Annotated in this window: 48 protein-coding genes and 2 pseudogenes (1 of these 50 running past the window's edge); 26 read left to right on the top strand and 24 right to left on the bottom strand. The window is 64.7% G+C overall.

Features of this window, described 5'->3' with window-relative positions:
• The 3 genes and pseudogenes from GQ57_RS42250 to GQ57_RS40425 all read left to right on the top strand — a co-directional run.
• Positions 1–8,365, top strand: the 3' portion of a protein-coding gene (locus tag GQ57_RS42250) for an Ig-like domain repeat protein (RefSeq protein ID WP_034199739.1). Its footprint begins 7,469 nt before the window's first position; only the last 8,365 of its 15,834 coding nucleotides appear in the window; the start codon falls outside the window, past its left edge; the stop codon is at positions 8,363–8,365.
• Positions 8,366–8,370: 5 nt separating this feature from the next.
• Positions 8,371–8,730 (top strand): hypothetical protein, encoded by a 360-nt coding sequence (locus tag GQ57_RS42245; protein WP_152603380.1) that lies wholly within the window; start codon positions 8,371–8,373, stop codon positions 8,728–8,730.
• A gap of 61 nt (positions 8,731–8,791) precedes the next feature.
• A pseudogene (locus GQ57_RS40425) lies at positions 8,792–9,807 on the top strand (IS481-like element ISBcen24 family transposase).
• Between the two features lie 88 nt (positions 9,808–9,895).
• Here the strand turns inward: GQ57_RS40425 and GQ57_RS43155 are convergent.
• The 3 genes and pseudogenes from GQ57_RS43155 to tnpC all read right to left on the bottom strand — a co-directional run bounded on the left by GQ57_RS43155 (position 9,896) and on the right by tnpC (position 12,183).
• Positions 9,896–10,051, bottom strand: a complete 156-nt coding sequence (locus tag GQ57_RS43155; RefSeq protein ID WP_160257565.1) for a hypothetical protein — start codon at positions 10,049–10,051, stop codon at positions 9,896–9,898.
• A 104-nt stretch (positions 10,052–10,155) separates the two neighbouring features.
• Positions 10,156–10,932 carry an FkbM family methyltransferase gene (locus tag GQ57_RS29580; RefSeq protein WP_034199737.1) on the bottom strand — a complete coding sequence of 259 codons (777 nt, stop codon included), beginning with the start codon at positions 10,930–10,932 and terminating at the stop codon, positions 10,156–10,158.
• Between the two features lie 68 nt (positions 10,933–11,000).
• Positions 11,001–12,183: pseudogene (tnpC, locus tag GQ57_RS29575) on the bottom strand (IS66 family transposase).
• A gap of 420 nt (positions 12,184–12,603) precedes the next feature.
• On the opposite strand from tnpC, the gene GQ57_RS29570 reads away from it, so the two are divergent.
• Complete coding sequence (locus GQ57_RS29570) at positions 12,604–14,277, top strand: tetratricopeptide repeat protein (protein ID WP_081896795.1); 1,674 nt, start codon at positions 12,604–12,606, stop codon at positions 14,275–14,277.
• 496 nt (positions 14,278–14,773) lie between these two features.
• Here the strand turns inward: GQ57_RS29570 and GQ57_RS42230 are convergent, their stop codons facing one another.
• From GQ57_RS42230 to GQ57_RS29550, 4 genes are all read right to left on the bottom strand, one after another.
• Positions 14,774–15,232, bottom strand: a complete 459-nt coding sequence (locus GQ57_RS42230) for a hypothetical protein (RefSeq protein ID WP_160257564.1) — start codon at positions 15,230–15,232, stop codon at positions 14,774–14,776.
• 134 nt (positions 15,233–15,366) lie between these two features.
• Entirely contained in the window at positions 15,367–15,972 is a 606-nt protein-coding gene (locus GQ57_RS42225; RefSeq protein WP_063934606.1) for a hypothetical protein, read from the bottom strand.
• Between the two features lie 454 nt (positions 15,973–16,426).
• Positions 16,427–16,858 carry a VOC family protein gene (locus GQ57_RS29555; protein WP_034199735.1) on the bottom strand — a complete coding sequence of 144 codons (432 nt, stop codon included), beginning with the start codon at positions 16,856–16,858 and terminating at the stop codon, positions 16,427–16,429.
• A gap of 313 nt (positions 16,859–17,171) precedes the next feature.
• Positions 17,172–18,239 carry a zinc ribbon domain-containing protein gene (locus tag GQ57_RS29550; protein WP_031398014.1) on the bottom strand — a complete coding sequence of 356 codons (1,068 nt, stop codon included), beginning with the start codon at positions 18,237–18,239 and terminating at the stop codon, positions 17,172–17,174.
• Positions 18,240–18,749: 510 nt separating this feature from the next.
• Here GQ57_RS29550 and GQ57_RS29545 point away from each other — a divergent pair.
• A complete protein-coding gene (locus GQ57_RS29545) occupies positions 18,750–19,208 on the top strand; it encodes a hypothetical protein (protein WP_031398013.1) in 459 nt (152 codons plus the stop codon).
• A gap of 279 nt (positions 19,209–19,487) precedes the next feature.
• Here the strand turns inward: GQ57_RS29545 and GQ57_RS29540 are convergent, their stop codons facing one another.
• The 3 genes from GQ57_RS29540 to GQ57_RS29530 all read right to left on the bottom strand — a co-directional run bounded on the left by GQ57_RS29540 (position 19,488) and on the right by GQ57_RS29530 (position 22,873).
• Positions 19,488–20,246, bottom strand: coding sequence for an SDR family NAD(P)-dependent oxidoreductase (locus GQ57_RS29540; protein WP_031398012.1), 759 nt, complete (start codon positions 20,244–20,246; stop codon positions 19,488–19,490).
• Positions 20,247–20,387: 141 nt separating this feature from the next.
• Entirely contained in the window at positions 20,388–21,812 is a 1,425-nt protein-coding gene (locus GQ57_RS29535) for an MFS transporter (RefSeq protein WP_081896794.1), read from the bottom strand.
• Complete coding sequence (locus GQ57_RS29530) at positions 21,809–22,873, bottom strand: branched-chain amino acid aminotransferase (RefSeq protein ID WP_034199734.1); 1,065 nt, start codon at positions 22,871–22,873, stop codon at positions 21,809–21,811. Before GQ57_RS29530 ends, GQ57_RS29535 begins: the two co-directional genes overlap by 4 nt.
• 159 nt (positions 22,874–23,032) lie before the next feature.
• Here GQ57_RS29530 and GQ57_RS29525 point away from each other — a divergent pair, with 159 nt between their 5' ends.
• The 3 genes from GQ57_RS29525 (at position 23,033) to GQ57_RS29515 (ending at position 26,892) form a co-directional block, all read left to right on the top strand.
• Positions 23,033–23,947, top strand: coding sequence for a LysR substrate-binding domain-containing protein (locus GQ57_RS29525; protein ID WP_034199733.1), 915 nt, complete (start codon positions 23,033–23,035; stop codon positions 23,945–23,947).
• 557 nt (positions 23,948–24,504) lie between these two features.
• Entirely contained in the window at positions 24,505–26,070 is a 1,566-nt protein-coding gene (locus GQ57_RS29520; RefSeq protein ID WP_034199732.1) for a methyl-accepting chemotaxis protein, read from the top strand.
• 291 nt (positions 26,071–26,361) lie between these two features.
• Positions 26,362–26,892: an OsmC family protein gene (locus GQ57_RS29515; protein ID WP_031398008.1), complete on the top strand. Its 531-nt coding sequence runs from the start codon at positions 26,362–26,364 to the stop codon at positions 26,890–26,892.
• A 141-nt stretch (positions 26,893–27,033) separates the two neighbouring features.
• Here the strand turns inward: GQ57_RS29515 and GQ57_RS29510 are convergent, their stop codons facing one another.
• On the bottom strand, positions 27,034–28,434 hold the full coding sequence (locus tag GQ57_RS29510) for an LLM class flavin-dependent oxidoreductase (protein WP_031398007.1): 1,401 nt from the start codon (positions 28,432–28,434) through the stop codon (positions 27,034–27,036).
• Positions 28,431–29,696: an acyl-CoA dehydrogenase family protein gene (locus GQ57_RS29505; RefSeq protein WP_034199731.1), complete on the bottom strand. Its 1,266-nt coding sequence runs from the start codon at positions 29,694–29,696 to the stop codon at positions 28,431–28,433. The genes GQ57_RS29510 and GQ57_RS29505 overlap by 4 nt, the downstream gene beginning before the upstream one ends.
• Positions 29,697–29,998: 302 nt before the next feature.
• Here GQ57_RS29505 and GQ57_RS29500 point away from each other — a divergent pair, with 302 nt between their 5' ends.
• On the top strand, positions 29,999–31,237 hold the full coding sequence (locus GQ57_RS29500; protein WP_031398005.1) for an SfnB family sulfur acquisition oxidoreductase: 1,239 nt from the start codon (positions 29,999–30,001) through the stop codon (positions 31,235–31,237).
• A gap of 19 nt (positions 31,238–31,256) precedes the next feature.
• On the opposite strand, the gene GQ57_RS29495 is transcribed toward GQ57_RS29500, so the two are convergent.
• Positions 31,257–31,436 carry a hypothetical protein gene (locus GQ57_RS29495; protein WP_034199730.1) on the bottom strand — a complete coding sequence of 60 codons (180 nt, stop codon included), beginning with the start codon at positions 31,434–31,436 and terminating at the stop codon, positions 31,257–31,259.
• Positions 31,433–31,840 (bottom strand): DUF3224 domain-containing protein, encoded by a 408-nt coding sequence (locus GQ57_RS29490; RefSeq protein WP_034199729.1) that lies wholly within the window; start codon positions 31,838–31,840, stop codon positions 31,433–31,435. Before GQ57_RS29490 ends, GQ57_RS29495 begins: the two co-directional genes overlap by 4 nt.
• A gap of 167 nt (positions 31,841–32,007) precedes the next feature.
• On the opposite strand from GQ57_RS29490, the gene GQ57_RS29485 reads away from it, so the two are divergent.
• From GQ57_RS29485 to GQ57_RS29470, 4 genes are all read left to right on the top strand, one after another.
• Entirely contained in the window at positions 32,008–32,652 is a 645-nt protein-coding gene (locus tag GQ57_RS29485) for an HD domain-containing protein (RefSeq protein WP_034199728.1), read from the top strand.
• An 89-nt stretch (positions 32,653–32,741) separates the two neighbouring features.
• Positions 32,742–33,404, top strand: a complete 663-nt coding sequence (locus GQ57_RS29480; RefSeq protein WP_034199727.1) for a glutathione S-transferase family protein — start codon at positions 32,742–32,744, stop codon at positions 33,402–33,404.
• 149 nt (positions 33,405–33,553) lie between these two features.
• A complete protein-coding gene (locus GQ57_RS29475) occupies positions 33,554–34,471 on the top strand; it encodes an acetoacetate decarboxylase family protein (RefSeq protein WP_034199726.1) in 918 nt (305 codons plus the stop codon).
• A 43-nt stretch (positions 34,472–34,514) separates the two neighbouring features.
• Positions 34,515–35,759 carry a saccharopine dehydrogenase family protein gene (locus GQ57_RS29470; RefSeq protein ID WP_034199725.1) on the top strand — a complete coding sequence of 415 codons (1,245 nt, stop codon included), beginning with the start codon at positions 34,515–34,517 and terminating at the stop codon, positions 35,757–35,759.
• A gap of 169 nt (positions 35,760–35,928) precedes the next feature.
• Here the strand turns inward: GQ57_RS29470 and GQ57_RS29465 are convergent, their stop codons facing one another.
• Positions 35,929–36,612 (bottom strand): type 1 glutamine amidotransferase domain-containing protein, encoded by a 684-nt coding sequence (locus GQ57_RS29465; RefSeq protein WP_034199724.1) that lies wholly within the window; start codon positions 36,610–36,612, stop codon positions 35,929–35,931.
• Between the two features lie 132 nt (positions 36,613–36,744).
• Positions 36,745–37,398 (bottom strand): TetR/AcrR family transcriptional regulator, encoded by a 654-nt coding sequence (locus GQ57_RS29460; protein WP_034199723.1) that lies wholly within the window; start codon positions 37,396–37,398, stop codon positions 36,745–36,747.
• Between the two features lie 99 nt (positions 37,399–37,497).
• Between GQ57_RS29460 and GQ57_RS29455 the strand changes: the two genes are divergently transcribed.
• A complete protein-coding gene (locus GQ57_RS29455) occupies positions 37,498–38,973 on the top strand; it encodes a coniferyl aldehyde dehydrogenase (protein ID WP_034199722.1) in 1,476 nt (491 codons plus the stop codon).
• Positions 38,974–39,031: 58 nt separating this feature from the next.
• On the opposite strand, the gene GQ57_RS29450 is transcribed toward GQ57_RS29455, so the two are convergent.
• A complete protein-coding gene (locus GQ57_RS29450; protein ID WP_034199740.1) occupies positions 39,032–39,649 on the bottom strand; it encodes a LysE family translocator in 618 nt (205 codons plus the stop codon).
• Between the two features lie 67 nt (positions 39,650–39,716).
• On the opposite strand from GQ57_RS29450, the gene GQ57_RS29445 reads away from it, so the two are divergent.
• Both GQ57_RS29445 and GQ57_RS43150 read left to right on the top strand, forming a co-directional pair.
• On the top strand, positions 39,717–40,640 hold the full coding sequence (locus GQ57_RS29445) for a LysR family transcriptional regulator (RefSeq protein ID WP_034199721.1): 924 nt from the start codon (positions 39,717–39,719) through the stop codon (positions 40,638–40,640).
• Positions 40,641–40,753: 113 nt separating this feature from the next.
• Positions 40,754–40,930 (top strand): hypothetical protein, encoded by a 177-nt coding sequence (locus GQ57_RS43150; protein WP_160257563.1) that lies wholly within the window; start codon positions 40,754–40,756, stop codon positions 40,928–40,930.
• On the opposite strand, the gene GQ57_RS29440 is transcribed toward GQ57_RS43150, so the two are convergent.
• The gene (locus GQ57_RS29440; protein WP_034199720.1) at positions 40,924–41,532 is read right to left on the bottom strand and encodes a short chain dehydrogenase; all 609 of its coding nucleotides are present in this window, start codon (positions 41,530–41,532) and stop codon (positions 40,924–40,926) included. The genes GQ57_RS43150 and GQ57_RS29440 overlap by 7 nt on opposite strands.
• A 106-nt stretch (positions 41,533–41,638) precedes the next feature.
• Here GQ57_RS29440 and GQ57_RS29435 point away from each other — a divergent pair, with 106 nt between their 5' ends.
• A complete protein-coding gene (locus GQ57_RS29435; RefSeq protein WP_034199719.1) occupies positions 41,639–42,550 on the top strand; it encodes a LysR family transcriptional regulator in 912 nt (303 codons plus the stop codon).
• Between the two features lie 80 nt (positions 42,551–42,630).
• Here the strand turns inward: GQ57_RS29435 and GQ57_RS29430 are convergent, their stop codons facing one another.
• The gene (locus tag GQ57_RS29430) at positions 42,631–43,587 is read right to left on the bottom strand and encodes a LysR substrate-binding domain-containing protein (RefSeq protein WP_034199718.1); all 957 of its coding nucleotides are present in this window, start codon (positions 43,585–43,587) and stop codon (positions 42,631–42,633) included.
• Positions 43,588–43,818: 231 nt separating this feature from the next.
• Between GQ57_RS29430 and GQ57_RS29425 the strand changes: the two genes are divergently transcribed.
• Positions 43,819–44,547 carry a sulfite exporter TauE/SafE family protein gene (locus GQ57_RS29425; protein ID WP_034199717.1) on the top strand — a complete coding sequence of 243 codons (729 nt, stop codon included), beginning with the start codon at positions 43,819–43,821 and terminating at the stop codon, positions 44,545–44,547.
• Between the two features lie 146 nt (positions 44,548–44,693).
• Positions 44,694–45,047: a LysR substrate-binding domain-containing protein gene (locus tag GQ57_RS29420; RefSeq protein WP_052001518.1), complete on the top strand. Its 354-nt coding sequence runs from the start codon at positions 44,694–44,696 to the stop codon at positions 45,045–45,047.
• Positions 45,048–45,174: 127 nt separating this feature from the next.
• On the opposite strand, the gene GQ57_RS42220 is transcribed toward GQ57_RS29420, so the two are convergent.
• A complete protein-coding gene (locus GQ57_RS42220) occupies positions 45,175–45,423 on the bottom strand; it encodes a hypothetical protein (protein ID WP_152603377.1) in 249 nt (82 codons plus the stop codon).
• A 166-nt stretch (positions 45,424–45,589) separates the two neighbouring features.
• Between GQ57_RS42220 and GQ57_RS29410 the strand changes: the two genes are divergently transcribed.
• Positions 45,590–45,922 carry a cupin domain-containing protein gene (locus GQ57_RS29410; protein WP_034199715.1) on the top strand — a complete coding sequence of 111 codons (333 nt, stop codon included), beginning with the start codon at positions 45,590–45,592 and terminating at the stop codon, positions 45,920–45,922.
• Between the two features lie 163 nt (positions 45,923–46,085).
• Here the strand turns inward: GQ57_RS29410 and GQ57_RS29405 are convergent, their stop codons facing one another.
• The gene (locus tag GQ57_RS29405; RefSeq protein WP_034199714.1) at positions 46,086–46,385 is read right to left on the bottom strand and encodes an H-NS histone family protein; all 300 of its coding nucleotides are present in this window, start codon (positions 46,383–46,385) and stop codon (positions 46,086–46,088) included.
• 530 nt (positions 46,386–46,915) lie between these two features.
• Between GQ57_RS29405 and GQ57_RS29400 the strand changes: the two genes are divergently transcribed.
• Positions 46,916–47,404: a RidA family protein gene (locus tag GQ57_RS29400; protein ID WP_034199713.1), complete on the top strand. Its 489-nt coding sequence runs from the start codon at positions 46,916–46,918 to the stop codon at positions 47,402–47,404.
• 34 nt (positions 47,405–47,438) lie between these two features.
• Here the strand turns inward: GQ57_RS29400 and GQ57_RS29395 are convergent, their stop codons facing one another.
• Positions 47,439–48,428 (bottom strand): AraC family transcriptional regulator, encoded by a 990-nt coding sequence (locus GQ57_RS29395; RefSeq protein ID WP_034199712.1) that lies wholly within the window; start codon positions 48,426–48,428, stop codon positions 47,439–47,441.
• Positions 48,425–49,483 (bottom strand): NAD-dependent epimerase/dehydratase family protein, encoded by a 1,059-nt coding sequence (locus tag GQ57_RS29390; RefSeq protein WP_034199711.1) that lies wholly within the window; start codon positions 49,481–49,483, stop codon positions 48,425–48,427. Before GQ57_RS29390 ends, GQ57_RS29395 begins: the two co-directional genes overlap by 4 nt.
• A gap of 487 nt (positions 49,484–49,970) precedes the next feature.
• On the opposite strand from GQ57_RS29390, the gene GQ57_RS29385 reads away from it, so the two are divergent.
• Positions 49,971–50,222 (top strand): hypothetical protein, encoded by a 252-nt coding sequence (locus tag GQ57_RS29385; RefSeq protein WP_031397984.1) that lies wholly within the window; start codon positions 49,971–49,973, stop codon positions 50,220–50,222.
• A gap of 74 nt (positions 50,223–50,296) precedes the next feature.
• On the opposite strand, the gene GQ57_RS29380 is transcribed toward GQ57_RS29385, so the two are convergent.
• The gene (locus tag GQ57_RS29380; RefSeq protein ID WP_034199710.1) at positions 50,297–51,409 is read right to left on the bottom strand and encodes a histidinol-phosphate transaminase; all 1,113 of its coding nucleotides are present in this window, start codon (positions 51,407–51,409) and stop codon (positions 50,297–50,299) included.
• Positions 51,410–51,818: 409 nt separating this feature from the next.
• Between GQ57_RS29380 and GQ57_RS29375 the strand changes: the two genes are divergently transcribed.
• The 4 genes from GQ57_RS29375 to GQ57_RS29360 all read left to right on the top strand — a co-directional run bounded on the left by GQ57_RS29375 (position 51,819) and on the right by GQ57_RS29360 (position 56,270).
• Positions 51,819–52,910, top strand: a complete 1,092-nt coding sequence (locus GQ57_RS29375; protein ID WP_034199709.1) for a helix-turn-helix transcriptional regulator — start codon at positions 51,819–51,821, stop codon at positions 52,908–52,910.
• 447 nt (positions 52,911–53,357) lie between these two features.
• Entirely contained in the window at positions 53,358–54,344 is a 987-nt protein-coding gene (locus GQ57_RS29370) for a TRAP transporter substrate-binding protein (protein ID WP_034199708.1), read from the top strand.
• A complete protein-coding gene (locus GQ57_RS29365) occupies positions 54,341–54,913 on the top strand; it encodes a TRAP transporter small permease (RefSeq protein ID WP_031397980.1) in 573 nt (190 codons plus the stop codon). Before GQ57_RS29370 ends, GQ57_RS29365 begins: the two co-directional genes overlap by 4 nt.
• 4 nt (positions 54,914–54,917) lie before the next feature.
• Positions 54,918–56,270, top strand: coding sequence for a TRAP transporter large permease (locus GQ57_RS29360; RefSeq protein WP_031397979.1), 1,353 nt, complete (start codon positions 54,918–54,920; stop codon positions 56,268–56,270).
• Positions 56,271–57,206: the final 936 nt, after the last annotated feature.

Genomic DNA, 57,206 nt, shown 5'->3' with positions numbered 1-57,206 from the left:
GCAGCAGACCTACGACGGCAACGGCAATGTGCTCGAGAAAACTGCGTATGCCGCGCCGGTGCCTGTGGGAACGCCCGCGACTGCGTCCGCGTTGAGCGCCGCCGTCGCGAATATCGCCGATCCCGCACACGACGAAAGCGTACGAGATGTCTACGATGCGGCGAATCGCGTAACGTGGAGCGTCAACGGTGTCGGTGCCGTAACTCACTACACCTACGACAGCGACGGCAATGTGACGAGCAAGATCGCGTATGCGACCGCGCTGGCTGCAGGCGCCGATCCGTCCACAGTCGCTGCCAGTGATCAAGACGAGGAAACCGACTGGGTATACGACGCCGCCGGGCGCGTCATCTACCAACTCCAGGTTACCGATCATGCTGACGACGTAATCGCCGGCGTATCGGACATGCGAGCCGTGACGTCGTATCAATACGATGCGAATGGCAACCGCATCCGAACGGTCGAGTTGGCATGGCCGCTGCAGAGCTACGTGCCGCTGGACGCGCAGAGCATCTACGACAACATGACGGTTGCGCCCCAGCTCGACCGTGTCCAGACCGACGCCTATGACGCTGCGGGACGTCTCGTCTACAGCCAGGATGCGTCCGGCGCGATCACCCAGTATGCATACGACGGCGCGAGTCAACTGACGTCGACGACCCAGTACGCTCAAGCCGCCGCCGTCGACGAATCGTTCAACGGTGAGTCGGACGGGGTGCACGGGTTCCAGACCACGACACCGAACGCTGCTGCTTTTGCGCAGATGGTGAAAGCGACGCCCGGTCAGGATCGCACAACGCAATTTGCGTATGACGGAGCCGGACGTCAGGTCTACCAGATCGACGCGCTCGGTTATGTCACGCAGACGCGCTATGACGGCGTCGGGCGTGCCGTGGGCTCCACGCTCTATGCAAATGCCGTCGCGGTCAATGCACAAGGCAATCCCGCCGCTGTCGCAGCTGCGATCGTTCCAGCGCCGGCCGACGACGAAACCACGTCGTCCGTATTCGATGCTGCCGGCAATCTGGTCACGTCGACCGATGCGCTCGGACATACCCAGCAATACGTCTACAACGGCGTTGGCGACAAGCTGACCTATATCAATCAGAACGGAGCCGCGTGGACCTACGACTACGACGCGGCCGGGCGAGTCATCAGCGAAACTTCGCCGGCGGTCGACGTTACCACGGTTGCGCAGGATGGCAACGGCAACCTCGTGCAGAGCGGCGCATCGAGTACGAACATCGTGACGGTGATGAGCTACGACGCGCTCGGCAACCTCACATCCAGGACCGAAGCCGCCGGCACGTCCGGCGCGCGTACGACGCAATACGTGTATGACGCGCTCGGTCGGCAGGTCGAGACCCTCTATCCGCCCGTCGGTGTTTACGACGCAAGCGCCGATGCGCTCAACGTCAATGGCGAAGGCGCGGCGGCAACCCGCACCGATACGACCCAGACGCTGTACAGCCAGGTGTTTTACGACACGCTTGGCAATGCAGTGGCCGATCGCGATGTGTCGGGGAACTACACCTACAAGGTGTACGACCGTACCGGGCAGCTTCGCTATGACATCGACGCGCTGGGCCACGTCACCGCGTATCAGCGGGATGTGTTCGGCGATCAGATCGGACTGACACGATACGCGAACAGTGTTTCCACGGCGAACTGGGGCAGTACACCACCGACCGATGCCGACATGGCCGGGCTGGCCGACAGCCTCGCGAGTGCCGATGACCGGACCATCACGACCGAATACGACCAGCTCGGTCGCGCGGTGCAGGTGACGCAGCCGGAGGCGTGGGTCGACAACGGCGCCGGGCAGAGCAGCATGGCGAGCGAGGTGACGAAGACGGCCTACAACGCGTTCGGCAATGTCGTGCAAACGTCGGCCCTTGCCGACGCATCGAGCAATACCTGGGCGACGACGACTTACTACTACGATTTGCGCGGGCAACAGGTCGCCAGTGTCGACGCGCTCGGCTACGTCACGACCCAGCAGTTCGATGCGGCCGGCAATGTTGTCGCGCAGACCCAATATGCGAACGCGTCGAGCGGCTGGTCGGCGTCGGGATACGCGACACCGGCGAACAGCGGGCAGGATCGGGAAACCACCTACGGTTACGATCAGGCCAATCGCAAGGTCAGCCAGACGCTGGTCGGCGCAACGTACAGCACCGCGCCGGACGGCAGCAGCGTCGTTGGCAATCTGACGACCACCTATGGCTACGACGCGGTCGGCAATCTCACGCGCACGACCGATGCACTCGGCAACAGCACCTATTCCTACTATGACGCATTGGGCCGGGTGATCGCTACTGCGCAGCCGACTGTATCGGATACGGCGAATGGACAGGCGCTGACTCCGTTGACGACGTATGCGCTCGACGCGTACGGCAACATTGTCGCCAAGACGCAATATGTGAACGGCGCGGCATGGGCCAATCAGTCGGGTTACGGGATTGCCGGCGCGAGTTCCGCCGATCGCGTCACGTTGACCGAGTACGACAGTCATGGCAACGCGATCGAAACGACCGATGCCGATGGCAACAGCCACTTCATGTCGTACAACGCGGCTGGCCAGTTGGCAAAGGACTGGCAGTCCGTGCAAGGGCTCGACGGTGTCGTGCACACGATCTATACCGTCTACCAGTACGATGCGCTTGGGCAGCAAACGGCGATCATTACGCCGAATTCGGACAGCATCGTATCCGGCGGCGGTATCACGACCGAGAGTCAGGCGCAGGCGGGTTCGCTGACCACTTCAATGGTCTACGACGCATTCGGCGACATGGTCCAGCGCGGTAGCTATGCAACGGGCGGATCGCCGCAATACCAGGAGTATTTCGACTACGACAACGCGGGGCGACTGTGGCGGACCAACAGCGGCGACGGCACAGTGCACGTCGCGCTGTACGACCTGCAAGGCTTCAAGACTGCCGACATCACCAGTGCCGGCAGCGAGGGTGGTTCGGGAGCCGGTGTCGATCTGAGTCAGTCTGCATCCGCTCAGGCGGTTGATCAGACGGGATCGAACGGACTGCGCCGTACCGACATGCAGGTCGACCTGCTTGGCCGAACGGTCGCGGAGATCCTCCCGATGAGGCAGGACAGCACCGATGCGGTTGCTTACCGGCCCGTCGTGTACCAGACTTACGATCGCTGGAACAACGTCCTGAGCCAGAGCGATCCGCGCGACAGCGCATGGGTCACGTACTACAGCTACAACTGGAACAATCAGGTTGTCCAGCGCGTCCAGCCCGACGAGAACGGTCAGGAAAGCGCCGACAGCCCCGTCACGCAGATTTACTACGACGCATTGGGCCGACAGGTGGCGATTCGCGACGCGGATGGCAATGTCAACGGCCAGGTATGGGACGCGGAAGGCAATCTGCAAAGCGAATTGCATGCGGATGGCGGCGTCGTGACACACGAATACGACGCATTCGGCGAACAGGTCAAGCTGATCGACGCGGACGGCAACGTAACCGACTATGGTTACGACAACATGGGCCGCAACCTCAGCATCACGAACGAGGGGGTCGGCGTCTACGTCAGCAATGGACAGGGCGTTTCCGGCGGGGTCCAGAACCTGACCACCTATTCGACCTACGACGCGGCTGGCCGGAAGCTCACGCAGACCGACGGAACCGGTGCGGTTACGCGCTACACGTACGATCTGCTCGGCAACGCGATCGCGACGACGGATGCCGACGGTTACACCAGTTATGCGGCGTACAACGCGCAAGGCAAGCAGATCGGATCGCAGGACGCGAATGGTGCGGTCTCGACGTGGAGCTATGACTATTTCGGCGAGCTGACCGGCCACACCGACATCGGCGGGGCGAGCTATACGTTTGCCTATGACAACGCGCGCCAACTCATGTCGCAGACCAATACGCGCGGCCAGAATCTGTCATACAGCTATGACGCCGCGGGACAGCTCGTTCAGATCAACGATGCCGCGCTGAATCAGCAAACCTACTACAGCTACAACGCGGCGGGCCAGCACGTGCTGGAGCAGACCGTACAAGCCGGTGTGACGTACCAGAACCAGACGCTCGGCTACGACACGCTGGGGCGTCTGAGCATCGTCAATGCGATGGATGGCGTGACAACCCAGACCGACTACGACAAGGTCGGCAACAAGATGCACGAGCATGTCACGTACAACACGCTGCAGGCGCATACGGTCATCGACTATACGAACGTGCAGAGCGTCGACGAGTCGGGCAATCCGATCTACCAGCAGGTGCAGACCGGAACGCAGCAGGTGCAGACCGGTACACAGCAGGTTCAGACCGGCACGCAAACGGTTCAGACCGGCACGCAGCAGGTGCAGACCGGGACGCAACAGGTCCAGACCGGCACCGATGAATCCGGCGCGCCGATTTATACGACGGTGCCGGTGTACACGACAGTGCCTGTGTACGGCACGGTGCCGGTCTATACGACGGTGCCGGTCTATACGACGGAGCCCGTCTATACGGAGGAGCCGGTCTATCACCAGGTCGCGATCGGCAGTCACGTCGAGTACAACACGATCGGTCATGCTCAGGATCTGTTCTTTGCGTACGACAGCATGAACCGGCAGATTCTCGTCGACGGAGCGGTCGACAACAACGCGAACAATCTCGCGAACGTCACGCCGGGGCAGGGTCATATCCTGGCGTACGACCACAACGGTAACCGGATCGAGGATCGATCGTGGGGGACGCAGGTTACGCCGGAGTACGTGCAGAACTATGACGAGTCGGGTACGGCGCTCGGTGCGCCGCAACTCGTCGGCTATCAGTCGCAAACGGGCATCCAAACGACCTGGTATTCGTACGACAAGATGAACCGGCTGTCGACGGTGGCAACGGGCGCCTACGGGCAGGTCCAGACGGGGGTGCAGCAGACGGGTGTCGACGAGTCGGGGCAGCCGATCTACTCGCCGGTTTATACGACGCAAGCGCTGGGGCAGGCTCAGGCGATCGTGCTCGATACGCGCTTGTATGACGGAGCAAGCCGGGTGGTGCAGTCGGGTCCCGCAGGGAGCCTGCCTGCCGGGTACGTGAAAGCGCTGACGGACGGCAACCTGAATCTGTCCGGCGCGACGACGACCGTGAGCCAGTACGACGCAGACGGCCGTGTGCTGTCGCAAGCGGTGACGAACGAGGCGGATCCGAGTTCCAGCACGACGACGAAGTACACCGAGTACGACGCGGCGGGGAACCTCGAGGCGTACCAGACCACACAAGGCGTGAATGGGGACACGATCGTTACGAACACGACGATCACGCTCGGTCGCTACGACGGTTATGTCGAGACGCTGCAGAGTTCGGTCAGCACGAACGAAAGCTCGGGCAACCAGACGAGCGGGACGACGACGGAAAGCTACGACGCGAACGGTCGATTGATTTCGGTGGTCGATTCGGCGACGAGCAGCAACAGTCGCACGCTGGTGAACGACGCGCAGGGGCACGTGCTGGACAAGAACCAGCAGGGGGAACTGCACGAACTGGTGGTGAACGGCCAGGTGGTCGGGATCTACGGTCAGACGATCGACAGTGCGAACCCGACGCAGGCCGATGGCTCGCCGAACTACGATGCGGTGGGGAATTTCGATCTGGCGTACACGCCGGTGACGAACAGCTATCCTGCCGCGACAACGGGGCAGTATCCGGTGCAGGCGGGCGACACGCTGCAGAGCATCGCGCTGGCGGCCTACGGGGACAGCAGTCTGTGGTACCTGATCGCCGATGCGAACGGGTTGAAGGGGAACGAAGACCTGAAGGTCGGGCAAGTGCTGAATATCCCGACGCGGGTCGGGGACGTGCACAACAACGCGCAGACATATGCGCCGTATGACGCGAACCGGATTGTCGGGTCGACTTCGCCGGAGCTGCCGGTGCCGGCGGGGAATGCGGACAGTGGGGGCGGGTGCGGGCCAATCGGCGAGATCATCATGGCGGTGGTCGCGGTGGTGGCGACGATCTATACGGCCGGCGCGGCATCAGTCGCATTGGGTCTCGCGAACGGTGCGGTGGCGGCGGGCGAGAGCACGTTTGCGATTGGTCTGGATACGCTGAGTGGTTCGCTTGGTTTGAGTGGCGCGGCGGCGCTGGAGGGGGCTGGAGCTGCCGCGTTTGGTGGTGCAGTTGGATCGGTGGCCAGTCAGGCAGTAGGCGATGCGATTGGAGCGAGTTCCGGTTTCAGTTGGGACGGTGTGGCGCTCGGAGCGCTCGGAGCAGGCGTCACTGCGGGTGTGGGCGAAGAAGCATCGGTACTGGGAGTCGGAGGTTCCAATGCAACCGCGGTCGCTGAGCGGGCTGCCTTGAGCAGCGCAGTCACTCAGGGAATCGGAGTGGCAACCGGGTTGCAGCACTCGTTCAACTGGCAAGGCGTCGCAGCAGCGGCAATAAGTGCCGGAGTTGGGGACAAGGTCGGGCAAGAATTCGCCATTAGCGATTTCGCAAAGTCGCTTGCACCGGCGACAGCAAACGCGGTGGGAGCGGGATTGTCCACCGTAGCGGGCGGGGTGGCGGCGTCTGTCATGAGCGGTGGGCGCATCGATGTAGCGCAGATCGCAGGGGATGCGTTTGGCAATGCGCTGGGGGCGGACCTGGCGCAGCAGAATCTGGCGGCGAACGCGCCCGGCCCGCAAGTGGACCCGGCGTGGGCCGCCGCGACAGCGGCCGCGCAAGTGGCAAACCAGATTAACGTGGGCAACTCTGGCGATGCAGCGCTGTTCGGGCCTAACGGCGGCACGACAGACGCATGGAGGGCACCCGCCAGCGCTGCGAATAACTATGGGTTCGCAGTGGGCTCGAATCTGAACGTCGGAGCGCCGGGCGACGCGGTGATGTTCGGGCCGTTGGGTAACGCAGATAGCTATGTGCCAGCTAGTGTGAGCGCGTTCTATGGTTTGAGCGGCAATGTTGGCGGCATGGTTGCTGGCGCGACGTCGACGATCGGCAACGGACTGCAGAACAGCTACGGCTTTCTGTCTGCAACGAATTACACCGTGAAGCCAGGAGAGAGTTATGCAAGCATCGCACGCGACTGGTATGGAGATGAGCGGCTAGCGGGACTGATCATGCAGGCCAATGGAGTCAATCCGACCTATGGGAATGTGCACGGCTTGCAGGCTGGTACGCAATTGGCAATGGTCGACATCGGCGCCATGCCGGACAGCCAGTTGTCGCAATTCATGAACGGTGGGGCGCGGCTACTTTCGGCAGATCAGCGAATGACTGATCAGATTGCATTGGCAAATCAGGTAGCCGCGCGACAAGTTGCAACAGATCCGACACAATCGTCGATTGACTTCGGTTATGGCCGCAGCGACTGGAGCGATTCGAGCGGCGAGTGGAGTGCCGACGACGTCAATTTCATCAGTAACATTCTGTCGCGACCGAGTGGTGCTTCCAGCGGAAATCCGCCGTACGTCTCACCGACATTCACCACGCTGCCTCTCTCGGCTGGAGCGATTTCGACAGATGTACGTGGTGGATTTGACACTTTTGGGAACAGCACGGCCAACGTGGCCGAATATAGTCTGGGTAGCGCCCTTCAGGCGGTGGGTGGGGTAGTTGCCGCGCCATTCGTAGAGTACGGCAATCAGGTTCGGGATGTTATCGCGGCACTGGGCGGTGCGACGAGTGGATTCCAAAGCACGTTCGCCCAGCAGGTGACTGCGAGCAACTACGGTTCGGCTGCGTTATCCGAGGCGGCAATGATCGGAGGAGTCCTCCCGGTGGCGTCTGTCGGGGGCGACTTGGCGGCGCAGATGGGCATGGCGGGCTTGAAGGCAATGGCGCCTGTTATGCAATCGGGATACGAGAATTGGGCATTCCGCCTGGGTGCGCTATCATCGATAACGGAGCCGATGCCAACGGTGGTCTTGGAAGGGGTGGACGCGGCGAGTGTTGCGACAGGGAGTGCTGGCCTCACTGGGGTGCCAATAAACGGTGCCACACGCACCGTCCCCCTTGGATTCACCCCTGAGACGCAATTCACGGCTGCGGCACAAGACCTACAAAATGCGCTCACTCAGAGCGGCATTACCGACGCTACCATTGGTGTTCGCGGTAGCTCCGTTATTGGCTACAGCTTGAACAAAGGCACGCAATTCGGGCCACAAAGCGATATCGACTTTTTCATTGAAAGCGGCCAGCTTACTGACGGCTATAGCACGTCAAAGAACATCCCTGGCTTCGTTCATCCGAATAAGATATTGCCTGACTACCCATTACTCCAAGACTGGTCTACCAACTGGACGAACATACTTGGCCGCGATGTGACGCCAGGCGCATTCGTTCCCGGCACGTTGCCTGTAGAGCCGTCAATTGTTGTGAAACCAATCGTTCCTGGAGGTTGAATTAGATGCAATATGTAAATTTGCTTGGTATGCACCCAAGCTGCGAGGGTCTACGGCCATTTGCGAAATCGTTCTTTGATGCACTGGGAGTTACTGACAGAGAAGAGCGCGGGAGCGGTAGCTACGTCGATGGCTATTACCTAAAAGGCTCCCTTGATGGCATGACTTTCGTCGTCGCCATCTCCGACGAAGGAGCGCATGAAGACGTACCGTACTGGATTCACATCTCGGCGGACTTGGCCGACCCCGGTGCCCTGGAAGGGGCGGTGTCTCAGTTGGTGCGAGATAAGGCGCTTCCAATGGGATTCCAGTTAGCTCATATCGTCAACTTCGGTAAACGAGGTGAGCAGCGAATTGACTACTGATAAGGTGTGTGATTCACGGACATCGTTTCACTAATATGGGACGATGGAGCGCGAAATCTCGATGCGATTACGTTGGGTGCGCATGTATCACGAGACCGGCAACGTCGGTCTCGTGTGCACGCGTTGTGGCATCTCCAGGCCGACGCTTCGCAAGTGGCTGCGCCGCTACCAGGAGGCGGGAGAAGAAGGTCTTCGCTCTCAAAGCCGTCGCCCTCTGACCAGCCCGAATCGAAAGGTCTCTGACGCTGATCGGGCAACGATTCTTCACCTGCGGGCCGAGCGCAAGGGGGCACGGCGGATTCAGAACGAATTGCGTCTGAACGAACAAAGAGAACTGTCCCTTGCGACCATTCACAAGGTCCTGTGCGAAGCGTCGGTGAAGCCGTTGGTTCGCCCCAGGAGGCCGGCACAACCGAGGCGCTACAGCCGTCCAGTCCCGGAGACCGCGTCCAGATGGACACGATGAAGATTGCACGAGGCGTCTACCAGTACACGGCCATCGACGACTGTTCACGCTTTCGTGTGCTGGCCGTCTACCCCCGTAGAAATGCCCGAAATACGCTGTTTTTCCTTGATCGCGTCATCGAGGAGATGCCGTTTCCGATTCAACGTATCCAGACCGATCGCGGCGGTGAGTTCTTCGCTGAATCCGTGCAGCGGCGCCTGATGAACGAGTGCATTAAATTCCGGCCAATTCCACCACGCTCGCCGCACCTCAATGGCAAAGTTGAACGTTCGCAGCTTACTGACCTGAACGAATTCTGGTTCCACCATGCCCCGACAGAGCGGGCAATCGACTTGCGAATCGAAGAGTGGCAGTTCGACTACAACTGGCGTCGGCCACACGGCTCACTCGGTGGAAAGACTCCGGTTGACCGCATTGCGGAGCTGGGTGAAATCACACCTCTCGCGGAAGCGGTGGAAGGTGCGTACGACGAGCGGAAAGAGCGAATTCGGCACCGCGAATGGCGGGTCGACAAAATCCTCGGCGAACATCATCGGCGCGCGTCGGAACGCGTGTTCCCTACGGGCGCCACGGGTTCCGACGCGCCAAAGAAACGGCTTTCAAAAAAGTGAAACGATGTCCGTGAATCACACACATGATGTCCTGTGAAGGACACGAATGACCGGTCGTGTCCACGATAGGAGTTGTGGACAGAGTGACTCAGACAGTCGAGATCCCGCCGAAACGGCAAACTCGCCGACATCCCACGGAATGGAAGCGGACCATCGTCGCGCTGGCATTCGAGCCGGGCGCATCGGCCACCGGCATGCCCAGTTCGGCTTGCTTCAGTACGATCGAAAAGCGTTTCCGTTTCATGACAAACCACCTCCTGGTTCAGGGTCAAGTTTGCCGCAAAACTCGCGCTCGGATCGGTCCAGAATTCCTAAAGCGGATCACATGTCAGGATGAACCCTTACCGATCATACGTCAAATGTCGCAAGGCCCGTAATTTGAATAGTTGAGTTCTCCCGGGGAACCGCGATCCAGTCCAGTCGACTGAATACGAAAATCGTGTAACCCAATTCTCGTAGCAATTTTGCAAGGTTTTCAGAATCGTTCTTTGCGTATTCGAGATAGATCGGTGGGCGGAATTTTGTGATCAGATTCCGGGCGCCTTCCAAGACGTCAATTTCCATTCCCTCCACGTCGATCTTCATGAAATCGACCCTGGGCAGGTCAAGGCTGTCCAGCGTAATCAGCGGAACTGTTTCTTGACTCTGGTCCCACTTCGGCAACTGTCCGATATTTTCGTTCTGGCGTCCTTGCCCGAGCTCGATGCCGCTGAAACTGGATGGCACGGAATAGTCGATGGCAGGCATCGATAGCTGGCCCAGCTTCGAACTGACTGCGGCGAGATGACAGTGCACGTTCTGATAACTGTTCAGCGCGACATTGCCCGCCAGCATCTGAAACAGGATGCGTTGCGGTTCGAAGGCATGAACGATGCCACCCTTGGCTTCACAGGCCCGCGCGAATTCCAGCGTATGGACGCCGATATTGGCGCCGACATCGAGTACGACGCAGCCAGGAGGTAACAGGTTGACAATATCGCGCACGAAGCCGATTTCGCGCGGATCGTATCCACCTTCCTCCAGCAGCGCGACACCGACGCCAAAGGAGAACGCGGCCTCATTGCGGTTGACCACCATCAGACCATGCGGCGTCGGGATCAGGACATTGTTCAATTTCTTTTTCATGGTGTCAGGTGTAAGTAAGTGTCAGATGCATGTCGCAGCAGAACGCGTTGACGCGAGCCGCGACGCAGCTATCGAATCGGAACAATCTTCACGGTAGCGGGCAGGTATGGAGTGACGTTCCACGGCAGCAGCTCGTCGATGCGGTTGACCGGATGATCCGCAATACGCTCGATGACGTAGTGCAGGTAGGCCTCGGGGTCGATCCCGTTCAGGCGAGCCGAGCCGATGACACCACACCATACATCGCGGCTGCGCGTTCGCCACCTGAATCTGTACCGGCGAATAAATAATTTCGCCTTCCGATGGCGACTCCGCGCAGGGCGCGCTCGGCAATCAGGTCGTCGATCTCCGCCCGGCCGTCCTTGCAGTAATAGACGGGCGCCGGCCAACGATTGAGCGCGTAGCGGTTCGCTTTCGTTGTATCCGATTTCGCGGATAGCAAGGCAAGCGTTTGCTCGAACCAGCGCTTCATGTCGTCGAGCAGCGACACCGCCTATGCCTGGCGCCCGCGCTGGCGTTCGTCCGGCGGCTTGCCGCGGATCTGCTCCTCGATCCTGTCGAGCACGCCGATGCGGTGCAGCGCCTCCTCCGTCACCGCATTGGGGTGCACCGCGTGCAGATCGTGGGTCTTTCGGCGCGCGTGCGCCATGCAGGCGGTTTCTACGATGCGCTCGCCGCGATACAGCTCAGCGTAGCCGGCGAAGGCATCAGCCTGCAGCACTCCGGTGAAGTCGGCCAGATGTTGCTGAGGATGCTCGCCGCGCCGGTCAGACGTATACGCGAACCAGACCGCCGGCGCCTCGATCGAGGCGCTGTTGCGATCATCGCGAACGTAAACCCAGAGGCGTCCTGTCTTCGAGCGGCCATCTCCGGGCACCAACACCGGTAGCGGCGCATCATCGCCGTGCACCTTGCCGCCACCAGGCGCGTAATGCCGGATGGCCTCGACCAGCGGGTTAAGCAGCTACGTGAGCGCTCCCGCTGCGGCACCCTCATTGGCCATCAGGTCTTCAAGCTTCAGTTCCATCTGTCCGATCTGGCGATCAAGCTTCTCCGGCTTTCGGCCGAACTGCATGCGGCGCAGCTTGGCAATCTTCAACTTCAGGTGCTCTATCTCAATGGCGCATGACGAGAGCCGTTCCTGCAGTTCGGCGACCTGTGCGTCGCGTTTACGCACAACCTCATCGCGAGCGGACACCATTGCCCTCGCGTGTCAATGTCATCGGGCAGAGCTGACGTGCAAGGAGCCATGAAGGCAGTTTACGGGCGCTCCGCCAATACCGGAACACTGCTTGACCATCGTTTACAAAGCGCTGCGTCGGGGCACTGCCGAATTGCTCCAGAAGTTCGGCGGGAATGACCAGTAGTTCAGCCGGCGGGGTCTTCGGTTTGCGAGGCATATCTTCTTCTGGGAAGAATCATATGCCTTGAGCACGAAAATGCTGACAGGTTCGACAGGCCCGCGTAAGCCGATCAACTACCCACTCCAATCGCCCTGGCTCGTCCACCTGCCGAACAAGTTGACAATGCCTCGGTTGATGACTACCGTCGGCAAAACGGTGTTCGTAGCATGGAGACTTTCAATTTGTTATTCCGTTATCCTATGCAATTGCCTGCAACAACGTGACCAGTGCCCATCGTGCACGTGATGGTTCCGACGATTCCCGCATCATGCCTCCAGAACAACCGATTTTCGCGACCGCATTAGATGCTCATCTGGCCAACCGCCTCAATGAGGCTGAACGTGGTTACCGCGCAACACTCGAGCTCGATCCGCATCATGTCGATGCACTCCATCTTCTCGGTGTCATCCTCGCGACGCGAGGAGCCTGGATCGAGGCGGAAGCGTTGCTTCGCCGCGCGATCGCGTTGCACGAGGACGCGAACTACCTTGCCAACCTCGGCAATCTGCTGCTGAAGCGCGGTCGCGTGCTGGAAGCCGAGGTCGTTTGTCGCCGCGCCGTCGAAGTCGGGCCAGGCTGCACAAGCGCGCACCTCAATCTTGCCGAGACGCTGGCAGCGCTTGCACAGGTCGAAGAGGCCGAGGGTCGATATCGCCGTGTAATCGAACTCGATCCGCGGTCGCTCACCGCGCGCAACAATCTCGCCACGCTGCTGATGGACCAGCGCCGGTTCGACGAAGCGGCGCGTGTGTACCGCGACGTACTCGAGATCGACGGCACGTATGTCCATACGCTGTACAACTTCGGCCTGATGCTGCTACGCAGCGTGCAACTGACCGAGGCAGAAACGATGTTCCGGCGAGCGCTCGCCGTCCAACCCGATCACCGTGACGCGGTGCACAATTTGGGCACGACGTTCAGGCTCGCCGGACGTTACGATGAGGCGGAAGTGGCTTATCGCCAGGCGTTGGCACTCGCGCCCGATTGGGCGGACGCACAGTGGAATCTCGGTACTTTGCTGCTCAGTCAAGGCCGGCTTGCGGAAGGCTGGCCACTAGCCGAAGCCCGCTATTCGCCGCAGCGCGAGCCGCAGGACTTGCCGCCACCGGCCGATACGCAGCAATGGCGCGGCGAATCGCTCGAAGGGAAGACGCTCGTTGTCTGGTACGAGCAGGGCTACGGCGACTGTGTTCAGTTCGTACGCTATGTACCGCTGCTGCGAACGCGCGGTGTGCGCAAACTGACGATACTCTGTCCCGAAGCACTCAAGCCACTCGTTGCGACCGTCAACGGCGTCGACGACGTCAAAACGCGTAGCGATCACGTGGAGCCGCACGATTACTGGGTATATCCATTGAGCTTGCCGCTGCTCTTCGGCACGACGCTTGACACCATTCCGGCCGCGCTGCCGTATCTGCACGCGTTGCCGGAGCGCATCGAGCACTGGCGGGCGCGCATCGAGACGAGCGCGGGGCTCAAGATTGGCCTTGTGTGGAAAGGCTTCGCCGATAACCAGCATGACGCGACACGTTCAGTACCGTCGCTCGCGCCGCTCGCACCTTTGTGGAGCGTTCCTGGCGCGACATACTTCAGCCTGCAAAAAGGCCAGGGAGAAGACGAAGCCGCTTCACCGCCTGCTGGACAGCCCGTCGTGGATCTCGGCTCGTCGATTCGGGACTTTGCCGACACGGCTGCAATCATTGCACAACTCGATCTGCTGATTTCTGTCGATACTGCCGCGGCACACGTTGCGGGCGCGATCGGCAAGCCATGCTGGCTGATGCTCCCGTGCGACTGGACCGACTGGCGTTGGTTGCTCGAGCGGTCAGATTCGCCGTGGTACCCGGGTGTGATGCGTCTCTTCAGGCAAGCGCGCGAGGACCAGGACTGGTCAGGCGTGGCGCAACTCATGGCGGACATGTTGCGCGGCTGGAGCGTCTGATTCGCCTCGGAGCTACCTCGGGATAGACATGGTCCGGCCGGCGTTGTCACGCTAACGGAGTATGTTCGCAAGGCGCCGGAAGTTGGTAGGCATGAGGCCAGTAGCGTCTGCGAACGCTCGATGACACATGCCATGATGTTCGGTGAAGGACGCGAATGACTGGTTGAACCCAAGATAGGGGTTTGGGACAGAGTGATTCAGACAGTCGCAATCCCGCCGAAACGGTAAATCAGCGGTGCTGCTTCGGCCGCTTGCGTGAAATACGCAAACGTCGGCGCTGCGAAGAGACCGTCGATGCTGACCTGGGCGGAAACCATATATCCATTTCCGTCGCTCAGCCTCTCAAGTCCGGCTAAACACGGTGATGCAAGTGGCAAGGCGGCCTCGATCGTTCCGTTGATCACCTTCCTTGGCAGCAACGACGCGTTACCCGTGAAAAACGGGGGGTACCCACAGCTTCGATCAAAGACGCCAAGAATCGAGATCGATCCTTGATTCAAGGGGCGACCACCGCAATTCTCCGGCTCACCGCGATGAATTCGGGGTCTTCGAATAACTGATGCAGAAGACTCTGAAAAATCGCAGTCGTCTGCATCATCCCGTCTTGCGCAGCCAGCACGCCAATGAACTGTACCTGCCACTTCGTTTGTGCGCGCAGCACCTTGTCGTAAATAACCTCCCGCCCATCCGACACGATAAATCGCCCTGCGAGATCGGCATGTCCGTCCAGCACGTGGACATCGGACAAGGACACGGTCAAGACGGCCGGGGCATCGACTGAATAAAGTCCCGCCGATGCGAGCTCAATGCGAAGCGCCTCTTTCAAATACGAGGTCCATGACCCATCCGCTGGTGCCGCGACACGCAATGATCGAACCTGCGTCTGAATATCCGTAGGCTCTGCCCCACGTGCTACCTGATAGTGTGCCGTGCGTGGAATCTTCTCCAATGCCATCTGGTTTGCAATACTGAGCTGATAGCTTGGTGCAGGTTGCGTGACGCACCCTCCGCACGCAGCCAATATGCCTGCGAACAGCACGAATTTGCCACGGGGCAATTCACGTCTCCATCGAGGTAGTGTGCAAAGCATCACTGTGCAAGATCAGAAGCTTGGTCGATTTGCTCGAGGCTCTTCCCGACTATCTGACGCAACATTGTCACCGACGCCTCTTGAACTGACATCTGCTGCAAACCTTCCGGACCGGAGGCATTGCCGATCGTCGTGTGAATTGCATGCTTGACCGTTGTGGTCACGGGATCATGTCCAGGTTCGAGGTAATTTGTCGTGCAGACGTAGCCGTCGGTCACCATGGTGCCTACCAGGCCAAGGGTAAGGCCCGTCCCGAAGCCTTTCGCTGCTACATTGTCGGTCAACGGAATGTTGTTGACCGTAATCGAAAGCTTGCGTCCTGACGGGACCGGATCATACGAGACTCGACTAAACAACCCGGATTGTGAAACTTGCTCGAAGACACGTGGACGCAATGCTTCAGTTACACGAGCATTTGCAACACCTTTTGTTTGAAACTCAACGAGTAGCTGGATTGGCTGAGGGGTTTCTGATTTTTTCAAATCGGCATAATGCGGTTCGCCAAGCGATTTATCAACATACGAATGTGGCGCCAGGCAAGCAGACAATGCCAACGTCATCCCGATGGAAATCGCGAATCGGGTGATGCGGATTTTTTCGATCATATCGGTTAATTTTTTAATTTAAATGTCGAGAAGGCAAGTGGTCATGCCGAATGCGATCATTCGACGATGAACACCCTGTATCCATCATCCAAATCCACCGGGCGGGAAAATTCATTGAAAGATCGAATCAGCAACCTCCCCGTTATGATTGCCGCTGACGCAATCCGCCCGTCCGTAAATCCTACTCGATCGTTACATTTTGTTGCACGATTCAATCATCAAATATTGTCAGGTCCGGCACGACATGGCACCTGTGGAGTTGAGGGCGCCATGCGCCTGGCGGCGCTTACCCGTCTATGAAGTTCTGGTCAGCCCGGTCAGTCTGCATACTGGATCGAAGGTTCTCGACGACGTGCGTAAATGCTGCAGACAATAGTCAACGATCCAGGCGCCGATCACCACGAGATTGCCCAAGACACGTACGACCAACGCCCTCGTCATTGAGCGCACAGAATCACGACTGATGCCGCTTCGGATTCCACGCCTTGTGGACGAACTCGAGGCGGTTGCCGTCGAAGTCGGCGACGTTGGCGGCATAGTAGCCGGGCGCAAAATACGTGCGATCCGCCGGTTTTCCCTCATCCGTGCCGCCGGCCTGGATGGCGGCTGCGTACGCCGCGTCGACCAGTTCATTGCTGTCGCAGACGATCCCGAGATACAGCCCGGTTTCGCCGGGGTTGCGCCGGCGTAGCCAGATGCTCGAGCCGACGGCATTGCCCTTGCCGTACACGTCATCACCGATGCCGTAGAGATCGGGGACGCCTGCCGGCCCCGAAGCGGCTTGGTAATTGCCGAATACGCGCCAACCGAGCGGCCGCAGGGCTTCGGTGTAGAACGCCAGTGACTTGTCGATGTCGGTGACGGAGAGGTAGACGTGGTCGATCATGATAGGAGCTGGAGTGTGGTTGGGTTGGCTTGCAGTGGCATTTGACGATAGCAGACCGGGCATGCTCCGCGCCAGTCCGGGCATCGACCTGCGAGCCGAATCGTCGGAGATCCGACCCGATGTGTTGACCGGGCCGCTCATGGCCCGCCGAGGCCGGATGCAATCGACTGCGGCGGGCGCGTTTCGATCGTTCGGGGCGATAATCCCGTCAGACCTCATTGCGGCGACAGAAACGCGTCCGGGCCGGATACGTCACGACATCAGGAGGCAAGATCCGGAGTCCATAGGGTGTGAATCGCAAGCACGAAGGTCGTCACTCGGACGCCGCCGGCTGCTCGTTACCCTGCGCGGTACCGCATTGATGGCAATGCGGGAAGAAAAAGAAATTCCGGCCGCCGCATCCGCATACGTTGAAAAGCCTCAATCCGCAATGCACGCAGAACGTGGAGTCGTCGCCGCCCAGATTCCATTGCTTGTCGCATGACGGGCAGCGTTTTTTTTCGAGTGAGCGAACGGCCTTTTCGTATCCGATCGTGCGTGCGCGCACGCCCTGATCCTGCTGCAGCTCGAGTCGCTTGCGTTCGACATAGCGCTGGAAGGCCTTCATCATGTAAATGCCGGCGAACACCGTGAGCGCGATCCCGACCAGTACCCGGACATAGCCGCCGAAATTCGGCAAATACGGAACCAGCTCGATGAAGAAGGCGCTCAGTGCGAACAGCCCGAAACCGTACACGAAAGGCCAGTAGCGCACCTTGCGATAGCGGATGAACAGCCAGATCGCAATCAGCAGGATCGGCAACGTCAGCGCAAGCCGCAGCCCGAACACCTGCAACTCGTAATGCCGGGTCGCGTCGTCGAAGCGCCGTTCGGCTGCTGCGTCCGCGTCGGCGATCTGCGTGTCCACCTGCGTCTGCTGCGCCGCCAGCGCCCGTTGCTGGTCGTCGATCGCATCGATCTGATGCTGCCAGTTGGTGACTACCGCCTGGAGCGTATCGAGCTGGCGAGTTCTTGCCAGGATGTCCGGGTCCCGCGCGCCGTCTCCCGTGACCGAACGGGTGGCCAGCCAGTTGCGGAAACTTTCCTTCTCCGCCGCATACTCCTTCGCGGCACGTCCGCGGGCCACCTCCATTGCGTCGGCTTTCTCGGCCAGCGTGTCGTGCCGCGCCTGCAGGTCACGCCGCGTTGCGTCCAGCCGCGCTTTCGCCGGAGCATCCGCGAATTGCTCGATGGCGGGCGGCCCGCCGCCCGGCGCGAACGCCATGTCGCGGATCACGAGACTGCCGAGCATGTTCAGAAAGACTGCAAAGACGATCGCAATCGCCCACGATGCGAGTCGCAGGAGGCGTGCCGGACTGGTCAGGCCGTCGCTGGAAGTCATCATTGTTTCTTGCCTTTTTTGAATGGTTATAAGAACGCACGGATGCGAACAACGACTTCGATCTCATTCTGAAGCCACCGGCCTGCGTCGCCGGCGTAGCACATCCGGTCGGGCCGGCGCCGGAATGAAACGCGGCCGACTCATCGAACCGCCGAAGCAATGTATGGGTAGTTTCGGTCGCTGATTGCGTCAAACCTGAACGCGCCGGATAGGAGAAACGTCGAGGGCGGTTGATGTTGCCCATTGCGGCATTCATACACGGTTCTTCCGCGGAGGGCGCGTCGACCCGGGCTCGATGACGGCCTCTGCCGCAAACCGCGATTCCATACCGGGTAATATCGCTCAGGTTCGTCGTCAGGTAGCGGTGTCTTGAGAGATCGAAGCGATTGTCGGCGATTCCAGAACCAATGTCGAACGCCCGTCGCCGGTTCACGGTGCCGCTCCGGGATATTCCGGCGGAGCAGTGTCACGGGTCGAGGATCGAGGCCACAACCGTTATCGAAACAAGCCATGGACAACGCCCGCCAGTTTCCCGATTTCGATGTCGAAAAGTTCGTCGATTTGCTGCGTACCGGCTATCCGTCGAACGACGAGGCGGACTTCGAGCTTCCCGACGCCTGTCTGAAGCAATGCACGGGCGCCCAGGGCGAGGTGCTGCCGGACAGGTTCGACGCGATCGCGATTGAACTGGCTCGCGGGTACCATCGCGGCCAGCTCCCGTACGCGTTCTGTGACGAAGTCGTCAATCTGCTGGTCGGGCGGCTGTATGCCGACGCACTTGTCGATCGCGATACCTGGCCCGCGCTGTTCTGGGAAGTGTATTTGGCTTTCGATGCAGGCGAATATTTCCGGCCGGGCGAGCGTGACATCGATCCGGTCGAAAAATATACCCGGCCGCTCATCGAGGAAATCGTCGGGAAAGTGAGCCCCGGTTGCGCCAGCGTCGTCGGTAAGCCCGCCGGTTCGTAAGGCCGGGTCGTCGCCCCGATTTCCTGCAGGAGATTGTTTTCCTGCAGTGTGCCGAATGCGATCCGTTCTCCGTGCGGCATGCCGTGCGTTTTGCGCGGGACGGTCAGGCCATCGCGAATCCAGTGACCCATCGAGCCCTCGCAATTTCCGAAGCCGCTGCTACCGGGCAATGCGTTGGCTTCGGCGATGTATCCCACCGCAGCGTTGCACCGGCCCGATTTCACGGCTAACTGGAGCGTGCCTGGCAGGTATTGGGCGGACAGCGCGACCGGGAAGCGCCTAACCTTGTATCGAATAGCCGCCGTCCACCGGGATGACCGCGCCGGTAATGAAGTCGCACTCGCTGGAGCACAGCGCGACCGCGATGCCGGCGAGATCCTGCGGCTTGCCCCAGCGACGCTGCGGCGTGCGGCTCAGCACGCGTTCTTCGAGGTCGGGGAAGAGCCGCCTGGCTTCGGCAATCAGATCGGTTTCGATCCAGCCGGGCAGCAGCGTGTTTACCTGGATGTTGTCGGGCGCCCATTCGACGGCCCACGCCTTGCCGAGCTGCACGATGCCGCCCTTGCTGGCCGCGTATGCGGAACCGTAGGTCGTACCGAACAGCGAGAGCATCGAGCCGATGTTGACGATCTTGCCGCCGCCCGCGCGAACGAAGGCGCCGTGGATGGCCTGGGCGCAGTAGTGCGCGCCGCTGAGGTTCGTATCGACGATGCGATGCCAGTCCTCGACCGTCAGCTCGTGCGCCTGCTTGCGGATGTTCATGCCGGCATTGTTCACGAGGATGTCGAGGCCTCCGAAATGACGCTCTGCCTGTGCCATGGCCTCGACGCAGTCGTCGTATCGTGTGATGTCGGCCTGGATGAACCGGCCGCTTGCGTGGCCGCGGGGCAACGAAGCCAGGGCGGTTTGGCCCTTCTCGGGATCGCGTCCGACGAGTGCGACACGCGCGCCGGCCGCAGCCATGCCTTGCGCGATGCCAAACCCGATGCCGCTCGCGCCGCCGGTGATGACGGCTACCTTTTCCGAAAGATCGAACATGCCTGTCTTCGTACGAACCTGTCGATATGGTAAGGCCGTCAGCATAGCCGCGCCCCGTGCGGTACGGGGCGCGTGAAATCGCGATATTTTCGAAGGCGGAGCATGCGTTTTTAGAATGCTCGAGTTCTCGGCTTCGATGCGTCAGACGCTGCCGCTTTTCTTCAAGCGCATTGCGCTGACGATGCATCCGAGCAGTGCGCAGGCGCCGCCCAGGCCTACCGCCATGCGCGATCCCGATGCAGGCCACCAATGAAAACATTGGGCGACCAGCCCGGCTCCGAGTGTCTGCCCCATCAGCCGCGAGATGGCCACGATGGCGCTTGCGCCGCCGCTGCGCGCGGTAGCCGCACCGCTCATGATTTCTCGCATGTTCGGCGACTGGAACATTCCGAACCCGATCCCGCACACGCCGAGACGGGCGGCGATTCCCCAGCTGGACACGCCGGTGCTCATCGTCGCGAGCGACGCCATCCCGAGCGTCAGGAGGGCCAGCCCCACACTGCAGAGCAACCCGGATGGATAGCGATCGCTGAGCGGGGCGACGACGATCGCCATGACGGCCACGAGCAGAGGCCACGCGGCGATCACGAAGCCGGTTCTGGTGACCGGCATGCCAAAGGCGCCTTGAAGGAGGAACGGCAGGGAAACCAGCGCCAGCGACTGGGTGGCGAACGCGCAAATGGACGTCAGCGAAGACAGTCTCACGACCCGGATCGCCATGAGATCGACTGCGAGCATCGGCGCGGGATGGCCGCGCTGCTTGCGCATCAGCACCGCGGCGCATGCGAGCGACGCGAGCATGCAGAGGATCGCCGGGAGGCTTCCGCCGCCGTTCTCCAGCATGCAGACGCCGAACATCAAAAGCCCGAGGAATGCGGTGCACAACGCGGCAGAGACTGATTCGAAGCGATGCCTTCCACCGGCGACATCCGGAAGATAAAGGGCTGCGAGCCCGATTGCCGCCGCGGCGACAGGCACGTTGACGCGAAACAGCCAGTGCCAGCTCGCGAACGCGAGGATCGACGAGGCGACGACCGGGCCGAGCGTGAAGCCGATGGCGACGACCAGAGCGTTCGTACTCAGGCCGCGCCCGAGCCTCGTTGGCGGATGGATGTGACGAATGAATGCGGCGATGACACTCATGATCGCGGCCGCGCCCACACCTTGCATCGCGCGTCCGGCGACGAGCAGCGCGAGCGTCGATGCGCCGCCGCAGATCGCCGACGCGATACCGAACAGTGCGAGGCCTCCTGTGAATACCCGTCGGTATCCCATGGACTCGCCGAGCGCGGCAAACGGCAATAGCGTCGCGATCATCGCAATCTGGTACGCGTTGGTCACCCAGATGATCGTCGCGTCGCTCGCTTGCAGATCCACGGCGATTTCAGGGAGCGCCGTGTTTGCGATGGTCGTGTCGAGTGCCGCAAGGATGGCTGCCGTCATCAGGGCGGCCATGCACATGCGTCGCCGTGCGGTCGACACCATGTCCTCTTGCGCGACGGCCTCGGCCCGAGCCGGATTCGAAGTCGTGCGCGCCTGCTCGTCCAGCATCGTGCTCGTATTCATTTCACGCGCCATGTCCAGTTGAAATCGTCTGCGACCACGCCGCGCTGGATGCCCACCAGCTCGTCTCGCAGCGTGTCGGCGAGCGCTCGCCCCGGAATCCGGAATTCGCCGTCCTCGAACCGCACCGTGCCGATCGATGCGATCACGGCCGCGGTTCCGCACGCGAATGCCTCGGTCAGGCGGCCGGTTGCGGCGTCTGCCTGCCATCGATCGAAGGCGTAGGGGCGTTGTTCGACGTCGAGCCCTCGCTTCCTCGCAATGCGGATGAGGGAGTCGCGGGTGATACCCGGCAGAATCGTGCCGAGCGGAGGGGTGACCAGCACGCCGTCCACAACGAAGAAGACGTTCATTCCGCCGAGCTCCTCGATCCAGCGCCCTTCGGCGGCATCGAGAAATACGACCTGGTCGCAGTCGTGACGGTGCGCTTCCGCCTGCGCGATCAAGCCCGCTGCATAGTTCCCGCCGCATTTCGCCGCGCCCGTGCCGCCTTTGGCCGCGCGCGTGTAGTGCTCCGAGACCCAGACCGCGATGGGTTCTGCGCCGCCCTTGAAGTAGGCGCCGGCCGGACTGGCGATCACGCAGAACGTGAACCGGTTGGCCGGCCGCACGCCGAGGAACGACTCGGAGGCGAACATGAAAGGGCGCAGGTACAGGCTCGTGCCTTCACCCTTCGGAACCCAGGCGCCGTCCACGCGGAGCAGCTGCTCGAGTGCTTCAACGAAGACAGCTTCCGGAATGGACGGCATCGTCATTCGGGTGGCCGAGGCGTTGAAACGGCGAGCGTTGTCCTCGGGCCGGAACAAGGCCACCGTCCCGTCCGGTTGCGCATAGGCTTTCATGCCCTCGAAGATTTCCTGCGCGTAATGCAGGACGGCAGATGCGGGATCGAGCGAGAACGGCTCACGAGGGCGAACCCTGGCGTCGTGCCATCCGTCTTCGCGGGTCCACTGGATCGTCACCATGTGGTCGGTAAATACCGTGCCGATCCTGGGCGCGCGTAGCGCTTCCTCGCGTGCTGCCGCCGAGGCGGGATGGGTTGTCGACGTGGTCGAGAATTGCATGTTGGACACTTGAATCGTGAAGCCGGGGTTGGAACGGAGTGGCGGGGCGTCGCCGCCAATCCGGAACGCCGTGCGAGGCACGGAACAGGCGTCATGCTCCTCCGCCGGTCATTGCGCGTCCAATATCGTTTCGTCCTGGATTGATACATAATCCGTATCATGGATCTCCGCAGACTCAGATACTTCGTGGTTCTGGCCGAAACCCTCCACTTCGGCCGCGCGGCGTTGCGCCTGAATATCGCGCAGCCGCCTCTCAGCCATCAGATCCGCGTGCTCGAGGAAGAGCTCGGCGCGCGCCTGTTCGATCGGAGCAATCGTCACGTCGAGTTGACGGCGGCGGGCCTCGCACTGCTGCCGGAAGCGCGCGCGTTGCTGGCGCAAGCGGAGAAGGCCAGCACCATCGCGGCACGGGTCGAACGCGGCGAGCTGGGGGAGTTGCGAATCGGCTTCACCAGCGCGGCGGCGCTGACGCACGTGATTCCGCGCCTGATATTTGCGTATCGTCGCGACTGGCCGGGGGTGCGGCTGAGTATCCGGGAACTGACGACGCAGGGCCAGTTGACGGCAATGCTTGAGCGCCGCCTCGACTTTGCGTTCGTTCGCGGCACGGTTGCCCCCGATTTGCCGTCGGCGTTCGGGACGGTGCGCCTGTTTGAAGATGCCTTTGTTGCCGCGCTCCCGCCCGAGCACCGATGCGCCGATGGCACAACTCCGCTGTCCGTCAAGGCGCTGGCCGACGAGCCGTTCGTCATGTATCCGGCGGACAGCGGCACGGGCGCGTACGAACAGGTCATGTCGATGTGCCGGCATGCGGGCTTCGCTCCCAATGTCGTTCAGGAGGCGATATCCGCCGCGACGATGGTCGGTCTGGTGGCGGCCGGGCTGGGTGTGGCGCTGGTGCCCGAATCGTTCCAGCGCATCGAAGCGACGGGCGTGGTCTTTCGTCCGTTGCGCGACAGCCAGGCCAGGTCGGCGATGTGGCTGGTGTTCCGCGCCGACGAAATCTCCGTGCGCGAAGCGGCGTTTCTGGCGCTCGCCGGCGTCGTCAAAAAGCCGGGGCGTTCCTCGCGGTAGAGGCTTGGGTTGCGGCGCGGCAGTCTGCTGACGTGGCCGTAATTGCCGATCGCCTTTCTGATCAAGGCAGTCGCTCGAGCGTGCCGACTCCGGCGGTGACGAGCGGCAGAAGCCGGCCGAACCCGGAAACCCGCCGACGGCCATCGCCCGATCGCGCCAGCCGGGCCCCGGACTACCGTACCGTAGTCAACCTTCCACCGATTTCCACCGATCGCCGACGTCCGGAGCGCAATATCCGGGAAGTCTCCCGGGATCTTGCCCGACCCGACGCACCGGACGATCCGGAACCAACCGCGTCCCGCCCGCTGTCCGCCATTCGCCAAAACCCGCGCGGAGCGACGCCACGCGTTCCTCCTCGCACCGGCAGCGCGCCTCTCGGCCCGTTGCGCTGTCGCAATCGTCAAGATCCGCGTCGCATGCGGATAAAACCTGCCCGCTCGCCTCGCCGTTAACCCGTTTGCACCCCATGCGTCGCGCAGGGCGACGCGGCGCGCGTCTTTCGTGATCCGGAATCCACATCCGCCGCTGGCCGTGTCCGGCCGGCGCAAGGGAACGTCATGCGAAAACAACTCACTATCCGTGGTGGACTCGTCGCGACCATCGCGGGCTATACCGTGCTGCTCGTGCTGGTGGTCGGCGCATGCATCGCGGCGCTGTACCTGGGCAACGCGTCGCTCGAAGCGATGTACCGCGACGACACGGCATCGCTGCTGCACCTGAAGACCAGCTCGGAGCGGATGCTCGTCCTGCGCGAACGGATGAGCGACGTCGCGCAGATCGTCAGCGCCGGCCAGTCGGGCAAGGAGCAGGGCGCGCAACTCCACACGCTCCTGAAGCAGGGCAACGACGAACTGGACGCCTATGCGCGCCTGCACACGCGCGACGCCGACGAGCAGGCGCTGTTCGACACGCTGCAGAATCGCCGGCGTGCGTTGCTCGACCGCGTGTTCCTGAAGGCGCTCGCACAGCTCGACGGCGACGACGCGTTCGGCTTCCTCGACACGCAGCGCACCGCGCCGCCCGCGCTGTTCGCCGCCTATCAGGACGCGATCGATGCGCTCGAATCGTTCCAGGTCTCACGCCAAAAGGCGCGCTACGACGCGGCCGGCGTTCATTTCCACCGGATCGTGTGGGGGATGGCGGCGGTCGCGGCGCTGGCGATCCTGATCGGATTCGTCGCGCAGCGCCTGCTCGCGAAGGCGATCATCGAGCCGATCAATCTCGCGGTGGGCCAGTTCGACAAGATCTCGAAAGGCGACCTGACCGGAACGGTCGTCATCTCCGGCGAAAACGAAATGGCCTATCTGCTGAATGCGCTGAAGCGGATGCAGGACGGCCTGGTCGACACCGTGAACGAGGTGCGCGCGAGCACCGAGACGATCGTCGGCGACGTGCGCACGATCGCGAGCGGCAACGTCGACCTGTCGGCGCGCACCGAGCAGCAGGCCGTATCGCTGCAGCAGGCGGCGGCGAGCGTCGAGCAACTGACGGCGGCCGTGCGCCAGAACGCGGACAACGCGCGCGACGCGCGCACGTACGTCGAGGGCGCGGCCGGGATCGCATCGCGCGGCGGCGAGGCGATGCAGCGCGTCGTCGAGACGATGTCGGCGATTTCGCACAGCTCCGCGCGGATTTCCGGCATCGTCGGCGTGATCGAGAGCATCGCGTTCCAGACCAACATCCTCGCGTTGAACGCCGCCGTCGAAGCCGCGCGCGCGGGCGAGCAGGGGCGCGGCTTCGCGGTCGTCGCGACCGAGGTTCGCGGGCTCGCGCAGCGTTGCGCGGCGGCGGCGAAGGAGATCCGCGACCTGATCGGCAATGCCGCGCGACGTGTCGAGGACGGCAGCGGCCTGGTCGCGCTGGCCGGCTCGGCGATGACCGAACTCGTGTCGGCGGTCGAGCGCGTCAATGCGATCGTGGGCGAAACCAGCCATGCGTTCGAGGAACAGTCGTCGGGCATCGAGCAGGTGAACGCCGCGGTCATCCAGATGGAGCAGGCGATGCAGCGCAACGCCGCGCTGGTCGAGGAGGCGGCCGCCGCGGCGCTGTCGCTCGACGCGCAGGGCGTGCGGCTGAGCGCGGCGGTCGCGCAGTTCCGCTTGCATGACGAGGCCGTCGTGTGACGCACGGGCGTTCGCGGCTGCACGCGGCCGTCGGTGACGGCGGCGCGGCGAGGTCGGCCGGCGCCGGCCCTGCGCCCGGTTGCGCGCATGTTCTCCACAGGGTTATGCACGGAAATTGTGGATAACTCGGGGGCGGCAAAGGCGGCGCCTGTCGCAATCCGACATCGCGCGTCGTGAATTGCTTTGCGGGAATGATCGTTTCGTGGCCGTCGCGCAAGGGAATAGCATGACGATTTCCGTCGATCGGCCGTCGCATGCGAGGCCGATCATGGCGACCGTACCGGCCCGAACATGACGACACTGAACGACTACCTCGAACAGAAGCGCGACGCGTGGCTCGCGAAAAAGGATGCCGCCCGCAACACGCCGGATCTGAAGGCCACGCCGCTGAAGGCGACCGTGCGCGCGCTGGGCCGCAGCGGCGTGCGCGAAATCCGCATTCGCGATTTCCAGGTGATCAGCGACAGCCCGCCCGATTTCGCCGGCTACAACCTCGGGCCGGCGTCGCCGGAGCTGCAACTCGGCGTACTGGGCAGTTGCCTGACGCACATCACGCTGATCCAGGCCGCGGAGCGGGGCCTGAAGATCGACGCGATCGAAGTCGAGGTGACGGGCGACCAGCATCCGCTCGCGCAGCAGCCGGGCTTCGAGCATGTGCCGATCTTCCCGCACAACCTGCGCTACACGCTCGATATCGTGTCGCCCGAATCGCCGGAAACGATCCGGGCGCTGCATCGGGCGGTCGAGGCCGTGTGCCCGATCTTCAACCTGCTGAGATTGCCGCAGACGATCGAAAGCGAGCTGCGGCACACGCACGGCTGAAGCGCGCAGGTGCGCCGGCGCCTTGGGTCGCGCCGCCTTTCCGACCGGCGCGATCGCCGCGCATCCGTCGCCCGATTCGCGCGGCCTGCCGAACGATCGTCCCCCGGCCGGCGAGCCGTGCGGCCCGCCGCCGGCTGGCCGTCACGCGCAGGCGGCCACGCGTTCGGCGTCGCGCTTGACCTGTTCGATGTCGCGGAACTGCGCGGCCGGATGCGCGTCGGGCAGCCGCGCCGACTCGCCGAACAGCTTCTCGCGCAGCGTGCCCGGCGCATAGGCGGTCGGGTACACGCCGCGCCGCTGCAGCTCCGGAACGAGGTGACGCACGACATCCTCGAAGGTTTCGTGCGCCACCGCGTACGCGAGGTTGAAGCCGTCCACGTCGGTGGCGGCGACCCATTCCTGCAGGATGTCGGCGACGGTCGACGCCGACCCGACGAACACCGGGCCCAGGCCGCCGATGCCGCCCCAGGCGGCCAGTTCCCCGATCGTCCACGCGGTGTCGCCGCCCGACAGGTGCTCGACCGCCGACACGATCGCATTCGTCTCGACGCGCCTGACGGGATCGTCCGGCGCGTACTGGCCGAAGTCGATGCCGGTCCAGCCGGACATGAACACCAGCGAGCCGTCGTACGACACGTAGTTGCGATACTCGTCGAACTTGGCCTGCGCCTTCTCGTCGGTTTCGTCGACGATCACGGTGACGAGGTTGTAGATCAACACCTTGGCGGCGTCGCGCCCCGCGGCGGCGGCCTGCGCGCGCACGTCGGCGACGTAGCGCGCGAGCAGCGCGCGGGTCGGCGCGGCGACGAACACGCATTCGGCGTGCTGCGCGGCGAACGCCTTGCCGGGGCCGGACGCGCCCGCCTGGAACAGCACCGGCGTGCGCTGCGGCGACGGTTCGCACAGGTGGTAGCCGGGCACCTCGAAGAAGCGGCCCTTGTGGCCGATCTCGTGCACTTTCTCCGGATGCGTGAACACGCGGCCGTCGCGATCGCGGACCACCGCGCCGTCCTCCCAGCTGCCCTCGAACAGCTTGTACAGCACCTCGATGTATTCGGCCGCGACCGCGTAGCGATCGTCGTGGGTGCGCAGGCCGTGATCGCCGACGTTCTTCGCGCCGCTTTCGAGGTAGGACGTGACGATGTTCCACGCGAGCCGGCCCTTCGTGTGATGGTCGGCGGTCGACAGCCTGCGTGCGAACGTATACGGGTGCTCGAACGTCGTCGACGCGGTGATGCCGATGCCGAGATGCTCGGTGGCCATCGCGATCGGCGCGGCGAGCTGCAGCGGATCGTTGACCGGAATCTGCGCGGCCTGGTGCAGCGCGTGATAGTTGCTGCCCTTGTAGACGTCGTAGTAGCCGATCACGTCCGCGATGAAGATCGCGTCGAAGATCCCGCGTTCGAGCACGCGGGCGAGGTCGGTCCAGTAGTCGAGGTCCTTGTACTGCCACGACCGGTCGCGCGGATGGGCCCACAGTCCGGGCGACTGGTGGCCGACGCAGTTCATCTCGAACGCATTGAAGCGAATGGTCTTGCTCATCGGGCCGCTCCCGTTTCCGTTTCCACCGGCGCGCCCGGGCCGTTGCCGACCTGCCAGACGAACGGCGGCGTGCGCCCGTTGATGACCCAGTCGCCGACGATCCGCGCCTTGTAGACGAGCGGGTTGTGCGACGCCACGGTGCGCGCGTTGCGCCAGTGGCGGTCGAGCGCCGTCGTGCTGCGGGTCGCGGAAGCGCCGAGCGCGTCGAACAGGCGCGTCGCCGCGCGCAGCACGAGTTCGGACACGACGAGCTGGCTCTGCGCGGATTCGATCTCGGCCGCGACGTTGGCGTCGTGCTCGGCCGCCGCGTCGCCGCCGAAGCGCGCCTCGTAGGCCTGTTGCAGCGGCTGCGCGGCGCGCAGCGCGAGGGCGTCGGCCGCATAGGCCCATGACGCGATCTCGCCGATCACCTGCTGGAGTTGCGCGTCGTCGCCCGCGCGCGGCGCGTTGCCGTGGCTGTACACGCGGGTGCGGCGGCGGACCAGGTCGCCCGCGTCGCGCACAATCGCGCGGCCGATGCCGGCCAGCGTCGCGACGTGGAAAAGCTGGTAGAACGCGGTCTGGTATTTGAAGCGTCGTGCGAAGTCGAGCACGTCCCGCGCGTCGACCGTCGCATCCTCGAAGCGCGTGGTGCCGCTGCCGGTCGTCGTCTGTCCGAAACCGTCCCAGTCGTCCTCGCGGATCACGCCGGGCTGTGCGGTCGCGACCGCGACGATCACGTCGCTGCCGTCGTCCGCGCGTTGCGCGAACACGTCGATCCAGTCGGCGAACAGGCTGCCGGTGCTGTAGAACTTCCGGCCGTTCAGCACGAGCCGGCCGTTCTTTTCCGAGACCTTCGTGATGGTCTGGCCGAGCGTCACGTCGCCGGTTTCCGTCCACGCATTGCCGACGAGCTGGCCTTGCGCGAAGCGCCGGAACCATGTCTCGCGGTCGGCGCTCGGCGGCGCGTTCAGCCAGTCCTCGACGAACGCGAAGTGCCCGCGCAGCGCCTGCGGCAGATTGGAATCGGCGGCGGCGAGTTCGGTCAGCAGCCGGAACAGCTGCGGCAGCGACGCGCCGGCGCCGCCGTCGCGCACCGGCAGCCGCACCGCGCCGAAGCCGGCGGCCTTCAGCCAGCCGATCGCCTCGTGCGGTAGTTCGCGGCGGCGCTCGCGTTCCGCGGTGCCGGCCGCGATCCGTTCGAAGATCGGCCTGAAGCGCCCGGCCAGCGCGTCGTAATCGGTGCCGGTGGAAAGTTCGGATGCTGCGTGAGACGAAGTCATGCGGTGGTCCTTGATGGCGGGGCCGTCGATGCCGGCAGGCCAGTATAGGAAGCGCCGTGCTGACGATCCAATAACGGATTCGTACATCGTTATCGCCGCGGGGCATTACGCGGACGAGTTGGTGCGCGATCGATGCTGCGACGTCGATCGCGCTGCTGATGCGCGGTTGTAGCGGGGTTGCGTACGGGCGGCATGCCGCATCGTTTGTCATCCGAAGGAATATCGTTGTGCGAATCGCTCGGTTTGCCCGCGCGCGGGGCGCTGCTAGATTGCGTGTTCCCGTTACTCAGCAGGAGAGCCCGATGTCAGAGACGAGCGCCACGATTCAGGAACCGCCGGCCGATACGAAAGCGCAGGCGGCCCGCGTGATCGCCGACGACGCGCAGGCCATCGAGGCCGCGCATGCGCTGGCGCAGCGGCTCGCGCAAGGCGCGGCCGAACGCGACCGGGAGCGCCGGCTGCCGCGCGACGAGATCGAATGGTTCTCGCAGTCGGGGCTGTGGGCCATCACCGTGCCGAAGGCATACGGCGGCGCGGGCGTGTCGCATGTGACGCTGACGGAGGTCGTGAAGATCGTTGCGGCAGCCGATCCGTCGCTCGGGCAGTTGCCGCAGAATCATTTCGGGCTGGTCGACGTGATCGCGCTGACCGGCACCGACGCGCAGAAGCGCCATTTCTTTTCCGAGGTGCTGAGCGGCAAGCGGTTCGGCAACGGCTTCTCGGAGAAGGGCACGAAGCACGTGCTCGACCTGAAGACGCGCGTGCGCCGGGACGGCGACGATTTCGTCGTCGACGGCACCAAGTTCTATTCGACCGGGGCGCTGTTCGCGCACTACGTGCCGGTGCTCGGCCTCGACGACGAGCGCCACGCGTGGCTCGCGTATATCCGCCAGCCGGCGCCGGGGCTGGCCGTGATCGACGACTGGTCGGGCTTCGGGCAGCGGACCACGGCGAGCGGCACGGTGGTGCTCGACAACGTGCGCGTGCCGGCCTCGCACGTGCTGCCGGCCCAGCGCGTGTCGGACCTGCCGACGCTGAACGGCCCGCTGTCGCAGATCATCCAGGCCGCGATCGACGCGGGCATCGCCCGGGCCGCGCTCGACGATACGCTGGCGTTCGTCCGCACGCGCACGCGGCCGTGGGTCGACAGCGGCGTCGAGCGGGCGGCCGACGATCCGTTGACGATCCGCGAGATCGGCCACCTGCATATTCAGCTGCATGCGGCGGAGGCGCTGCTCGAGCGCGCGGCGCGCACGCTCGACGAGATCGCGGCGCGGGGCGACGTGACCGAGGACGACGTCGCGCGCGCGTCGGTGGCGGTCGGGGAGGCGAAGGTGCTGACGACCGAGATCGCGCTGCTCGCGGGCGAGAAGCTGTTCGAGCTGGCCGGCACGCAGGCGACGCTGGCCGAGCACAATCTCGACCGGCACTGGCGCAATGCGCGCACGCATACGCTGCACGATCCGGTGCGCTGGAAATATCACCTCGTCGGCAACTACTACCTGAACGGCGTGCGTCCGGCCCGCCATGCGTGGAACTGAGCCGCCGGCGACTCCACCCTCAAGGCGCGGCGACGGCAACGCCCGCCGCCGCAGCAGCCGGGTTCGTCGACGCGATCGTGGATGAACCCGCCGATGCCGTCGAAGCGCAGCCGCCGGATTTCGCCGGGGCGAACGCCGCGACGTTCTCGAAGGAGCCGGCGGTGCAATCCGGCAGCGGCCTCGCCGCGAGGCCGGTCATTGCGGCGATTCGGGCAGCGTGTATTCGAAGCGGTAGGCATGACGGCCGTTGTCGACGTCGATGGTCATCGAGCCGGCGAGCCCCAGCAACGCCCCCGTGCCGGAATCGGGCACGACGGTGATCGACTGCCGCGGTTGCCCGCGGGTCATCGTGGCACTGTGCTGCAGGACGAAGCTGCCGTGGCGGCCGCCGAGCGCGCCTTGCACCGTTTCCATCGCCACATAGCCGGCGGAGCCCTGCACGTCGCTGCGAAACGCGAGCATCTCTCCGTGGCTGACGGCTTCCAGATCGCCGTGAAACTGCTTGTCGAGCGACATGCGGCCGAGCCCGGTAGCGCCCGCGACGGGACTCAGGGGTTCGGGATTCAGCTTCACTTCAAACGGTCCGTTGGCCAGCAAGGTCATGGCGGCGCTCCTCGTCGAATGGGCATGCCGCACTATAAGCCAACCGGGTTCCGCCCGAGGTGACGGTTCGACCGATGCGAACGCGTCGCCGCCGGGCGCCGCCGTGGCTTGCTTTTTCTCGCGGCGCCTGGGAGATAATCGGCATCCCGTCCCCGACGCGTTCATCCATGACTCTCCCCGCTTTCGCACCCTTTCAGGATCTGGCCAGGACCCTGCTGGCTCACTGGAACGACACCCACGACGACGGCGCTCACGACACGTCGCATCTGCAACGCGTGTGGAAGAACGCGGCCGCCATCCAGGCCGAAGAGGGCGGCGACGCCGAAGTGCTGCTGGCGGCGACGCTGCTGCACGACTGCGTGGCGGTGGAGAAAAATTCTCCGCTGCGCGCGCAGGCATCGCGGCTGGCGGCGGAAAAGGCCCGGCGGGTGCTGACGTCGCTCGACTGGCCCGACGCGAAGATCGACGCGGTCGCGCATGCGATCGAGGCGCACAGTTTCTCGGCCTGCATCGCGCCGCTGACGCTGGAGGCCAAGGTGCTGCAGGACGCCGACCGGCTCGACGCGATCGGGATGGTGGGCGTCGCGCGATGCTTCTATGTCGCGGGCCGGATGGGCAGCGCGCTGTACGATCCGGACGATCCGCATGCCGAGAGACGGGCGCTCGACGACACGCGATTCGCCCTCGATCACTTCCGCACGAAGCTGCTGAAGCTGTCGACCGGTTTCCAGACTGTCACCGGCACCCGTCTGGCGCTGGTTCGGCGCGATCGGTTGCACCGCTTTCTGGAAGAGTTTTCCGACGAAATCTGATGGCGCCGGCGCGGCCTGCGGATACCGTCGTCATCCGATGCACCCGGTGCGATGCGCAGCGACGCGACCTTTCTCAAGAGGATCGAACCATGAAGATCGTTTCCGGGCCCCTGAGCATGTTCGGTGCGAAGGTCGAGATTGCCGCGCACGAGAAGGGCATCGATTTCGAGCGGGTGATGGCGCCGTTCAGCCAGCTTCGCGGCTACGAGCCCAGGCATCCGGACGTGGTGCGCATCAATCCGAAGCGGCAGGTGCCGGTATTGATGGACGGCGATCTGGAGATATTCGATTCCACGCAGATCTTCGAATATCTCGAGGACCTGAAGCCCGATCCCGCGCTGTGGCCGGCGGGACCGGCGGCGCGCGCCGTGGCGCGCCAGCTCGAACATGGCAGCGACGAGGTCTATTTTCCGCACATCGTCCGGCTGATGGGCCTGGAACGGACGCCGGACGACCCGGCGGCGCAGGCCGCGCGCGCGGCAGCGGCGCAGTACTACCTGCGCATGGAGCAGGTGCTCGGGGAGCGTGCATTTCTGGCCGACACGTATTCCTACGCCGACATCGCGTTCTACATGGCGCAACTGTTCGGCGCGCGCAAGGGCGCGCCGATGACGGACGAGACGCCCCGCCTGCTCGCGTGGCGCGACCGGATGACGGCCCGGCCCGCCGTGTGGAAGGTCGCCGGCGCGATGGCCGGATATCTTGCGTCGATCGGGGAGGCGGTGCCCGGTTTTCTTCGCGCGCGTGGCTAGCCTCCGGGCGGACGCAATCCGACTTGCTCCTCTATTCGGACCCTTGACCTTGAAGTCGACTTCAAACTTAGAGTGCCTGCTGACGGCGGTGCATCAGCAGGCTTCGGGTGTTGCCTGCCACGGTCGATCATCGACGAGGGGCAACCAGCATGGACAGACGTTTCACTCAGGTCGAATTCGGGCCGCACAAGGTCGACGTGCCCGAGGGCGGGTACTACGACCGGTTCCGGATGAATCCCGACCTGAACGAGGTGGCGCGCGATCCCGCCGCGGGGAACATCGATTTTTTCCGCCGGATTCCGAAGCGCCAGGTCATGTCGCGGGTCGGTCCGACCTGGGCGCCGAACTTCTACTACCGCTCCAGCAGCATTCAGCTCCTGTTCCTGGCGCCGCTCGAACGGCTGCGGGCCACGCTGCCGGCGCCGCTCGAACCGCTGCGCGCGCTGCCCGGCCGCGGGCTGGTCGCACTGACCTTCTTTTCGTATTCCGTCTGCGACAACGATCCCTATGACGAAGTGTCGGTCGCGGTGGTCATCCGCCGGCCCGGCGCGACGGGGTCGCACGCGCTCGAGCTGATCGACTCGATGCGACGCCGGAGCTTCGTCGCGCACGTGCTGGCGCTGCCGGTCACCACGGAAATCGCGCGGGTGCGCGGCGTCCACGGTTATCAGTTGCCCAAGTGGCTCGCCGATATCGACGTGAACCTCGGCGCGGTCGCCAGCGCCCGCATTGCGGGCCCGGGCGGCCGGCCGGACCTGAGCCTGAGCGTGCCGCTGCCGGCGCTGACCGAGGCCGCGCCCCAGTCCCGCCTGGGCACGACGACGATGATCAATCGCATCGACGGCGAATGGCATCAGTCGACGGTGCAGACCAATACGCTCTCGTTCGCCCAGCGCCTGTTGCCGCGCAACGTCGAGCTGGTGCGGCACGGCGGCCCACTGAGCCAGCTGCTCGACGGGCTCGGCGCATCCACCGTCCTGCGTCTCGACGTGGTGAAGGACGCGCAGCTGGTCCTGAACCTGCCGACTCCGCTGAAGGGATTCGATGAACCCGGAACGCCACGCTAACCCCGCGGATGTCCACGCCACGCCGGCGCCGAAGGAATCGTCCATGACCCAGCCGACCCACGATCTCGTCGTATTTGGCGCCACCAGCTTCGTCGGGCAGATCCTGGCCCGCTACCTGTCCGAGTACCTGTCGGGCGCCGGCGAGCCGCTGCGCTGGGCCATCGCCGGCCGCTCCGAAGCGAAGCTCCGGCAGGTCAGGGAAACGCTGGGCGCGGCCGGACCGTCCGTGCCGATCGTCGTCGCCGACGCGGCCGATGACGCGCAGCTTCGCGCGCTCTGCGCGCAAACGCGGGTGGTCGTGTCCACCGTCGGCCCCTACGCGCTTTACGGCGAGCCGCTGGTCAGGATCTGCGCGGAAACCGGCACCGACTACTGCGACCTGACCGGCGAGACGCAGTGGATCAAACGGATGATCGAGAAGTACGAGCCGGCGGCCCGGCGATCCGGCGCGCGCATCGTCCATTGCTGCGGCTTCGATTCGGTGCCGTCGGACCTGGGCGTGTTCTTCCTGCAGCAACAGGCGCGGCGGCAATGGGGCGCACCGGCCGCGCAGGTGAAGATGCGCGTGAGGACGCTGAAGGGCGGCGCGTCGGGCGGCACGGTGGCGAGCGTGATCAACGTCGTTCGCGAAGCGGCGGCCGACCCGGCATTGCGCCGGGAACTGCTCGATCCTTATTCGCTGTGCCCGAAGGGGCACGGCTTCACGGTGCGCCAGCATGCGGTGCGGTCGGCGGAATTCGATCGCGACTGCGACGCGTGGATCGCGCCGTTCGTGATGGCGGCGATCAACGAGCGGGTGGTGCATCGTTCCAATGCGCTCGCGGACGATGCGTACGGCAGCCGCTTCAGCTACGACGAAGCGGTGATGACGGGCGTGGGCCTCAAGGGCCGCCTGACCGCGCTGACGATGGTGGCCGGCCTCGGCGCGTTCATGGTGGGCGTCGTCATCGGGCCGGTGCGCGGCCTGATGGAGCGCTTCCTGTTGCCGAAGCCCGGCGAGGGGCCGAGTGTCGAGGCCCAGCAGGCCGGCCGCTACGATCTGCGCTTTTTCGGGCGCGCCGACGACGGACGGACCGTGCGCGTGACGGTCACCGGCGATCGCGATCCGGGCTACGGCTCCACCGGCAAGATGCTCGGCCAGGCCGCGATCAGCCTCGCGCTGGATTGCGTCGCCGACGGCGTCAAGACCGGACGCGGCGGCGGCTTCTGGACGCCCGCGACGATGTTCGACGAACGGTACATCGAGCGTCTGGTTCGCCATGCGGGGCTGCGGTTCGAGGTCGTCTGAGCGCGCGTGCCGTTCGTCGTTCAAGGACGCTGCCGTCGCGCATCCCGCCCGCGAATGCGATGGACGAAGGCGACGGCGCCGCCTCCGCGCGTGACGAACGGGTGTCGCGCCGGACGGCCTGCTCCCGGGGCGGCGGCCGTCACGTCGCGTCGCATCACGTCACGTCACGTCAAAGAAGCGCGACGACCTGTTCGGCGGTCGCCTTTGCGGATTGCGGATTCTGGCCGGTGACCAGGCGGCCGTCGACGACGACGTTCGACGTGAACGGCAGCAGCGCCTTCTCGTAGCGCGCACCGCGCTCCTGCATCTGCTGCTCGACGTTATAGGGCACTTTCTTCGCCACGCCGGCGAGGATTTCCTCCACCCACGAATAGCCGGTGATCCGGCGTCCGGCGACCAGCAGCGAGCCGTCCGACAGCTTCGTGTTCAGCAGCCCGCAGTAGCCGTGGCAGACCGACGACACGATGCCGCCGCGTTCGTAGATCTCGCGGGTGAGCCGCTGCAGGCCCGCGTCGTCCGGGTAGTCCCACATCACCGCGTGGCCGCCGGTGAAGTAGATCGCATCGAAATCGGCCGGATCGATCTCGTCGGGGCGTGCCGTGGTGGCGAGCAGCGCCGCGTTGGCCTGGTCGGCGCGCCACGCCTTCGCGGCGGCGTCGGCATGCGGCCATTTGAGCGAGCGCGGCTCCAGCGGCGACACGCCGCCCTTCGGGCTCACGAGCCGCTGCTCGTAGCCGTGCGCCGCGAAGATGTGATGGGCATGCGTCAGCTCGGACAGCCACAGGCCGGTCGGTTGCGACGGATCGGCGTAGTGCGCGACGTTGCTGACGACGTGAAGGATACGCTTGGTCATGATGCGGTTCCCGGTTGATCGGCCAAGGGCGGACGTGTGCGACGCGCCGCCGGATTGTCGGATGGCAGTACCCATACCCATGGCCTCGATACGCTGCCGAGGCAAACCATAACCTTCAAGTTAAATCGAAGGTCAAGCGTCTTTCGTGCGGGCCGTCGGCGCGTGCCCGTCGGGCAGCACGAGGCCGTCCAGCAGCGTCGCCAATGCATCCTCGATCGCATGATCGCCGACCTTCTCGCGCACCAGGCGCCCGTCGATCGCGAGCATCGTCAGGCCATGCAGGTGCGCCCAGCAGGCGGTCGCCTGGCCGAGCGCCGGACGCGGGCGGATCGTGCCGGCGCGCTGGCCGCACTCCAGGAGGTCGACCACCAGCAGGAACGGCGCCTGGACGCGCGGATCGAGGTGGATGTCCGAAGGCTCCCCGGCGTCAGCGGCAAACATCAGCCGGTAGAGGTCCGGGTTGCGCTGCCCGAACGCGAGATGGGCGTACGCGAGCGCCAGCAGCACCGCCGGCGCGTCCGCGGCCGGATCGACGGACGCGGCGAGTTCGTCGCGCAGGCGGTCGAAACCGATCAGCGCCAGTTCGTGAAGCAGCGCGGCCTTGTCCGGGAAATGCCGGTACGGCGCGGAGTGGCTGACGTTCGCCCGCCGCGCGATTTCACGCAGCGTGAACTGCCAGCCTTGTTGCTCCTGCAGCGTGTCGAGCGCCGTGTCGATGATTGCGCGACGCAGATCGCCGTGGTGATAAGCCTTGTGCCCGGTGTCCGCATCCGCGTTCGACGGCATCGTGCTTCTCCTATGTTGACAGGGAAAACATTGTGGGCCTATGATCCGCTGCATGCAAGTTGACAGTGTCTACATCAACGCTCTTTCGTGAGGTGCACCATGGCCGTTTCCGCGGAATCCCGCTCGAGCCTCGATCCGGCGGCGTTGCTGGCCCGCCAGCGCGACGCGTTTGTCGGCGAGGGGCCGCCGAGCCTGCAGCAGCGCAAGGCGCGGCTCGCGCGGCTGCGCGCCGTGGTGCTCGCATATCGCCGCGAAGTGGAGGAGGCGGTCAGCGCCGATTTCGGGCATCGCTCGCGACACGAGACGGCGATCATGGAACTGGTCGGCGTGATCCAGGCGATCGACTACCTGACGCGCAACCTGCGCCGCTTCATGAAGCCGCAGCGCCGGCATGTCGGCCTCCTCTATCGCGCCGGGCACGCCCATGTGGAATATCAGCCGCTGGGCGTCGTCGGCGTGATGGCGCCATGGAACTACCCGTTCGCGCTGACCTTCATTCCGCTGGCCACCGCGCTGGCCGCGGGCAATCGCGCGATGCTCAAGCCCTCGGAGCTGACGCCGCGCACCAGCGAGGTGATGCGCCGGATGCTCGCGGAGACCTTCGCGAGCGAAGAAGTCGCGGTCGTGCTCGGCGGGCCGGAAATCGGCGCCGCGTTCAGCGGCCTGCCGTTCGATCACCTGCTGTTTACCGGCAGCACGCAGGTGGGCCGCAAGGTCATGAAGGCAGCCAGCGACAACCTGGTGCCGGTGACGCTCGAACTCGGCGGCAAGAGCCCGGCGATCGTCGCGAGGGGGCACGTCGACGAGCGGTCGGTCTCCAGCATCGTGTTCGGCAAGCTGTCGAACGGCGGGCAGACCTGCGTGGCGCCCGACTACGCGCTGGTGCACGAGGACGACCTGGACGCGTTCGTCACGCAATACGATGCGGCCGTTGCGCGTTTCTACCCGGGCGGGCCGACCAGCCAGGACTACACGTCGATCGTCAGCGACCGGCATTTCGATCGATTGAAAGGGCTCGTCGACGAGGCGCGCAGCAAAGGCGCGCGCGTGATCGAGGCGGGCGTGAACCCGAAGCAGGCGGCCACCCGCAAGCGGACGCTCGCGCCCACGCTGATCGTCGGGGCCGGCGACGATACGGCCGTCATGCAGGAAGAGATCTTCGGGCCGATCCTGCCGGTGCGCACGTATCGCACGATCGACGAAGTCGTCGATTACGTGAATGCGCGCCCGCGGCCGCTTGCGCTGTATTACTTCGGCGCGCGGGACGGCGATTGCGAGACGTTGCTGGCGCGCACCACGTCGGGCAACGTCGGCATCAACAACACGCTGCTGCATGTCGCGCAGGAAGACCTGCCGTTCGGCGGTGTCGGCCCGAGCGGGATGGGCGCGTATCACGGCATCGAGGGGTTCCGCGCGATGAGCCATGCCAAGGGCGTGTTCGTGCAGGGGCGCTGGAACCTGCCGAGCCTGCTGCGCGCGCCGTTCGGCAAGCTCGTGGATCTCTCGCTGGCGGCGCTGCTCGGGCGCAGCCGGGAGCCGGTCGGCGCGCGGGCGGGCTTGAGCACGCGGCGCTGAGCCGGGCGGCCCGTCGGCCCGGCCGCGCCCGGCGGCGGCGCCAGCGCGGGCGTCCGGATCAGCGTCCGCCGCGCGCGATCGCGAGCGCGACGCCGAAGCCCACGAGCAGGCATCCGAAGGTGCGGTCGATCCAGTGGCGCAGCGACAGCAGGCGATCGCGGACGGCCGGCGCGGAGAAGCACAGGGCGACCAGGCTGAACCAGCCGGCGTGCGCCAGCGCGATGAACGCGCCATAGCCGAGCTGCACGATCAGCGGCGTGTCGGGTCGCACGGCCTGCATGAACAGGCTGACGATGAACACCGTGGTCTTGGGGTTCAGCGCATTGGTCAGGAAGCCGGTGCGCAGCGCGGCCAGGTCGGACAGCGGCGCGACCCCGGCGGCGGGTCGCCCGTCGGCGGCCTTCGTCATGAGCATCCTTGCGCCCAGGTAGACCAGGTAGACCGCGCCGATCAGCTTGACGGTATTGAAGAGCCACGGCGATTGCCGGATCAGCAGGCCCACGCCCAGCAGCGTGTAGCTCACGTGGACCGTGACGCCGAGCCCGATCCCGAGTGCCGTGAGCACGCCCGAGCGGCGCGACAGCATCAGGCTGTTGCGCGTGACCATCGCGAAGTCGGGGCCCGGGCTGATCACGGCCAGCAGCGTGATCGTGACTACAACTATCCATTCTGTCATCGTGTCGTCCTTTCGGTCGGTGTCGTCATGGCACAATCGTAGAGACCGTATCCGCCCGGGAAAAGCGATGATTTCTGACCAGAATGGTGAGCTGGATTCACCATCGATCCGTTCGCACCTGCCATCGCTGATGGCCTTGCGCTGCTTCGAGGCGGCGGCGCGTCACGAGCATTTCAGCCGGGCCGCCGACGAGCTGTGCGTGACGCATGGCGCGGTCAGCCGGGCGGTGCGTCTGCTCGAGGACGATCTGGGCGTGGCGCTGTTCGAGCGGCGCAGCCGTCGCGTGTTTCTGACCGACGCGGGCCGCAAGCTGGCCCGGGCGGTGCATGACGGGCTGGGGCTGATGCGTCACGCGGCGGACGAATTGCGCGTCGAGGCTGCACGGGCGCGGCGCTGGGTCCTGTCGTGCGAACCGACGCTGCTGATGCGCTGGCTGATTCCGCGCTGGCCGGATTTCCAGGCGCGGCATGCGGGCGTCGACATTCACCTGGCGGCCGGGGGCGGGCCATTCTCGTTCGACGGCGGCATCGACATGGCGATTCGTCGCAGCGATTTTGCGTGGCCCGCCGGTTGTCACGCCGAGCCGCTGTTCGCCGAGCGGGTGGGGCCGGTCTGCCGGCCCGACAAGGCCGGTGCGTGGTTTGCCTCGCGTCGCGGCGATTGCACGTTGAAGCCGGATGCGCCGCTACTGCATACGCGGACCCGGCCGGGCGCATGGAAGGAATGGGCCGCGGCGGCGAATCGGCCGGCCGCGGGCGGGCGCGGGCAGCGGTTCGACCATTTCTATTTCAGCCTGCAGGCGGCGGTCGCGGGGCTCGGCGTCGCGATCGGCCCGTGGCATCTCGTTCGCGACGACATCGACAGCGGCGTGCTGGTCGCGCCGATGGGGTTCGTCGACGACGGCTCGCACTATTGCCTGCTGACGCCGGCGCCCATCGCGGACGGCACGGCGCAGGCGGATCTGCTTGCGTGGTTGAGGGCGGCGGCCTGACGAACACGGGGAGACCGGGGCGGCGCGGGCCGCCGTGAGCGCCGCGCAATCCGGGATCGCGTCGGGGTTGCTGAACACCGCGCGGCAGGTGGGCGGCGTGATGGGGGGGCGCGTTGTTCGGCTTCTTCGTGCGGGCGCCCGGGGCGGCGTCGTTCATCGACGGGGTGGAGCGGGCGTTGCCCGTCTCGGCGCTGCTGCCGGTCGTCGGCGCCGTGACGGCCTGGCGGAACCCCGGGCAGGCGGCGCAGCGCGGGAAGCGGGCTCGCGCGGCGAGCCCGCTGCGTCAATGACCCACGCGATAGACGCGACCGCTATGCACCCCTTCCACGCTGCGCCGATAGGCCAACGCCACGCGCGCGGCCGGCACGCTCTCGCAGCCTGGAAAAAACGGACCGAACCGGTCCATCGATTCCGTCAGGACGGTCGGGCTCACGGCATTGATCCGGATGCCGCGCCGAAAATCGCACGCGGCGGCGCGCACGAAGCCTTCGATCCCGGCGTTCGACGTCGCGGCGTTGGCGCCTTGCGCAACCGGATCGTCGACCGCGATGCCCGAGGTCAGCGTGATCGATCCGCCGTCGGACAGGTAGTGCTGGCCGACCAGCGCGACGCGTACCTGACCCAGCAGCTTGTCCTGCAATCCCCGGTGGAACTCGGCCGTCGTCATCCTTTCGATCGGCGCCAGGATGACATTGCCCGCGGCGGCGACGATCGCGTCGACTCGCCCGATTTTTTCGAACAGCGCATGCACGCTCTCGTCATGGGCGATGTCGACCTGATGGTCGCCAGACGTGCGCCCGACGCGAATGACGGCATGGGTTCCGTCACGCGCCAGCTCATCCGCCACCGCACGGCCGACGTCTCCGCCGGCGCCGATTACAACGATCTTCATGGAACGGCTCCTTGTCGAATTCAGGTTGGAGCGGCCATTGTTCGTCGAATCGGCGCGCCGATAAATGTGCTCTAATTTTCGATACTACTAATCGCCGGTTCGCAATATGGACAAGCTGCGCTCAATGGAAACGTTCGTTGCCGTCGTGGAAGGCGGCAATTTCACCGAGGCGGCGCAGCGGCTCGGAATGTCGGCGGTCATGGTCGGCAAGTACGTGCGCGAACTGGAAGAGCGCCTCGGCGCGCGCATGCTCGAGCGCACCACGCGACGGCAGAGCCTGACGGATGCGGGGCGTGTCTTCTACGACGATGCGAAGCGCGCGCTTGAACACGTGCGACTGGCCGAGACCTCGGTCGAGCGGTTGCGCGCGTCGCCGTCCGGCACGTTGCGCATCAGCGCGCCGCTCACTTTCGGCTCGTGCGTCGTCGCGCCGCTGGCCGCCGCGTTCCAGCAGATGTATCCGCTCGTGCGCATCGAACTGGAGTTGAGCAATCGTGTCGTCGACCTGGTTGACGAAGGATTCGACCTGGCCATCCGTATCGGTGCGCTCGGCGATGTCGACCTGATCGCGAAGCCGCTGGCCCCGTATCGCATGACGATCTGCGCATCGCCCGGCTACCTCGCGCGGCATGGCCGTCCCGAGACGCCGCAGGACCTGGGCGTGCATCATTGCCTGTCCCACTCGGTATGGAACGGACGTAACGGCTGGAAACTCGCGGGCTGGGACGGGCCGTCGGTGTCGACGGACCCGGTCTTCACGTGCGACGACGGCAACGGCCTGCGCATGGCCGCCATCGCGGGCGCGGGATTGCTGCTGCAGCCGGAAGTCCTGGTGGCGCACGATCTGGCGAGCGGGGCGCTGGTGCCGGTGCTGCAAGCCTATCTGCCCGAGCCGCATCCGATCCATATCGTGTACCGGCGCGACCGGCGGCCGCTGCCGAAGCTGACCCGCTTCGTCGCGCATCTGCTCGAGCATGCCGCCGAGCGGGACACGTCTCAGGAGGCGCTTTCCGGTTGAGCCTGCCGGGAAGCGGCGCGCTCGCGAGGCGATGCGCGTCGGGCGGCCGGGCGGCCGGGCGGCGCTTGCCGCCGGCGACGCTACGCGTCCGGCGCCGTGTGGCCCGAGATCGGGGCGGGGCCGGCCATCTCGGTGATCCATTGTTCGAATGCCATCACGGCATCGTCGTCGGCGCGTTCGGCGTTGATCACCAACTCGTAGTCCGGCGCGTGCCACACCGGCGCCGGTATCGGACAGACCAGGCGGCCCGCGGCCAGGTCGCGCCCGATCAGCGGCAGCGACGCGAGCGCGACACCCAGGCCCTCCATCGCACCGGCCAGTTGAAGATAGGTGTGTTCGACCTCGACGTCGCGCACCGGCCGAAGCTCGGAGGCGCCCGCCTCGCGGAGCCAGTGCGACCACGCCGTGCGTGTCGTGGCGGAGTGCAGCAGCGTGTGGTGACGCAGGTCTGCCGCTTCCCGGACGGGATGCCGGTGCAGCAGCGCCGGGCTGCAGGCCGGCAGCCGCACGTCGGCCATCAGGCGCCGCGAGATCACGCCGTCGCCTTCTTCCCGTCCGGCGCGCACGCCGATATCGAAAGCGTGACCGATATAGCGCAATTTGCGCGAGGTCGTGGACAGGCGCAGGTCGATCTCGGGATACCGGGCCTGGAAGTCGCCGAGCCGCGGCAACAGCCAGTTCAGCGCGAAGCTCGGCTGTACGTTCACGCGCACGATACCCGAGACCCGATGCGCGACGCCACGCCGGCGCAGCCGGCCCGCCGTCGCGGCGAGCCGCTCGAACGTGCTGCTCACGTCGTTGAGCAATGCGGCGCCTTCGTCGGTCAGGGCGACGCCGCGTGCGCGACGCTCGAACAGCGGCACCCCGAACCAGTCTTCCAGCAGCCGGATCTGCTTGCCGACAGCCCAGTGCGTGACGTGCAGGTCGGCCGCGGCGGCCGTCAGGCTGCCATGCCGCGCGACCGCTTCGAAATGGCGAAGCGCATTGAGCGGCGGCAGCTTTCCGTCATTGCCTTGCGGCTTCCTCGCGCGGTTCACGATGTGACTTTTTCTCTCATGTGAGGCGATATTAACTCATTTGATATGGGGGGGCGGCGACGATAGGATCGTCGTCGAAGGAATTGAAAAGAAACGGACATGTCGCGCCTCTCCGGCCGGAATGTCATTTGCCCGAGGGGCCATGCGCTGCGATTTATTCTCCCTGACGCCCGCATTACGATCGGCTCGCCGGGCCGGCATCGGCTCGGCACCCGACGCGTTGCTTCGCCGATGACGGGCTACCTGCTGGTTCTGTTCGTCGGCGTGGCGGCCGGTACGCTGAGCGGCATCGTCGGTACGGGTTCGTCGATGATGCTGATGCCGGTGCTCGTGATCTGCTTCGGGCCGCAGCGTGCGGTGCCGATCATGGCGATCGGCGCGGTGATGGGCAACCTCGGCAAGGTATGCGCGTGGCGACGCGAGATCGACTGGCGGGCGCTCGGCGCCTACTGCCTGACGGCCGTTCCCGGCGTCGCGCTGGGCGTTCGCACGTTGCTGGCGCTGCCTGCGCGCTTCGTCGACGTCGCGCTCGGCGTGTTCTTCATCGCGATGATTCCCGCGCGCCGCTGGCTTGCCCGCCGCTCGGCGCGGCTCAGCCTGTGGAACCTGGCGATGATCGGCGGCCCGGTGGGCTTCCTGACGGGAATCGTCGTGTCGACCGGCCCGATTACCGTGCCCGTCTTCACGTCCTATGGCCTGGAGCGGGGAGCGTTTCTTGCAACGGAAGCCGCCGGGGCCTTGGCCGTTTATGCGACCAAGATCGCGACGTTCCGGGAAGCCGGTGCGCTGCCGCTCGACGTGTGGACCAAAGGGCTGATAGTCGGGGGGGCGTTGATGACGGGATCGTTCATCGCGAAACGATTCGTTGTCCGGATGAAGTCGTCGTCGTTCAGGCTCCTGGTCGACGGGTTGATGTTCGTGTCGGGCACTTCGTTGCTGTGGGCGTCGGTGGCGAAATAGGCCGGTTGCAAGGTCGCCTTGCGACTTGGCTGCGTGACTTCCCCGGGCCGTTTCAATGCGCGTTACCGAATGACGATCTGCGCGTCGCCTGACTATATCGGCCAACGCGGGCTGCCGCGCGCGCCGCAGGATCTGGTCGAACAAGAATGTCTCGGGTCCGGGAGCGGCAGCAAGACGTCGACTTTGACGGCGAAGGGCGGGTCAGCGCAGTGCCGGTCCGTCCGCATATCAAGGTGAATAACGGGCAGACGCTTCGTGTCGCCGCCGCGAACGGCCTCGGAGTCATCCTGCAGTCCCAATCATTGCTGGCCGATGATGTCGCCGCCGGACGCCTCGTGCGATTGTTTCCGGAGCATGAGTTGCCCGGCCGCCCGATGTATCTCGTTCATCTGCGTAACCGGCGCAAGTCGTTCAGATTGCAGGGCTTCATCGATTTCGCGATCGATCCGTTCACGGCTTGGTCGTTCGCGCATTGTTGCCCGACCGGGATTGCCGGATAGACCGTACTGAATGTGTTTCATACGGAACCGCTTCAATACCGGACGGGCGATCGACGCGCATGGCGGACAGCGTTTCGAGCCGGCCTTCAATGAGCGTGATTCCGCTTTCCCGGGTTGGCCTGTCGAATCAAAAGCCAGGCCACGATCGACAATAGAATCGTCGCGGGTTGTGCGGCGTCGCGCGATCGCCGAATGGCACAGCCGGTATCTCGACGAATGCGAGCGCTTCAAGATATTGCCGATTCGGCGCACGGACAGGATTGCCGGAGACAATGCAAACCGTCACGTCGATTTCGGCGCGCAACGCCGATACCGCGATTCGCCCGACATCGGGACGATTGCCGGGAAGCCGTAGTTGCCTGAAGCCGTCACGCATTCGGCGTTCCGCTCTGTTTCGCTTTCCGACATTCGTGTTCGGCGATGCCCGCCGCTGCCGCCGCGAAACAAGTCTGCCGTATTGGCAGTCACTGGACTACAGTGAACCTTTCCCGCCGCATTGAAATCCGCTTCCTTTTCCCGAAATCCGACGACGAGATCAAGCCATGACACTTCAAACCGGTAACCTGTTCGCCGCGGAAGGCCCGCGCGGCGACGACGAACGAATCGACCCCCTCGTTACGGGGCCGCGTTTGAACGTCGAGAGAATCGTGTCGATGGGGCATGCGAGCCCCGACGGGTTCTGGTACGACGACTCGCGCGCCGAATGGGTCGTCTTGCTGTCGGGCGCGGCCGTGCTCGAATTCGAAGCGGGCCCGGCGCGTCATGAAATGCGCCCCGGCGACTACGTATTGATCGAGCCGCATTGCCGCCATCGCGTCGCGTGGACGCAAGAAGAAACGCAAACCGTGTGGCTTGCGATTTATTACGAACGTTAAAACAGAAAATATCGGAGGGTTTGCGATCCGGCACGCAGCATGCGACTCCGTGCCGGATTGCGCAAGTTTTCACCATGCCGGAGCGGTCTTTGAATACCGCCGGCCTCGATGCCCATATTGCCGGACGGCGCGCCGAATCGCGCGCCGGTATGCGCCGGGAATCTTATTCCTGGATCAGGAATCGATTGCGATTCTTCGCGTCCTTGATCCATGCGGGTGCGCGACCACGACCCGACCAGGTTGCCCCGGTCTTCGGATCGCGATACTTTGCCTGCACGGGTGCAGCCGCCTGTTTGGCCGGTCGACCTCGACGCGTGCCGAAAATGTCCTTTTCGGTGATGCCGAATTCCGCGACCTTGGTGCGGATGTCATCGAGGATTGCCTGGAATTCCGCGGCACGCGCCACTTCGGCTTTTTCCGCCAAAGCTTCCATTTGGGCTTTCAGTTCCTTGTAAGTCGCCATATATCGCTCTTCAGGTTGAAGTACACACATGATAGCGGTTTCAATGCGAAATTATGAGGAAATTCTCACTGATTCGGCGTTTTGTCATCGATACAACATTGCAGGACTGCTTCGAACACCTGAGAAGTGTGTCTCGCCGGCGTACATCCAGGGGTTTGTTTACATATGAAGCACACGTGCGAATGCCCGACATCGCGTGTGGGGAAAGAAATGAGGCGAGCCCTTTCGTCTTGTGGCAAGTGACGAACGAAATCGCCGTGCAGCGCGATTTCGGGTATTCCCGTGACATGTTTTTAAATGCGGGGTTGCCGCGAGAGCGACCATGCTCCGCGTGACGCTCCTTGCGCGCGCCCGTTCTTGCGGTAACGCGGGCGTGCCCGATATGTAAACAGTCGCTGGAGGATTACCCGGAAATATTGAATGGCAACGGTGCATCGCTTCGACCGTTCCAGGCCGATCCTCTTTTCGGCGACAAGCCGCGGCGATTTAATTATTCTTTGCATTTTTCAGAGGTATCGGGGAATTCACTAATGAACAGAGACGACAGATTGACCCGGATCGCGGCCGGGTTCGGATTCGACCCGGACGAGGAAATCAGGATCGGCGGAAAGTACACGCCCGTTCTGGTCGATGGCAGGACGGCCTACATTGCCGGCCAGATTCCGCGAATCGGCGAAGTCGTGCACTTCGTTGGCGTCGTGGGGGAATCCGTTTCGCTCGACGAGGCTCGCCGCGCGGCCGGCATATCGGCGCTGCGTGCGCTGGCGCTGATCCGCAGGCAGTGCGGCACGCTCGATGCGATCGCGACGGTGCCGCGCATGACCGTGTACGTGCGCAGCGCGCCGGGCTTCACGATGCAGAGCGAAGTGGCCGACGGCGCATCCGACGTGCTGTACGCGGTGCTCGGCGACGCGGGCGTCCATACGCGCTCGTCGGTCGGCGTGCTGCAATTGCCGAAAGGCGCATCGGTGGAAGCCGACTTCATTTTCGGGTTGAGCCGCGACGACGCTTCCCGCTGATGTCGCTCGGGGCCGGCGGCGATGCGGCAATGCGTCAGCGGGTTTTCCGTGCGCGTGCGGCTTCGGGCGTCATGCCGGTCCATTCGTTGAATGCGCGGAAGAACGAATTCGGATCCTGATAGCCGAGCAGGAACGCGATCTGGTTGCACGGCAGGTCGGAGCGGTCGAGGTAGTGCCATGCGAGTTTTTCGCGCACTTCCGCGAGGATCGCCTTGAAGCTGGCGCCCTCGTCGCCGAGCCGCCGCTGCAGCGTGCGCCGGCTGATCGCCAGCATGCCCGCGACATCGTCCACGGTGGCGATGCCGCCGGGAATCAGTTCGAGCAGCGCGGCCCGCACGCGCTCGGCGATGCCCGCTTCGGCCGACAGCAGGTCGAGGCGGCGGCGCAGGTCGGGTTCGAAAATCTGCCACATCGCATCGTTCGCGGTGACGAACGGAAGCCGCACATCCTGCAGCGACAGACTCACGGACGGCGCGTCGCCGTATTGCGGCGTCACGCCGAAAAACTGCGCGTAGCCGGGATCGGGCCTGAGGTCGCGCGGCAGCGTGACGGCGCGTGCCGGCAGGCGGGTGCGGGTGGCGAGGCGCGCGACCCTGACGAAGAAGCCGAGCTCGATCGCGAGCAGCGAGCCGGGCGGCGGCACGTCCTGCTCGAGGAACTGGACGGTCAGCGTGAGAAGGTCGGCCTCGCGCGCGACGTGCAGGCGGATCGGGCCGATCAGCGGCTTGAACTGGACGATGCGCCGTATCGCGACCTCGAGATTCGGGCTGCACATCGCCGCGAAGATCGACGGATTGAAGGTCTCGGTCGTCACGAGATCGAGCACGCGCAGCGCGACGGCGGGCTCGTCGACCATCTCCTCGATCGCTTGCCACATGCGGAAATACTCGCGGGTGGTCAGCCCGCTTTCCGGCCGCGTGAACAGGTCGGCGGGCAACTGCGCGCGCCGCAGCACTTCGTCGACGCGCAGGCCGAGATCGACGATCACGATCCGCCAGCCCGGTGAAATCGCGAAGCGGTTCATTTTCGCAGTTGCCCGGTCTCGACCAGTTGCTGAAAGAACTCGTTCATCGATTCGGCGAGCGGGCGGTAGCGCATGCCGAGTTCGTCGCGGCTGCGGCGATTGTCGGCGTGCCACGGATATCCGACGTTGCGGGCGATCACGCGCCGCGTCAGGTCCTTGTTCGCCAGCGGGCCGACCAGCCATACGAGCCATTTGGGCAGGACGCGCCGTGGAATCGGGTAGTCGGCGCCGTACCGTTCGAGCAGCGTGGCCGCCATGCCGTGCAGGCTCGTGTCGTGGCCCGACACGATGTAGCGGCCGTTCGCGTCCGGCAGGAACGCGGCGCGCAGGTGGGCGTCGGCCACGTCGCGGACATCGACCGCGCCGATGCCGAGATCGGGGACGCCGGTCTTCATCGTGCCGTTGCCCATCTGCCGCACGATCTCGAAGCTTTCCGACGTGGCGTACGGGTTGATGCCGGGCCCGATTACCAGCGACGGATTGACGGTGACGAGCTTCCAGCGTTGCTGCGCGCCGGCGATTTTCCACGCTTCGCGCTCGGCGACGGTCTTCGAATACGAATACGGCTGGTGGGTCAGCGACGAACTCGTGTTCCAGATCGCCTCGGTAAACACCCCGTCGGGCGTGGCGGCGAGATCGGCATTGTCGCCGTAGATCGCCGCGCAGCTGCTGGTCTGCACGACGCGCCGTACCGACGGCGTGCGGTTGGCCGTTTCGAGCACGTTGCGCGTGCCGAGCAGCGCCGGATCGACCAGCTCCTTCTGCGGATCGCGGACGCTGACCGTGAACGGCGACGCGGTGTGGAACACGGTCCCGCAGCCCGCCATCGCGTCCGCGTACGATCCGGATTCGAGCAGGTCGGCGCGGAAATAGCGGATCGTGCCGGGCTGGCCGGCCGCGATGCGCTGGAGATGCTGCAGCTTGTCCGGGCTGCCGGGATCGCGGACGGCAGCATGAACCGTCAGGCCGGCTTCGAGAAGTCGTTGCACGAGCCAGCCCGCCACGTACCCGGTGGCGCCGGTCACCATGACGGGGAGGTCGGTATCGATATTCATGGTCGTTGATTCCGTGGCGAATGGGATGAGCCATGATGCCGCCTTTCTCGCGCCACTTCACTCGCGAAGCGCGCCAATCGACATGCAGGGCGCGCCACGCGGCGCGACGCCGGACCGGCGGAAAGCTTGCAATGCTGAAAGAAAATGCCGTTGCCGAAGGGCTTCGGCGCATGGCTCGACGAAGGCGATTCCCGCGCGCTGTAATTTCCGGAAATCGCCGGGTGGCCGGGGTTGACCGGCATCCTCATTTTTGGGGATGCCGGAGCCGGACGCTGCGCCTACGATTGACAACGGGGCACCCGGAACCGGATGCCGCCAAGCCTTGTCGTTCCGCGTTGGCGGTCGCGACGAGCGCACGCGCAGTTGATTGACACAGCCGTTGCGTACGATGCCGCGCAACGTGTGCAGTGAGCCGTCTGCATCGCGCCGCGCGACGGCGCGTCCGCGACGGATGCCTGATGGCGTATTTCGGGGAATCTCAATCGATATGCTGGCGCGAGACTATGTGGAACGGGAGATCTCTCACATACAGAGAATGGTGGCGCTCCTGGAAAGCGAGACGTTCGCCGACGCCGTGTCGATGTCGGGCGCGGGGCGCGTCAGGCATCCGAGTTACTGGCGCGGACGGATCGAGGCGCTGCTGTCGGCGCCCGACGTGCCGAGCCACGTCAGGCGGCTCAGCGAAGCCGTGCTCGCGAAGATCGACGAGATGGAGTTGCGGTTCGCCACGATGAAGTAAGCGCACCGTCGGCTCGGGCGCCGGCACGCGCGTCGTCGCGTGGCCGCGCGACCGCGTGCCGGCTGGCCGGTCGCTTACCCTGCCGACATCACGTCGAGCAGCGCCGCGCGAAACGCGGCCATCTCCGCCGCCGTGCCGATCGACACGCGAAGATAGTCCGGCGGGCCGGATTCGCGAATCAGGACGCCGTGACGCAGCAGCCCGTTCCATATCCGGTGGCGATCCGCGAACTTGCCGAACATCACGAAGTTCGCATCGGAATCGGCTGCCGTGAGGCCCAGGCCGCGCAGCCAGCCGACCGTCGAATCGCGCTCGGCCTTGATCGCGTCGACCTGCGACAGCATTTCGTCGCGCGCGACCAGTGCCGCGCAGGCCGCTGCCTGGGTCAATGCGGACAGGTGATAGGGCAGTCGAACCAGCTTCAACGCCGCCACGATCGCAGGCGCGCATGCGCAATAGCCGACGCGTCCGCCCGCGAACTTGAACGCCTTGCTCAGCGTGCGGGTGACGACGAGCCGCGGATGATCCGGCAGCAGCGTCACCGCGCTGCGCACACCCTGGCGGCGGAATTCCGCATAGGCCTCGTCGACGACGACCACGCCCGGCGCGGCGTCGAGTATCGCCCGGATGGTGTCGAGCGCGAGCGCGGTCCCGGTCGGATTGTTCGGCGACGTCAGCAGGACCACGCTCGGCCGGTGCGTCCGGATGCTGTCGATCGCCTGGTCGAGGTCCAGCGCGAAATCCTCGGTACGCGGCAGCGTATGCAGGCGCGTGAAGGTCGTGCGGCAGTATTCGTCATACATCGGATACGCGGGCGTGAAGGCCAGCGCCGCGCGCCCCGGGCCGCCGAACGCCTGCAGGATCTGCTGGATCACTTCGTTCGAGCCGTTGGCCGACCAGACCCGCGACGCGTCGATGGCGACGCCCGTGTCGTGCGTCAGGTAGGCGGCCAGATGCGCGCGCAGTTCGGCGAAGTCGCGGTCCGGATAGCGGTTCGCGTCGCGCGCGGCGTCGGCCACCGCGTTGGCGATGCGCTCGACGAGCGCCGGCGACGGCGGATAGGGATTCTCGTTGACGTTCAGGCGCACCGGCACGTCGAGCTGCGGCGCCCCGTACGCGTGCAGCGACCGGAGGTCCTCCCTGAGCGGCAGGTCCGGCAGGGCGATGTCTGTCCAGGCTTGTTGCATTGAAAACACTCCATCCGTTGTCGATTGATCGGCGCGGCAGGTTTCTCGGGCGGCAAAAAACAAAAAAGGCGCCGGAGGCGCCTTGGGTATCGTCCTGATCGGGCATGAACCCGATGCGGTTGCTAGATGCGAGACGAGCCACGGCGCAGTGGAGGGCGTCCGTGGTGATGGTGCAGCGAGGTCGTGGCGTGTCGCATCTTCATGCGCCGCATCATGGCATATGGCGACCCGGATGAAAAGCCGGTCGCGATCGCGCCGTCCTGCCCGAGCAAGCCATTCCGTCTGACGAGAAACGGTAACAAACGTGGTATTTCGGACAAACGCACGCGGGCGATTTTTGACCGTCGTTGCCGATTGGCTAAGATGCGCGGAAGACGTTCGACAAAGACGCACGGCGCGGGGTGGCCAGATGCAACTGAACGGATTGATTCCATCGGCGTGGATCGATGACGTCTACGCGGCGGCGCTGGGCGACCAGCGATGGGAAGCGGTGCTGGACGGGCTGCGGTCGACGGTCGGCGTGCGCATGGTCACGCTGCTGTCGTTCGACGATGCGGCGAGGGTGCCGGCGATCGAGCAGGCGGCGGGCGACGACGCCTCGTGGGTCGCCGCGTGTTACCACACCTACAACACCGAGTTCTACCGGTACGACCCGGTGGTGCCGGTCGCCGGCAACTGGCCGGCCGGCCGCTGGTTCGAGGACATCCGGCACCTGTCCGCGCAGCAGCGCACGCACGGTGCGTTCTACCAGGAATTCCTCCATCCGTACGGGCTCGGCAGCATCTCGGGCCTGTACATCCATCGCGACGCAGGCGCGGGCGCCTTCCTCAGCGTCCAGAGCGGCCCCGAATCGCAAGGCCTGTCCGACGAGCAGCGCCGCACGATCGAAACCATGGGCGTGCACATCAGCCGCGCGCTGCAGATCCAGGCGCGGATCGGGGCGCTCGAGGCGCGCGTGGCCGCCGCGGAATCGACGCTCGATGCCATTCCGGTGCCGGTCTTCCTGCTCGGCGCGCAACGCGAGCTGCGCTACACCAATCGCGCGGCCGACCGGCTGATCGCGGCGGAGCCGGCGCTGCGGATCGTGAACGGGCGGTTCGTGCCTGACGGCTGCGCCGACGACGCGCAATGGCGTCATGCAATCGCCCGCGGCGGGCTGCTGTTGCGGCGCGTGACCGGCGAGCCGCTGCCGCTGGCGCTGATGCCGGTGCCCGGGCAGTCGCGCCTGATGCGCGAGCGGCCCGGCGCGGCGACGCTGATGACGGCCGCCGACCTGCGCGCACCGTCGGCCCGCGCGCAGCGGCTGCGGGTGTTCTACGGGCTCTCGTCGGCCGAAGCCGAGCTCGCGGTGCTGCTCTGCTGCGACGGGCTGTCGCCGCAGGAATGCGCCGGGTTGCGCGGCGTGTCGATCGGCACGATCCGCACGCAGATCAAGTCGATCTACGCGAAGACGGAAGTGGCGCGCGCGGCGCAACTGACATCGCTGGTCATGCAGGCGTGACGGCGCGGCAGGCGCCGTCGCCTGCCCGGGATCTCCGTCGTCCCGTTTCCTTCGCATCGGGCAGGGCGCTTGTGCGTCACATGACGCCGAGTGCCGTCCTGTGTGATCGGACATCCTATGACAAATGCAAGCGAAGCGAAAGATAAATTTTCGCTGCCGATGCCTGCGGCCACGCGGTCGTCGCGCGTGGAGAGGAACCCGGTTCAGGAAAACGTTTCGCAGAAATTCCCCAAAACAGAGAATGCGATTCCCCGGACAATCCAGAAAACGCTGCATGACAGTAGTTCTACGGGTATGCACCAAGTGAGTTAAACGATTAACCGACGTACATTCGCGTCAACACGTCATACGACGTATGACTCGGCGGTCGGCGAGCACGGCGCCGAAGCACGCGCCGGCCGGCGGATCGCCGCGCAATAACGAGTACAACCATCAAGGAGACTGACGATGAAGCACCGATTCACCCGCTCCCGTACCGCACTGGCCGTCGCGCTGCTGGCCGGCTTCGCGACGTCCGCCCATGCGCGCGTGTTCCGCTCGGCGGACGTGCACGGCGACAACTTCCCGACCAACATGGCCGTGAAGTACATGGGCGACGAACTGTCGAAGCAGACGGGCGGCAAGGATTCGATCAAGGTGTTCGGCAACAGCGCGCTCGGCTCCGAGAAGGACACGGTCGACCAGGTGCGGATCGGCGCGATCGACATGGCGCGCGTGAACGGTGCGTCGTTCAACGAGATCGTGCCGGAATCGCTGATCCCGTCGTTCCCGTTCCTGTTCCGCGACGTCGATCATTTCCGCAAGGCGATGTACGGCCCGGCCGGCCAGAAGATCCTCGACGCGTTTACCGCGAAGGGAATGATCGCGCTGACGTTCTACGAGAGCGGCGCGCGCTCGATCTACGCGAAGCGTCCGGTGCGCTCGCCGGCCGACATGAAGGGGCTGAAGGTGCGCGTGCAGCCGTCCGACCTGATGGTCGACGAGATCAAGGCGATGGGCGGCACGCCGACGCCGATGCCGTTCGCCGAGGTGTATACGGGCCTGAAGACGGGCCTCGTCGACGCGGCCGAGAACAACATGCCGTCGTACGAGGAAACCAAGCACTACGAGGTCGCGCCCGACTACTCGGAAACCCGGCATGCGATGACGCCGGAAGTGCTGGTGTTCTCGAAGAAGGTCTGGGACACGCTGTCGCCGCAGGAGCAGGCGGCGATCCGGAAGGCGGCGGCCGATTCGGTGCCGTACTACCAGAAGCTGTGGACCGCGCGCGAGGCGTCCGCGCAGCAGACGGTGACCAAGGGCGGCGCGAAGATCGTGCCGGCCGGGCAGATCGATCGCGCGGCGTTCGTGAAGGCGATGCAGCCGCTGTGGACCAAGTATGAAAAGACGCCGCAGATGAAGCAGATCGTCGACGAGATCGAGGCGACCAAGTGACGCGACGCACTTCCCTGAACAGCGCGGCGGCCGCGGGTGCGCAGGCCGCCGCCCCGGATGGCGCGGCGCCGGCCCGGCCGCACACGGCGCCGCTGCTGCGCTGCGTGAACGACGTGCTGTTCCGCGTGCTGGCCGTGATCGCGTCGGCGTGCCTCGCGGTGCTGACGGTGCTGGTGTTCTACGCGGTCGTGATGCGCTACGTGTTCGAGAACGCGCCGGATTTCGTGGAGCCGATCGCGCTGCTGCTCGTGATCGTGATCGCGATGTTCGGCGCGGCGATGAAGGTGCGCGACGGCGGCCACATCGGCCTCGACTCGCTCGTGCGCCGGCTGCCGCCGAGGTCGCGCACCGCGGTCGTCGCGGTCCAGCACCTGAGCCTGATCGCGTTCGCGATCATGATCATGGCCGGCTGCGGCAGCATGGCCGCCGAGACGATGGGCGACCGCATTCCGATCATCGGGCTGCCCGAGGGCGTGCGCTACCTGATCGCGATGCCGGCGGCGATCGCGATCATCCTCTTCTCGCTCGAGCACCTGCTCGCGCTCCGTCGTCCTTCGTCGAGACAATAACGCCATGGAACTCGCGATCCTGTCCGTCAGTTTTCTGATTTTCCTCGTGCTCGGCGTACCCGTATCGTTCGCGCTCGGGATAGCGTGCGTGCTGACCTATATGGTCGAAGGCCTGCCGATCGCGACCGCGATGCAGGCGATGGTCTCGGGGATGAATGCATTCTCGTTCCTCGCGGTGCCGTTCTTCATCTTCTCCGGCGAACTGATGCTGCACGGCGGCATCGCCGACCGGATCCTGCGCTTCGCGCAGGCGACCGTCGGCCATTTCCGCGGCGGCCTCGGGATGGCGAACGTCGTCGCCTGCACGCTGTTCGGCGGCGTGTCGGGCTCGCCGACCGCCGATACGTCGGCGATGGGCGGCGTGGTGATCCCGCTGATGAAGCGCGAAGGCTACAGCGCCGCATACGCGGTCAACGTGACGACGCACGCGTCGCTGGCCGGCGCGCTGATGCCCACCTCCACCAACATGATCATCTACGCGTTCGCCGCGCAGGGGATCACGGGGATGCTGCACGGCCAGCCGGTGAGCGGCGTGTCGATCGGCGACCTGCTGTTCTCGGGGCTGCTGCCGGTGCTGTGGGTGATGGGCTTCGTGCTCGCCGCCGCGTACTGGCAGGCCGTGCGTCACGGCTATCCGCGCCGCGCGGACGGCTCGTCCGCGCTGCCCGCGTTTCCCGGCTGGTATGCGGTGCTGCGCAGCTTCGTCGGCGCGGTGCCGGGGCTGATGGTGATCGCGATCATCCTGGTGTGCGTCGCGAAGGGGATCGCGACCGCGACGGAAGCGGCCGCGATCGCCGTCGTGTACTCGCTCGTGCTGACCGCGCTCGTCTACCGGACGCTGACGGTCGAGAAGCTGCGCCGCGCGCTGTCGCATGCGGCGCGTACGACCGGGGTCGTGCTGCTGCTGATCGCGGTGTCCAACATGCTGCGCTTCCAGATGTCGTACCTGGAGATTCCGGATGCGATCGAAGGGCTGCTGAAGCAGTCGACCGCCGCGCCCTGGCTGATGCTGCTGTACATCAACATCATCCAGGTGTTCCTCGGCACGTTCGTCGACATGGCCGCGCACATCCTGATCACGACGCCGCTGTTCCTGCCGATCGCGATGGCGTGCGGCGTCGGGCCCGTGCAGTTCGGGATCATGCTGCTGCTGAACTGCTCGCTCGGCCTCGTGCATCCGCCGATCGGGTCGGTGCAGTTCGTCGGCTGCGCGATCGGCAACGTGTCGATCGGCGAGACCACGAAGATGGCGTGGCCGTACTATCTCGCGATCTTCAGTGCGATCAACATCGTCACCTACCTGCCGTTCTTCTCCACCTGGCTGCCGAGCCTCATCAGCGGGCACGCGGTGTTCTGAGCGAACGCCCGTTTCGCCTGACCGCGGCGCCGGACGACCTGGGTTGTCCGGCGCCGCGGTCGTTTTGGCGTGCCCGATCGGGAGGGCGGCAAGCGGCGGAATGAACCTGCCGGATTGATTCGCAATCCTTTGTATCAGACCCGGGACTGTCCCGGCCTGCCGCATGGCGGCAGGCATCTTTCGCGCGTGCCGTCACGCGCGCCACGGCCCCGCCATATTTTCCAGCCGTCCGTTCGGCCGGCTTTGGCCGCGTGCGTCCCGACCGGGACGCACGTGCGCGCCGAGCCGTTTTCCCTCTCCACCGACCCCGCGCGTCGATCCCGGCGCGACCGACGCCGCGTCAGTGTCGCTGCAGCTTGCCGCACCCGCCGGGCGACGCGTGCCCGATGCGCGCACGACTCCTCCCCCGGCGCGACCGCGGCGGCCTGCGCGTCGCCGGCCCGACAGCCGGCGGAAGTTCGCGTCCGTCAAGACAATTCGACAGCCCGTAAAAACAGTCCGTCCGGTCGGTAAACTTGCCCGCTCGCGGGGAATCGGTGCGGACGAATGCGGCAAATGATGGAGAGTTTCACGTCGCGTGAATCCCGTGCACGCGTCGATGGGTAAATCCGTATCGGCGAGAACGTTTGCGTGACGTCAAACCGGAATATTCGGCGATGAAACCGCGATTTAAATATGGTTTCGGGGCAGAAGGCTGCCCGCTCGTTCAATAAAGTCCATAAAAATCCCCACCGGAAACGCTTGCGGTAAATCGATGTGTATACGATGCCGGCACTCCGCCGCCGACTCGAATTCGGTAATTTCGAGGTAAAAATCGGTCGATTTTACATGCGGTCGTCGGCATTACCAGAAATTGCGACATGCCCGGTATTCACATGAAACATCCCGAATTACGCGATTGACCGGGGAGCGGGCCGCACGGGCGGGGGGCAAGGC

The sequence above is a fragment of the Burkholderia sp. MSh2 genome (assembly GCF_000731655.1).
Lineage (GTDB): Bacteria > Pseudomonadota > Gammaproteobacteria > Burkholderiales > Burkholderiaceae > Burkholderia > Burkholderia paludis.
The sequence above is the reverse complement of the archived record's forward strand: the minus strand, read 5'-3'. Positions and strand labels throughout refer to the sequence as shown.

What these genes read in the sequence shown, in the direction of transcription:
- GQ57_RS29435 (WP_034199719.1), top strand. Translation starts at nt 41,639, where the DNA reads ATGGACAAGCTGCGCTCAATGGAAACGTTCGTTGCCGTCGTGGAAGGC.
- GQ57_RS29515 (WP_031398008.1), top strand. Translation starts at nt 26,362, where the DNA reads ATGACGACACTGAACGACTACCTCGAACAGAAGCGCGACGCGTGGCTC.
- GQ57_RS29570 (WP_081896795.1), top strand. Translation starts at nt 12,604, where the DNA reads ATGCCTCCAGAACAACCGATTTTCGCGACCGCATTAGATGCTCATCTG.
- GQ57_RS29475 (WP_034199726.1), top strand. Translation starts at nt 33,554, where the DNA reads ATGGACAGACGTTTCACTCAGGTCGAATTCGGGCCGCACAAGGTCGAC.
- GQ57_RS29480 (WP_034199727.1), top strand. Translation starts at nt 32,742, where the DNA reads ATGAAGATCGTTTCCGGGCCCCTGAGCATGTTCGGTGCGAAGGTCGAG.
- GQ57_RS29395 (WP_034199712.1), bottom strand. Translation starts at nt 48,428, where the DNA reads ATGAACCGCTTCGCGATTTCACCGGGCTGGCGGATCGTGATCGTCGAT.
- GQ57_RS29450 (WP_034199740.1), bottom strand. Translation starts at nt 39,649, where the DNA reads ATGACAGAATGGATAGTTGTAGTCACGATCACGCTGCTGGCCGTGATC.
- GQ57_RS29530 (WP_034199734.1), bottom strand. Translation starts at nt 22,873, where the DNA reads ATGCAATTCTCGACCACGTCGACAACCCATCCCGCCTCGGCGGCAGCA.
- GQ57_RS42225 (WP_063934606.1), bottom strand. Translation starts at nt 15,972, where the DNA reads ATGATCGAAAAAATCCGCATCACCCGATTCGCGATTTCCATCGGGATG.
- GQ57_RS29390 (WP_034199711.1), bottom strand. Translation starts at nt 49,483, where the DNA reads ATGAATATCGATACCGACCTCCCCGTCATGGTGACCGGCGCCACCGGG.
- GQ57_RS29405 (WP_034199714.1), bottom strand. Translation starts at nt 46,385, where the DNA reads ATGGCGACTTACAAGGAACTGAAAGCCCAAATGGAAGCTTTGGCGGAA.
- GQ57_RS42220 (WP_152603377.1), bottom strand. Translation starts at nt 45,423, where the DNA reads ATGCGTGACGGCTTCAGGCAACTACGGCTTCCCGGCAATCGTCCCGAT.
- GQ57_RS29490 (WP_034199729.1), bottom strand. Translation starts at nt 31,840, where the DNA reads ATGACCTTGCTGGCCAACGGACCGTTTGAAGTGAAGCTGAATCCCGAA.
- GQ57_RS29460 (WP_034199723.1), bottom strand. Translation starts at nt 37,398, where the DNA reads ATGCCGTCGAACGCGGATGCGGACACCGGGCACAAGGCTTATCACCAC.
- GQ57_RS29510 (WP_031398007.1), bottom strand. Translation starts at nt 28,434, where the DNA reads ATGAGCAAGACCATTCGCTTCAATGCGTTCGAGATGAACTGCGTCGGC.
- GQ57_RS29485 (WP_034199728.1), top strand. Translation starts at nt 32,008, where the DNA reads ATGACTCTCCCCGCTTTCGCACCCTTTCAGGATCTGGCCAGGACCCTG.
- GQ57_RS29465 (WP_034199724.1), bottom strand. Translation starts at nt 36,612, where the DNA reads ATGACCAAGCGTATCCTTCACGTCGTCAGCAACGTCGCGCACTACGCC.
- GQ57_RS29445 (WP_034199721.1), top strand. Translation starts at nt 39,717, where the DNA reads ATGATTTCTGACCAGAATGGTGAGCTGGATTCACCATCGATCCGTTCG.
- GQ57_RS42245 (WP_152603380.1), top strand. Translation starts at nt 8,371, where the DNA reads ATGCAATATGTAAATTTGCTTGGTATGCACCCAAGCTGCGAGGGTCTA.
- GQ57_RS29555 (WP_034199735.1), bottom strand. Translation starts at nt 16,858, where the DNA reads ATGATCGACCACGTCTACCTCTCCGTCACCGACATCGACAAGTCACTG.
- GQ57_RS29580 (WP_034199737.1), bottom strand. Translation starts at nt 10,932, where the DNA reads ATGAAAAAGAAATTGAACAATGTCCTGATCCCGACGCCGCATGGTCTG.
- GQ57_RS29385 (WP_031397984.1), top strand. Translation starts at nt 49,971, where the DNA reads ATGCTGGCGCGAGACTATGTGGAACGGGAGATCTCTCACATACAGAGA.
- GQ57_RS29540 (WP_031398012.1), bottom strand. Translation starts at nt 20,246, where the DNA reads ATGTTCGATCTTTCGGAAAAGGTAGCCGTCATCACCGGCGGCGCGAGC.
- GQ57_RS43155 (WP_160257565.1), bottom strand. Translation starts at nt 10,051, where the DNA reads ATGAAACGGAAACGCTTTTCGATCGTACTGAAGCAAGCCGAACTGGGC.
- GQ57_RS29370 (WP_034199708.1), top strand. Translation starts at nt 53,358, where the DNA reads ATGAAGCACCGATTCACCCGCTCCCGTACCGCACTGGCCGTCGCGCTG.
- GQ57_RS29440 (WP_034199720.1), bottom strand. Translation starts at nt 41,532, where the DNA reads ATGAAGATCGTTGTAATCGGCGCCGGCGGAGACGTCGGCCGTGCGGTG.
- GQ57_RS29470 (WP_034199725.1), top strand. Translation starts at nt 34,515, where the DNA reads ATGACCCAGCCGACCCACGATCTCGTCGTATTTGGCGCCACCAGCTTC.
- GQ57_RS29380 (WP_034199710.1), bottom strand. Translation starts at nt 51,409, where the DNA reads ATGCAACAAGCCTGGACAGACATCGCCCTGCCGGACCTGCCGCTCAGG.
- GQ57_RS29400 (WP_034199713.1), top strand. Translation starts at nt 46,916, where the DNA reads ATGAACAGAGACGACAGATTGACCCGGATCGCGGCCGGGTTCGGATTC.
- GQ57_RS29520 (WP_034199732.1), top strand. Translation starts at nt 24,505, where the DNA reads ATGCGAAAACAACTCACTATCCGTGGTGGACTCGTCGCGACCATCGCG.
- GQ57_RS29455 (WP_034199722.1), top strand. Translation starts at nt 37,498, where the DNA reads ATGGCCGTTTCCGCGGAATCCCGCTCGAGCCTCGATCCGGCGGCGTTG.
- GQ57_RS29360 (WP_031397979.1), top strand. Translation starts at nt 54,918, where the DNA reads ATGGAACTCGCGATCCTGTCCGTCAGTTTTCTGATTTTCCTCGTGCTC.
- GQ57_RS29410 (WP_034199715.1), top strand. Translation starts at nt 45,590, where the DNA reads ATGACACTTCAAACCGGTAACCTGTTCGCCGCGGAAGGCCCGCGCGGC.
- GQ57_RS29535 (WP_081896794.1), bottom strand. Translation starts at nt 21,812, where the DNA reads ATGAATACGAGCACGATGCTGGACGAGCAGGCGCGCACGACTTCGAAT.
- GQ57_RS29545 (WP_031398013.1), top strand. Translation starts at nt 18,750, where the DNA reads ATGGACAACGCCCGCCAGTTTCCCGATTTCGATGTCGAAAAGTTCGTC.
- GQ57_RS29420 (WP_052001518.1), top strand. Translation starts at nt 44,694, where the DNA reads ATGTCTCGGGTCCGGGAGCGGCAGCAAGACGTCGACTTTGACGGCGAA.
- GQ57_RS29550 (WP_031398014.1), bottom strand. Translation starts at nt 18,239, where the DNA reads ATGACTTCCAGCGACGGCCTGACCAGTCCGGCACGCCTCCTGCGACTC.
- GQ57_RS42230 (WP_160257564.1), bottom strand. Translation starts at nt 15,232, where the DNA reads ATGGCATTGGAGAAGATTCCACGCACGGCACACTATCAGGTAGCACGT.
- GQ57_RS29425 (WP_034199717.1), top strand. Translation starts at nt 43,819, where the DNA reads ATGACGGGCTACCTGCTGGTTCTGTTCGTCGGCGTGGCGGCCGGTACG.
- GQ57_RS29495 (WP_034199730.1), bottom strand. Translation starts at nt 31,436, where the DNA reads ATGACCGGCCTCGCGGCGAGGCCGCTGCCGGATTGCACCGCCGGCTCC.
- GQ57_RS29375 (WP_034199709.1), top strand. Translation starts at nt 51,819, where the DNA reads ATGCAACTGAACGGATTGATTCCATCGGCGTGGATCGATGACGTCTAC.
- GQ57_RS29500 (WP_031398005.1), top strand. Translation starts at nt 29,999, where the DNA reads ATGTCAGAGACGAGCGCCACGATTCAGGAACCGCCGGCCGATACGAAA.
- GQ57_RS29505 (WP_034199731.1), bottom strand. Translation starts at nt 29,696, where the DNA reads ATGACTTCGTCTCACGCAGCATCCGAACTTTCCACCGGCACCGATTAC.
- GQ57_RS29525 (WP_034199733.1), top strand. Translation starts at nt 23,033, where the DNA reads ATGGATCTCCGCAGACTCAGATACTTCGTGGTTCTGGCCGAAACCCTC.